This is a genomic window from Agrococcus sp. DT81.2 (assembly GCF_049844935.1).
Taxonomy (GTDB): Bacteria; Actinomycetota; Actinomycetes; order Actinomycetales; family Microbacteriaceae; genus Agrococcus.
Genome location: NZ_JBNCLZ010000004.1, coordinates 295,947 through 351,042, shown reverse-complemented (window position 1 = coordinate 351,042; position 55,096 = coordinate 295,947). Strand labels below are relative to the sequence as shown.

Annotated in this window: 54 protein-coding genes and 1 tRNA gene (1 of these 55 running past the window's edge); 36 read left to right on the top strand and 19 right to left on the bottom strand. The window is 71.9% G+C overall.

Annotated elements, in window-relative coordinates; genetic code table 11:
• From ACLQ21_RS10330 to ACLQ21_RS10310, 5 genes are all read right to left on the bottom strand, one after another.
• Positions 1–361, bottom strand: the 5' portion of a protein-coding gene (locus ACLQ21_RS10330; RefSeq protein WP_425663393.1) for a MarR family winged helix-turn-helix transcriptional regulator. The gene continues 59 nt to the left of window position 1, outside the view; 361 of the gene's 420 nt are visible here — the first part of the coding sequence; its start codon is at positions 359–361; the stop codon falls past the left edge of the window.
• Between the two features lie 72 nt (positions 362–433).
• Entirely contained in the window at positions 434–1,552 is a 1,119-nt protein-coding gene (locus ACLQ21_RS10325; protein WP_425663391.1) for a phosphotransferase family protein, read from the bottom strand.
• A gap of 108 nt (positions 1,553–1,660) precedes the next feature.
• Positions 1,661–2,146, bottom strand: coding sequence for a MarR family winged helix-turn-helix transcriptional regulator (locus tag ACLQ21_RS10320; RefSeq protein WP_425663389.1), 486 nt, complete (start codon positions 2,144–2,146; stop codon positions 1,661–1,663).
• Positions 2,143–2,760 carry a CE1759 family FMN reductase gene (locus tag ACLQ21_RS10315; RefSeq protein WP_425663387.1) on the bottom strand — a complete coding sequence of 206 codons (618 nt, stop codon included), beginning with the start codon at positions 2,758–2,760 and terminating at the stop codon, positions 2,143–2,145. Before ACLQ21_RS10315 ends, ACLQ21_RS10320 begins: the two co-directional genes overlap by 4 nt.
• A complete protein-coding gene (locus ACLQ21_RS10310; protein ID WP_425663434.1) occupies positions 2,757–3,935 on the bottom strand; it encodes an LLM class flavin-dependent oxidoreductase in 1,179 nt (392 codons plus the stop codon). Before ACLQ21_RS10310 ends, ACLQ21_RS10315 begins: the two co-directional genes overlap by 4 nt.
• A 169-nt stretch (positions 3,936–4,104) precedes the next feature.
• Here ACLQ21_RS10310 and solA point away from each other — a divergent pair, with 169 nt between their 5' ends.
• A complete protein-coding gene (gene solA, locus ACLQ21_RS10305) occupies positions 4,105–5,289 on the top strand; it encodes an N-methyl-L-tryptophan oxidase (RefSeq protein WP_425663385.1) in 1,185 nt (394 codons plus the stop codon).
• 54 nt (positions 5,290–5,343) lie between these two features.
• On the opposite strand, the gene ACLQ21_RS10300 is transcribed toward solA, so the two are convergent.
• The 3 genes from ACLQ21_RS10300 to ACLQ21_RS10290 all read right to left on the bottom strand — a co-directional run bounded on the left by ACLQ21_RS10300 (position 5,344) and on the right by ACLQ21_RS10290 (position 9,979).
• Complete coding sequence (locus ACLQ21_RS10300) at positions 5,344–6,618, bottom strand: MFS transporter (protein WP_425663383.1); 1,275 nt, start codon at positions 6,616–6,618, stop codon at positions 5,344–5,346.
• Positions 6,619–6,759: 141 nt separating this feature from the next.
• On the bottom strand, positions 6,760–8,106 hold the full coding sequence (locus ACLQ21_RS10295; protein WP_425663382.1) for a uracil-xanthine permease family protein: 1,347 nt from the start codon (positions 8,104–8,106) through the stop codon (positions 6,760–6,762).
• A gap of 172 nt (positions 8,107–8,278) precedes the next feature.
• Positions 8,279–9,979: a thiamine pyrophosphate-dependent enzyme gene (locus ACLQ21_RS10290; RefSeq protein WP_425663380.1), complete on the bottom strand. Its 1,701-nt coding sequence runs from the start codon at positions 9,977–9,979 to the stop codon at positions 8,279–8,281.
• Positions 9,980–10,285: 306 nt separating this feature from the next.
• On the opposite strand from ACLQ21_RS10290, the gene ACLQ21_RS10285 reads away from it, so the two are divergent.
• Positions 10,286–12,544, top strand: a complete 2,259-nt coding sequence (locus ACLQ21_RS10285) for an ATP-binding cassette domain-containing protein (protein WP_425663378.1) — start codon at positions 10,286–10,288, stop codon at positions 12,542–12,544.
• A 73-nt stretch (positions 12,545–12,617) separates the two neighbouring features.
• Here the strand turns inward: ACLQ21_RS10285 and ACLQ21_RS10280 are convergent, their stop codons facing one another.
• Positions 12,618–13,505: an alpha/beta fold hydrolase gene (locus ACLQ21_RS10280; protein WP_425663377.1), complete on the bottom strand. Its 888-nt coding sequence runs from the start codon at positions 13,503–13,505 to the stop codon at positions 12,618–12,620.
• A 72-nt stretch (positions 13,506–13,577) separates the two neighbouring features.
• On the opposite strand from ACLQ21_RS10280, the gene ACLQ21_RS10275 reads away from it, so the two are divergent.
• Entirely contained in the window at positions 13,578–14,120 is a 543-nt protein-coding gene (locus ACLQ21_RS10275) for a TetR/AcrR family transcriptional regulator (RefSeq protein ID WP_425663375.1), read from the top strand.
• A 71-nt stretch (positions 14,121–14,191) separates the two neighbouring features.
• Positions 14,192–15,073 (top strand): alpha/beta fold hydrolase, encoded by an 882-nt coding sequence (locus ACLQ21_RS10270; RefSeq protein ID WP_425663374.1) that lies wholly within the window; start codon positions 14,192–14,194, stop codon positions 15,071–15,073.
• A 7-nt stretch (positions 15,074–15,080) separates the two neighbouring features.
• Here ACLQ21_RS10270 and ACLQ21_RS10265 read toward each other — a convergent pair whose 3' ends face one another.
• A complete protein-coding gene (locus ACLQ21_RS10265) occupies positions 15,081–15,788 on the bottom strand; it encodes a helix-turn-helix transcriptional regulator (RefSeq protein ID WP_425663372.1) in 708 nt (235 codons plus the stop codon).
• A gap of 144 nt (positions 15,789–15,932) precedes the next feature.
• Between ACLQ21_RS10265 and ACLQ21_RS10260 the strand changes: the two genes are divergently transcribed.
• The 8 genes from ACLQ21_RS10260 (at position 15,933) to ACLQ21_RS10225 (ending at position 21,482) form a co-directional block, all read left to right on the top strand.
• Positions 15,933–16,355 carry a hypothetical protein gene (locus tag ACLQ21_RS10260; protein ID WP_425663370.1) on the top strand — a complete coding sequence of 141 codons (423 nt, stop codon included), beginning with the start codon at positions 15,933–15,935 and terminating at the stop codon, positions 16,353–16,355.
• Between the two features lie 119 nt (positions 16,356–16,474).
• Entirely contained in the window at positions 16,475–17,524 is a 1,050-nt protein-coding gene (locus ACLQ21_RS10255; RefSeq protein ID WP_425663368.1) for a lipoate--protein ligase family protein, read from the top strand.
• Between the two features lie 52 nt (positions 17,525–17,576).
• Positions 17,577–18,443, top strand: coding sequence for a TerC family protein (locus ACLQ21_RS10250; protein ID WP_425663367.1), 867 nt, complete (start codon positions 17,577–17,579; stop codon positions 18,441–18,443).
• A 38-nt stretch (positions 18,444–18,481) separates the two neighbouring features.
• A complete protein-coding gene (locus ACLQ21_RS10245; RefSeq protein WP_425663365.1) occupies positions 18,482–18,796 on the top strand; it encodes a GNAT family N-acetyltransferase in 315 nt (104 codons plus the stop codon).
• A 263-nt stretch (positions 18,797–19,059) separates the two neighbouring features.
• A tRNA-Gly gene (locus tag ACLQ21_RS10240) sits at positions 19,060–19,133 on the top strand.
• A 145-nt stretch (positions 19,134–19,278) separates the two neighbouring features.
• Positions 19,279–19,953 carry a DUF4386 domain-containing protein gene (locus ACLQ21_RS10235; protein WP_425663364.1) on the top strand — a complete coding sequence of 225 codons (675 nt, stop codon included), beginning with the start codon at positions 19,279–19,281 and terminating at the stop codon, positions 19,951–19,953.
• A 370-nt stretch (positions 19,954–20,323) separates the two neighbouring features.
• Positions 20,324–20,602: a hypothetical protein gene (locus tag ACLQ21_RS10230; protein WP_425663362.1), complete on the top strand. Its 279-nt coding sequence runs from the start codon at positions 20,324–20,326 to the stop codon at positions 20,600–20,602.
• A gap of 109 nt (positions 20,603–20,711) precedes the next feature.
• Positions 20,712–21,482 carry an LmeA family phospholipid-binding protein gene (locus ACLQ21_RS10225; RefSeq protein ID WP_425663360.1) on the top strand — a complete coding sequence of 257 codons (771 nt, stop codon included), beginning with the start codon at positions 20,712–20,714 and terminating at the stop codon, positions 21,480–21,482.
• A gap of 15 nt (positions 21,483–21,497) precedes the next feature.
• Here the strand turns inward: ACLQ21_RS10225 and ACLQ21_RS10220 are convergent, their stop codons facing one another.
• The gene (locus ACLQ21_RS10220) at positions 21,498–21,860 is read right to left on the bottom strand and encodes a VOC family protein (RefSeq protein WP_425663359.1); all 363 of its coding nucleotides are present in this window, start codon (positions 21,858–21,860) and stop codon (positions 21,498–21,500) included.
• Between the two features lie 26 nt (positions 21,861–21,886).
• Positions 21,887–22,228 carry a YciI family protein gene (locus ACLQ21_RS10215; RefSeq protein ID WP_425663357.1) on the bottom strand — a complete coding sequence of 114 codons (342 nt, stop codon included), beginning with the start codon at positions 22,226–22,228 and terminating at the stop codon, positions 21,887–21,889.
• Between the two features lie 60 nt (positions 22,229–22,288).
• Here ACLQ21_RS10215 and ACLQ21_RS10210 point away from each other — a divergent pair, with 60 nt between their 5' ends.
• Positions 22,289–22,879 carry an antibiotic biosynthesis monooxygenase gene (locus ACLQ21_RS10210; RefSeq protein WP_425663355.1) on the top strand — a complete coding sequence of 197 codons (591 nt, stop codon included), beginning with the start codon at positions 22,289–22,291 and terminating at the stop codon, positions 22,877–22,879.
• Between the two features lie 23 nt (positions 22,880–22,902).
• Here ACLQ21_RS10210 and ACLQ21_RS10205 read toward each other — a convergent pair whose 3' ends face one another.
• Both ACLQ21_RS10205 and ACLQ21_RS10200 read right to left on the bottom strand, forming a co-directional pair.
• Positions 22,903–23,484, bottom strand: coding sequence for a dihydrofolate reductase family protein (locus ACLQ21_RS10205; protein WP_425663353.1), 582 nt, complete (start codon positions 23,482–23,484; stop codon positions 22,903–22,905).
• 59 nt (positions 23,485–23,543) lie between these two features.
• Positions 23,544–24,035 carry a hypothetical protein gene (locus ACLQ21_RS10200; RefSeq protein WP_425663352.1) on the bottom strand — a complete coding sequence of 164 codons (492 nt, stop codon included), beginning with the start codon at positions 24,033–24,035 and terminating at the stop codon, positions 23,544–23,546.
• A gap of 74 nt (positions 24,036–24,109) precedes the next feature.
• Here ACLQ21_RS10200 and ACLQ21_RS10195 point away from each other — a divergent pair, with 74 nt between their 5' ends.
• Positions 24,110–24,802: a GntR family transcriptional regulator gene (locus tag ACLQ21_RS10195; protein WP_425663350.1), complete on the top strand. Its 693-nt coding sequence runs from the start codon at positions 24,110–24,112 to the stop codon at positions 24,800–24,802.
• 47 nt (positions 24,803–24,849) lie between these two features.
• Here ACLQ21_RS10195 and ACLQ21_RS10190 read toward each other — a convergent pair whose 3' ends face one another.
• Positions 24,850–25,755 carry an EamA family transporter gene (locus tag ACLQ21_RS10190; protein ID WP_425663348.1) on the bottom strand — a complete coding sequence of 302 codons (906 nt, stop codon included), beginning with the start codon at positions 25,753–25,755 and terminating at the stop codon, positions 24,850–24,852.
• 171 nt (positions 25,756–25,926) lie between these two features.
• On the opposite strand from ACLQ21_RS10190, the gene ACLQ21_RS10185 reads away from it, so the two are divergent.
• The 11 genes from ACLQ21_RS10185 (at position 25,927) to ACLQ21_RS10135 (ending at position 37,121) form a co-directional block, all read left to right on the top strand.
• On the top strand, positions 25,927–27,114 hold the full coding sequence (locus tag ACLQ21_RS10185) for a branched-chain amino acid ABC transporter substrate-binding protein (protein ID WP_425663347.1): 1,188 nt from the start codon (positions 25,927–25,929) through the stop codon (positions 27,112–27,114).
• 73 nt (positions 27,115–27,187) lie between these two features.
• Complete coding sequence (locus ACLQ21_RS10180; RefSeq protein WP_211333893.1) at positions 27,188–28,078, top strand: branched-chain amino acid ABC transporter permease; 891 nt, start codon at positions 27,188–27,190, stop codon at positions 28,076–28,078.
• A gap of 1 nt (position 28,079) precedes the next feature.
• Positions 28,080–29,282: a branched-chain amino acid ABC transporter permease gene (locus ACLQ21_RS10175; RefSeq protein ID WP_425663345.1), complete on the top strand. Its 1,203-nt coding sequence runs from the start codon at positions 28,080–28,082 to the stop codon at positions 29,280–29,282.
• Positions 29,279–30,124: an ABC transporter ATP-binding protein gene (locus tag ACLQ21_RS10170; RefSeq protein WP_425663343.1), complete on the top strand. Its 846-nt coding sequence runs from the start codon at positions 29,279–29,281 to the stop codon at positions 30,122–30,124. Before ACLQ21_RS10175 ends, ACLQ21_RS10170 begins: the two co-directional genes overlap by 4 nt.
• Positions 30,121–30,831 (top strand): ABC transporter ATP-binding protein, encoded by a 711-nt coding sequence (locus tag ACLQ21_RS10165; RefSeq protein WP_425663341.1) that lies wholly within the window; start codon positions 30,121–30,123, stop codon positions 30,829–30,831. Before ACLQ21_RS10170 ends, ACLQ21_RS10165 begins: the two co-directional genes overlap by 4 nt.
• Positions 30,828–32,000, top strand: a complete 1,173-nt coding sequence (locus tag ACLQ21_RS10160; RefSeq protein WP_425663340.1) for an NAD(P)/FAD-dependent oxidoreductase — start codon at positions 30,828–30,830, stop codon at positions 31,998–32,000. Before ACLQ21_RS10165 ends, ACLQ21_RS10160 begins: the two co-directional genes overlap by 4 nt.
• Positions 31,997–32,239: a (2Fe-2S)-binding protein gene (locus tag ACLQ21_RS10155; RefSeq protein WP_425663338.1), complete on the top strand. Its 243-nt coding sequence runs from the start codon at positions 31,997–31,999 to the stop codon at positions 32,237–32,239. Before ACLQ21_RS10160 ends, ACLQ21_RS10155 begins: the two co-directional genes overlap by 4 nt.
• Positions 32,236–33,636, top strand: a complete 1,401-nt coding sequence (locus ACLQ21_RS10150; RefSeq protein ID WP_425663336.1) for an FAD-dependent oxidoreductase — start codon at positions 32,236–32,238, stop codon at positions 33,634–33,636. Before ACLQ21_RS10155 ends, ACLQ21_RS10150 begins: the two co-directional genes overlap by 4 nt.
• Positions 33,637–33,701: 65 nt before the next feature.
• Complete coding sequence (locus ACLQ21_RS10145; protein ID WP_425663334.1) at positions 33,702–34,616, top strand: dihydrodipicolinate synthase family protein; 915 nt, start codon at positions 33,702–33,704, stop codon at positions 34,614–34,616.
• The gene (locus tag ACLQ21_RS10140) at positions 34,616–35,617 is read left to right on the top strand and encodes a proline racemase family protein (RefSeq protein ID WP_425663332.1); all 1,002 of its coding nucleotides are present in this window, start codon (positions 34,616–34,618) and stop codon (positions 35,615–35,617) included. Before ACLQ21_RS10145 ends, ACLQ21_RS10140 begins: the two co-directional genes overlap by 1 nt.
• A gap of 19 nt (positions 35,618–35,636) precedes the next feature.
• The gene (locus ACLQ21_RS10135; RefSeq protein WP_425663330.1) at positions 35,637–37,121 is read left to right on the top strand and encodes an aldehyde dehydrogenase family protein; all 1,485 of its coding nucleotides are present in this window, start codon (positions 35,637–35,639) and stop codon (positions 37,119–37,121) included.
• A gap of 21 nt (positions 37,122–37,142) precedes the next feature.
• On the opposite strand, the gene ACLQ21_RS10130 is transcribed toward ACLQ21_RS10135, so the two are convergent.
• Together ACLQ21_RS10130 and ACLQ21_RS10125 are read right to left on the bottom strand one after the other, a co-directional pair.
• On the bottom strand, positions 37,143–38,126 hold the full coding sequence (locus ACLQ21_RS10130; RefSeq protein WP_425663328.1) for a proline racemase family protein: 984 nt from the start codon (positions 38,124–38,126) through the stop codon (positions 37,143–37,145).
• On the bottom strand, positions 38,123–39,052 hold the full coding sequence (locus tag ACLQ21_RS10125) for an ornithine cyclodeaminase family protein (RefSeq protein WP_425663326.1): 930 nt from the start codon (positions 39,050–39,052) through the stop codon (positions 38,123–38,125). Before ACLQ21_RS10125 ends, ACLQ21_RS10130 begins: the two co-directional genes overlap by 4 nt.
• Before the next feature lie 135 nt (positions 39,053–39,187).
• Here ACLQ21_RS10125 and ACLQ21_RS10120 point away from each other — a divergent pair, with 135 nt between their 5' ends.
• The 10 genes from ACLQ21_RS10120 to ACLQ21_RS10075 all read left to right on the top strand — a co-directional run bounded on the left by ACLQ21_RS10120 (position 39,188) and on the right by ACLQ21_RS10075 (position 52,410).
• Positions 39,188–40,207: an ABC transporter ATP-binding protein gene (locus ACLQ21_RS10120; RefSeq protein WP_425663324.1), complete on the top strand. Its 1,020-nt coding sequence runs from the start codon at positions 39,188–39,190 to the stop codon at positions 40,205–40,207.
• Positions 40,204–41,244, top strand: coding sequence for an ABC transporter permease (locus tag ACLQ21_RS10115; protein ID WP_425663322.1), 1,041 nt, complete (start codon positions 40,204–40,206; stop codon positions 41,242–41,244). The genes ACLQ21_RS10120 and ACLQ21_RS10115 overlap by 4 nt, the downstream gene beginning before the upstream one ends.
• Positions 41,245–41,319: 75 nt before the next feature.
• A complete protein-coding gene (locus ACLQ21_RS10110) occupies positions 41,320–41,793 on the top strand; it encodes a YbaK/EbsC family protein (RefSeq protein WP_425663321.1) in 474 nt (157 codons plus the stop codon).
• A 94-nt stretch (positions 41,794–41,887) separates the two neighbouring features.
• Complete coding sequence (locus ACLQ21_RS10105; protein WP_425663319.1) at positions 41,888–42,772, top strand: DUF4352 domain-containing protein; 885 nt, start codon at positions 41,888–41,890, stop codon at positions 42,770–42,772.
• Positions 42,773–43,070: 298 nt separating this feature from the next.
• Positions 43,071–44,324: a cell wall-binding repeat-containing protein gene (locus tag ACLQ21_RS10100; protein ID WP_425663317.1), complete on the top strand. Its 1,254-nt coding sequence runs from the start codon at positions 43,071–43,073 to the stop codon at positions 44,322–44,324.
• Between the two features lie 99 nt (positions 44,325–44,423).
• Entirely contained in the window at positions 44,424–46,697 is a 2,274-nt protein-coding gene (glgX, locus tag ACLQ21_RS10095; RefSeq protein ID WP_425663315.1) for a glycogen debranching protein GlgX, read from the top strand.
• Between the two features lie 13 nt (positions 46,698–46,710).
• Entirely contained in the window at positions 46,711–49,056 is a 2,346-nt protein-coding gene (treY, locus tag ACLQ21_RS10090; RefSeq protein ID WP_425663313.1) for a malto-oligosyltrehalose synthase, read from the top strand.
• 38 nt (positions 49,057–49,094) lie between these two features.
• Positions 49,095–49,526, top strand: coding sequence for a hypothetical protein (locus tag ACLQ21_RS10085; protein WP_425663311.1), 432 nt, complete (start codon positions 49,095–49,097; stop codon positions 49,524–49,526).
• A 44-nt stretch (positions 49,527–49,570) separates the two neighbouring features.
• A complete protein-coding gene (gene treZ, locus ACLQ21_RS10080) occupies positions 49,571–51,301 on the top strand; it encodes a malto-oligosyltrehalose trehalohydrolase (protein ID WP_425663310.1) in 1,731 nt (576 codons plus the stop codon).
• Positions 51,302–51,387: 86 nt separating this feature from the next.
• Positions 51,388–52,410 (top strand): hypothetical protein, encoded by a 1,023-nt coding sequence (locus ACLQ21_RS10075; RefSeq protein ID WP_425663309.1) that lies wholly within the window; start codon positions 51,388–51,390, stop codon positions 52,408–52,410.
• A gap of 25 nt (positions 52,411–52,435) precedes the next feature.
• Here the strand turns inward: ACLQ21_RS10075 and ACLQ21_RS10070 are convergent, their stop codons facing one another.
• Together ACLQ21_RS10070 and ACLQ21_RS10065 are read right to left on the bottom strand one after the other, a co-directional pair.
• A complete protein-coding gene (locus tag ACLQ21_RS10070) occupies positions 52,436–53,485 on the bottom strand; it encodes an NAD-dependent epimerase/dehydratase family protein (protein WP_425663307.1) in 1,050 nt (349 codons plus the stop codon).
• 105 nt (positions 53,486–53,590) lie between these two features.
• Positions 53,591–54,580: a GlxA family transcriptional regulator gene (locus ACLQ21_RS10065; protein WP_425663305.1), complete on the bottom strand. Its 990-nt coding sequence runs from the start codon at positions 54,578–54,580 to the stop codon at positions 53,591–53,593.
• Positions 54,581–54,717: 137 nt separating this feature from the next.
• On the opposite strand from ACLQ21_RS10065, the gene ACLQ21_RS10060 reads away from it, so the two are divergent.
• Complete coding sequence (locus ACLQ21_RS10060; protein ID WP_425663303.1) at positions 54,718–54,996, top strand: hypothetical protein; 279 nt, start codon at positions 54,718–54,720, stop codon at positions 54,994–54,996.
• The last annotated feature ends 100 nt before the right edge of the window (positions 54,997–55,096 follow it).

The window sequence follows — 55,096 nt, the reverse complement described above, 5'->3', positions numbered from 1 at the left end:
CGGCGTCGAGCTGCTCGATCGCGTCGGCGAGCGCGCGGTTGCGGCGCTCGCGCGTCTCGTTGATCATCTCCTCGCCCTTCGCGCTGATGCGGAAGATCACCATCCGCCCGTCGCTCGGGTGGGCGCTGCGCTCGACGTAGCCGAACGACTCGAGGTGCTGCAGCGTCTTCACCATGCTGGGCGGCTTGACGCACTCGGCGGCGGCGATGCGGGCGAGCGTCGGCTCCTCGAGCTGCTGCATCGCACCGAGCGCGGAGAGGTGGTGAAGGGAGAGGTTCTCGTCGGCGCGCTCGCGGCGCATGCGGCGTCCCATGCGCACGAGCGCCACTCGGAGGGAGTCGGCGAGGGCGATGGCAGGCATGTCGTTAGTCTACCTCACGATCTGACGCGGGGCCAGGTCGTGAGCTGCTGCTGAGCCGGCGGGGGCACCCGGTCAGCCGGCGACGCGCACGCCCGCGAGGGTGCGGGCACGGTCGAGCAGCAGGTGCGCCGCGGCGGGGCTGCGGTCGACCGCACGGATGCCGTGGCCGAGCAGGTGCAGCGCGGTCAGCGCCGCGGCGTGCGGGTCGTGCAGCCAGCGGTCGGCGGCCGCATCGGCGATGCCCTGCAGCAGCGCGGCGTCGGCGTCGCGGCCCGCCACCTCGTTGCGCACGGCGCTCGCGGTCGCATGGCCGACGAACGCGGCCGTGTCGTCCGCGGGGTCGCCGAGACCGGCCGTGTCGACGTCGATGACGCTCGAGACGCGACCGCCGTCGAAGAAGAGCTGGCCGATGTGCAGGTCGCCGTGCACCACGCGCGGCGGCCCGACGCGCCGCAGCTGCGGCACGAGCGCCGGCAGCAGGGCGCGCACGTCGGCGGCGCGGTCGGGCAGATCAGCCGCGAACCGGCGGAGGTGCCAGTCGACGCGCGAGCCGACGGATGCGCGCGCGATGCGCCGGGTGCGCACGCTCAGCAGGTGCTCGCGCAGGTCGTCGACCGCGTCGAGCAGCTCGTCCGCCGAGAGGCGGCTCGCCGCGACGGGTCCCGGCGTGCCGGTGGCGTCGCGCACCACGACCACCCCGGCGGGCGTCCAGTGCACGACCTCCGGCGCGGGCACGCCCGCCTCGCGGCACGCGCGGTGGATCCCGGCGAGGTCCTCGGCCTCGCCGGGGCGCACGACCTTCACGAACAGGTGCACGCCGTGCTGCGTGAGCCGCACGACGGCGCGACGGCCGGGCCGGTAGGCGAGCACGCGGGCGTTGATGTCGCCCTCGCTGCCCGCGGCGCGCGAGATGCGCGCGAGGCGATCGGGATCGAGCGCGGTGCGGAGCGCCGGCAGCCGGGGGTCGAGCGGATGCTTCCAGATGCGCGCGACCGGAGCGCCGTCGCGCGAGCGGATGACGAAGCCCGTCTCGACCGCGACGGGCTGACGGGAGCTGTCGACGAACCAGTCGCCGGCGTGCTCGCCGGCGTCGACGGTGAAGCGGGCGATGCTGCCCTCGCCGAAGGGCTCGACGGCGATCAGGCGACCGGCGACGCCGATCGCCTTCTCCAGCAGCCGCTGCTCCAGCATCCGTCCATCGTCCCAGCACCGGCTGGGGGACACGCCAGGGCGGAATGCCGCCGGTGCAAAAGTGCGCCGGCGGAGCCGAGCGCGGAGGCCGTGGTGGAGCGGCCGGTGCTAGGCGACGGGCGGCGCCTCAGCGGGCGGCTCCGCGGCGCAGCGGTCGAGCAGCCGCGACCGCAGCGGCGTGAAGACGCGGTCGAGCACCTCGAGCGCCTCGGTGTCGAGCCCGCCGAGGAACAGCTCCTCGACGTGCCGGGCGTGCTGCGGACGTGCCTTGCGCAAGCGCCGGCGTCCGGCATCCGTCAGCACCGCATCCGTGCCGCGACGGTCGACGGCGCTGGGCTCGCGCACGACGAGCCCCTCCTTCTCGAGCGCGGCGATGCGGTAGGTGAGCCGGCCGGGCGCGAACGCGAGCATGCGCGCGAGGTCGCCCATGCGCATCCGTGTGCCTTCGGCCTCCGAGAGCACGAGCAGCACGTTGAAGTCGCCGAGGTCGATGCCGCTCGACGCCTTGAGGCGCCGCTCGAGGTCGTTCTCGAGCAGCCGCGAGCCCTCGAAGTAGGCGCGCCACGCGCGCGGTGCGAGCCGGTCGGGGGTCATGCGTGCCCCAGCATCTGCTCGAACGACAGGAAGGCGTCGCTCGACTCGTCGAAGGGATCGGCCTCGCGGCGTCGGGGCAGCGCGACCATGAGGTCGGCGAGCTCCTTGCCCGCGCGCTGGATGCGGCGGTCGAGACCCGCGCCCGTGCCCCAGTCCTCGCTCGCGGCGAAGACGCCCGTCGGCACCACTTGCGCCTTGAGGTACGTGAACATCGGACGCATCGCGGTGTCCATCACCATCGAGTGCCGCGCGGAGCCGCCGGTCGCGCCGAGTGCCGTCGGGATCGAGGCGAGCTGGCCCTCCTCGATGACGTCGAAGAACGACTTGAACAGCCCCGAGTACGACATGTTGAACGTCGGCGTGACGGCGATGATCGCCTCGGCGTCGACGACCTCGCGGATGGCCGCGGCGAGCGCGTCGGACGGGTTGTGCGTGAGCATGTGCGACGCGATGTCCTGCGCGAGCGGGCGGAGCACGACGTCGACCGCCTCGGTGTGCTGGCCGTGGCCGGCGAGCGCCGCGAGCGTCGCGTCGCGCAGCCGGTCGGCCAGCAGCTTCGTGCTCGACGGCTCGCCGAGGCCGGCCGAGACGACGGCGATGCGGGGGGCGGTCATCGCTCGCCCGCCTGACGCGCGATCGCGGCACCGGTGTCGAGGTCGTCGCGCGACCCCTGCTCCTGCCAGGCGTTTCCCTGCTCGCCCAGCTGCGTGCCCGCCTCGCGAGCCGCGGCGACGCGCGCGGCGTGCGTGGGCGCATCCGGCACGCCGGCCTGGCGCACCGAGTCGAACTCCCGGCGCAGTACCGGCACGACTTCGGTGCCGAGGATCTCGATCTGCTCGAGCACCTCCTCGAGCGGCAGGCCCGCGTGGTCGACGAGGAACATCTGACGCTGGTAGTCGCCGGCGTAGTCGCGGAACGAGAGCGTGCGCTCGATCACCTGCTCGGGCGTGCCGACGGTGAGCGGCGTCGCCTCGGTGAACTCCTCGAGGCTCGGGCCGTGGCCATAGACGGGGGCGACGTCGAAGAAGGGGCGGAAGCGCTCCTTCGCCTCGCGCTCGGTCGACTTCATGAACACCTGGCCGCCGAGGCCCACGATCGCCTGCTCGGGCTCGCCGTGGCCGTAGTGCGCGAAGCGCGAGCGGTACAGCCGGATCATGCGCTCGGTGTGCTCCTTGTTCCAGAAGATGTTGTTGTGGAAGAAGCCGTCGCCGTAGTACGCGGCCTGCTCGGCGATCTGCGGCGAGCGGATCGAGCCGTGCCAGACGAACGGCGCGACGCCGTCGAGCGGCGCGGGCGTCGACGTGTAGCCGGTGAGCGGCGTGCGGTGCTTGCCCTGCCAGTTCACGACCGGCTCGGTCCACAGCTTGCGCAGCAGCGCGTAGTTCTCGATCGCGAGCTCGATGCCGTCGCGGATGTCCTTGCCGAACCAGGGGTAGACCGGGCCGGTGTTGCCGCGCCCGAGCGTGAGGTCGACGCGGCCGTCGGCGAGGTGCTGCAGCATCGCGAAGTCCTCGGCGATCTTCACCGGGTCGTTCGTGGTGATGAGGGTCGTCGCGGTCGAGAGGATGAGCCGCTCGGTCTTCGCGGCGATGTGGCCGAGGATCGTCGTGGGGGAGGAGGAGAAGAACGGCGGGTTGTGGTGCTCGCCGGCGGCGAAGACGTCGAGGCCGACCTCCTCGGCCTTCTGCGCCATCGCGATCCAGCCCTTGATCCGCTCGTGCTCGGTGGGCGTGCGGCCGGTCGTGGGGTCCTGGGTGATGTCGCTCACCGAGAAGATGCCGAACTGCATGCTGCTCATGGTGTTCCTTCCGTCTCCGGCTATTCTTTCAAACTTGAACGACATGTGCAACCGTGTGTGTCGACACCCTATTCCCGGATTCTCAACGTCGCGGGTGGTAGTTCGGGCGTCATTTCCGGGCTGAGCGACCACCGGCGACGTTGAGAAATAGGGTCGGGGGATGCAAGGGGATGCGGTGGGCGAGCGGGTCGCGGATGTCGTCGTGGTCGGGCTCGGCGCGATCGGCTCGAGCGCCGCATGGCGGCTCGCCGCGCGCGGCCTCGACGTGGTCGGCATCGACCAGCACGAGCCGGGGCATCCGTGGGGCGGCTCGCACGGCCGCTCGCGGCTGTTCCGCGTCGCGTGCCTCGAGCATCCGGGGCTGACGCCGATCGCCCGCCGCGCCCGTGACCTGTGGCGGGAGCTCGAGTCGCTGAGCGGGGAGCAGCTGCTGCTCGAGACGGGCGGCATCATGATCGGCCAGCCGGGCTCGCGCATCATCGAGGGCACGCTCGCCGCCGCGCACGAGCACGACCTGCCGGTCGAGCGGCTCGACGCCGCGGCGATCGCCGAGCGGCTGCCCGCCCTTGCTCGGCTCGACCCGGGCGACGTGGGGCTGTGGGATCCCGAGGCCGGGGTGCTGCGCCCCGAGGCGGCGATCGTCGCGGCCGTCGACGCGGCGCGGGCCGCGGGGGCGCGCATCCGCACCGGGGAGCGGGTGCTCGGGATCGAGGTCGACGACGTGGGCGACATCGGCCACGCCGCGGTGACCGTGCGGCTCGAGCGCGGTGACGTGCGCGCCCGGCGCGTGGTGATCGCCGCCGGGCCATGGCTCTCGCAGCTCACCGGCCTGCCGGTGCGGCCGCATCGCGTGGTGATGAGCTGGTTCGGTGCGCGCGAGGGCGCGGACGCGTCGATCGAGCGCATCCCGGTGTTCATCCGCAGCGTGCCCGGCACGGCGGAGTGGATCTGGGGGCACGGCGCACTGCCCGGCGACCTGGCGAAGGTCGGCCCCGAGTTCGACGGGCCCTTCGACGACGACGATCCGGATGCGATCGATCGCGAGATCCATGCGGGCGAGACCGACCACATCCGCGACCTCGTGGCCGCAGCCTTCCCGGACCTCGAGCCGGAGCCCGCCGACCTGACGACCTGCATCATGGCCCACACGCCCGACGGCCAGTTCGTGGTCGGCCCGACGGATGCATCGGGTCGCGTCGTCGTCGCCGGCGGCTGCTCGGGCCACTCGTTCAAGCACGCCTCGGCGCTCGGCGAGCTCGCCGCCCAGTTCGCGACCGACGAGGCCCCCTTCACCGACGCCGCCTTCCTCGACCCCCGCCGCTTCCCGAAGGTCTCAACCGGCTAGCTGGTACCGCGAGGGCACTATCCCCTCGCGGTACCAGCTATCCGGTTGAGACCATCAAGGCTGCTCGGCGGTGACGGTTGCGTCGGCGTCGCCCTGCGCGTCGGCGGGCGCGCGTTGCGCCCGGCTGAGCAGCACGAACGGCACCGCGACCGCCGAGATCGCGCCGCTCAGCAGCAGCGAGAAGCCGTAGCCGCCGAGGTCGGCGCTGCGGCCGAGCACCGGCTGGAACGCGGTGCTGCCCGCCGAGCCCAGCAGCGAGTCGAACGAGAGCACCGTCGCCCGCTGCTTCGAGGGGATGAGGTCGTTGAGGTAGGCGCGATGCACCGGGTCGTCGATGGCCGACGTGACGCCCCACAGCGCCACGAGCGCGACGGCGACCCAGAACTCCTGCACGATCCCGAGCCCCAGCAGCACGACGACGCTCGTGAGCGTGGCGAGCAGGATCGTCGACGTGCGGCGCCGGAACAGCTTGCGCACGAGCGGCGCGATCGCCCCGCCCAGCATCGACGCGCCCGAGAGCAGCGCTGCCGCGAGGCCCGCGATCGAGTACGCCTCCGGGTCGCCCCACAGCAGCAGCAGGTGCGGCTGCAGCGCGTAGAAGACGTAGAACCCGACGCCCGCCGTGAACGGGCTGGCGAGCAGCAGCCAGCGCACCGGCGCGTTGCCGAGCCCGTGCCGCCAGGACGCGCGCAGCACCGTGCGCGTCGCGCGGATGGGGCCCTCGGAGCGGTCGGGCGTGAAGCCGACGTCGCGCATGAGCAGGCCCGCGACGATGATCATCGCGAGCAGCACGCCGGCGCGGATCAGGAACGGCACACCGAGATCGGTCACCTGGGCGACCACGCCGCCGAGCACGGACCCGGAGAGCATCGCCGCGCCGCTCACGATGAGGGAGCGGCCGAACACGGTCTCGAGGGTGCCCTGGTAGCCCGTCGCCTGCAGCGCGTCGACGAGCCACGCGTCGACCGCGCCGGTGAAGAAGGTGAAGCCGAGCCCGAGCAGCACCGACACGAGCGCCCACGCCCAGAACGGCGACTCCCACACCCAGAGCAGCCAGTAGAGCACCGTCGTGACGGCGAGCGTGAGCGTGCCGAGCAGGTACGAGGCGCGGCGCCCGAGCGTGTCGGCGACGACGCCGGTGGGGATCTCGAACACCAGCACGCCCACCGTGTAGAACGCGTTGGCGGCGAAGGCCTCGAGGTTCGACAGCCCGGCGTCGAGCAGGAAGAGCGTGTTGATGCCCCAGATGAACGACGCCGCGAGCGTGTTCCCGAGGGTCAGCACGTAGTAGGTGCCCTGCACGCGGCGCGGCGTGGGCAGGGGGCTCATGGCGCTCAGGATGGCAGAGCGGAGGGGCGCTGGCGAGTGGCCATCGTCATCACCCTTCGGCGCTCACGGGACCCCTTCCACCAATGGGGACCCGGTGCACCGGGTCCCCGTTGGTGGAGCGGGTCCCGGGCGCGCTGTTCGCTAGTCGCGGGGCCGCTCGACCGGTGCCGCGGGCGCTGCGGGCGCTGCGGGCGCGACGGCGGGCGGCGCATGGTCGTCACGCGCATCCGCACGGGGACCGCGGAGCCGCTCGAGCGCATCCATCAGGTGGTAGATCACGAGCGTGGCGACCGTGCCGAGCACGATGCCCTCGAACACGAGCTCGCCCGCGGTGATCGTGTAGTTGGCGATCGCGACGATGAGGCCGACGCCGGCGGCGAACTGGTTGCGCGGCACCGAGAAGTCGACGCGGTTCTCGATCCAGATGCGCACGCCGATGATGCCGATGAGGCCGTAGAGCGCGGTGGTGACGCCGCCGAGCACGCCGGCGGGCACCGCGAAGATGATCTCGCCGACCTTGGGGGAGAGTCCGAGCAGGATCGCGGTGATCGCCGCGACCCAGTAGGCGGCGGTCGAGAACACGCGCGTGGCGCTCATCACGCCGATGTTCTCGCCGTAGGTGGTCGTCGCCGAGCCGCCGAACAGGCCGGCGAGCACGGTCGCGCCGCCGTCGGCCATGAGCGCGCGCCCGGCGAGCGGGTCGAGGTCGCGGTCGAGCAGCTGGCCGACGCCCTTCACGTGGCCGAGGTTCTCGGCGATGAGCGGCAGCACCACGGGCACGAACAGCAGCAGCGCGGGGACCATGGCGGGATCGAGGCTCGGCATCTGGAACTGCGGCAGCCCCACCCACGCGGCCGCCTCGACCTTCGACCAGTCGACCCCTCCGGTCGCCGCGGCGACGGCGTAGCCGACCACGACCCCGACCAGGATGGCCAGCCGCCCGATGAGGCCGCGGAAGAGGACCGCGGTGAGGATGATCGCGCCGAGCGTGATGACGGACAGCAGCGGATCCTTGGCGAAGTTGTCTCGGGCCGCGGGCGCGAGGTTGAAGCCGATCAGCGCGACGATCGTGCCGGAGACGACCGGCGGCATGACGGCGCCGATCCAGCGGGTGCCTGCGAAGTGGACGACGAGCCCGACGAGCGCGAGCAGCGCCCCGACGAGCACGATGCCGGCGAGCGCGAAGCCCTGGCCGCCGATCGCGGTCGCGGCGCCGATCGGCGCGAGGAACGCGAACGACGAGCCGAGATAGCTGGGCAGCCGGTTCTGCGTGATGATCAGGAACAGGATCGTGCCGACGCCCGAGAACAGCAGCGTCGTCGACGGCGGGAAGCCCGTGATGATCGGCACGAGGAAGGTCGCGCCGAACATGGCCACGACGTGCTGCATGCCGAGCCCGATCGTGCGGCCCCACGAGAGTCGCTCCTCGGGGAGCACGAGCTCGGATGCGTGCAGGCGGCTGTCGTCGCGGCGGCTCCAGGTGAACATGCGGCTCCTCGGTCTGCTGGGCCGAGCGCTCGACTGCTGCGAGGGCTCGGATGGCAGCGGGCCGGCCGCCTTCGGGATGCTACTCGTCGCCCTGCCCGCGCCACGCATCCGGTGTCGCGGATGCGTGACGCGACGCCACGGCCCGCGGCTCCACTGCTCAGTACGCCACTGCTCAGTACGCCTGCGCGCGCTGCTCGGTGATGACGTGCAGCAGCACGAAGCGGTCGCCCTCGCGCCACAGCTCGAGCGCGGCGGCGACGGCCTCCGGCACCTCGCGGTCGGTCTCCACCCGGATGCCGTGACCGCCGTAGGCGCGCGCGAGCATCGCGAAGTCGGGGTTCTCGAGCTGCGTGCCCGAGATGCGGCCGGGGTGGCGGCGCTCCTGGTGCGTGCGGATCGTGCCGTACTCCTGGTTGTCCACCAGGATCACGAGCGGCGTCGCGCCGACCTGCGCAGCGGTCGCGAGCTCCTGGCCGTTCATGAGGAACTCGCCGTCGCCCGCGATCGAGACGACCTCGCGGTCGGGGAAGTGGAGCGAGGCGGCCACCGCCGACGGGATCGAGTAGCCCATCGACCCGTTGCCGCAGCTCACCATCGAGGGGTAGCTGCGGGTGGGGAAGTAGCGGTGCGCCCAGTTCGTGTGCTCACCGGCGCCGAACGTGACGAGCGCGTGCTCGTCGAGCTGCGGCACGAGGTGCGCCATGACCGTGGCCATCGACGCCCGGCCGTCACCCGGCGTGCGATCGGGCAGCGCGCTGAACGCCGTCTGCTGCTCGCGGAGCCTCGCGGTCCACTGCGAGCGGCGCTCATCCGCCGCGAGCTCGATCTGCTCGAGGTCGCGCACGAAGGCGCTCGGGCGGGCGAGGATGTGGTGGCTGACGGCGCCCGAGCGGCCGCGCAATGTCGGGTCGATCGAGACCAGGAAGTTGCGGCGCTGCCAGCCCTGGCGCACGAGGAAGCCGTTGGTGATGACGTCGCCGGGCAGGGTGCCGACGAAGACCAGCAGATCGCACTCCTCGAGCACGTCGAGGGTGGGCTTGGGCCGCCCGTAGCCGATCGGCCCGGCGTAGGAGGGCGAGTCGAAGGGCACGATGCCCTCGGTGCGCCACTCGGCGACGGCCGGCAGCTGGTGCCGCTCGAGCCAGCGCGTGAGGCGCTGCGACGCATCCGCGTCCCAGTCGCTGCCGCCCGTGACGAACAGCGGCTTCTCGGCGTCGTCCAGCGCATCGCGCAGCGCATCGAGGTCGTTCGTCGTCATGCCGCCGTCGGCGACGGGCAGCTGGGGCTGCGGGTGGCGCTCGACGGTCTCGCGGATGACGTCCTCCGGTAGGCCGATGACCACCGGTCCCGGGCGTCCGGCGCGGGCCAAGAACATCGCGTCGGCGACCACCTCCTGCGCGCGCTCGGCGACGTCGAGGATCACCACGCTCTTCGCGCCGGCGCCGAACCAGCCGTCGACGTCGAACTCCTGGAAGGCCTCCTTGTGGCGGTGCGCCAGCGGGATGAGCCCGATGAACAGCACCATCGGCGTCGAGTCCTGCCAGGCCGTGTGCACACCGACGAGCGCGTTCGCGGCCCCTGGCCCGCGCGTCACCATCGCGACGCCCGGGAGCGGCCCGATCTTCCCCTCGGCCTCGGCCATGTAGGCGGCGCCGCCCTCGTGCCGGCACACGACCGTCTCGATCGACGAGTCGTGCAGGCCGTCGAGCACCTCGAGGTAGCTCTCGCCCGGCACGACGAAGGCGCGCTGGATGCCGTGCTCCTCGAGCACTCGGACGATGGCGTGGCCCGCGGTCTCGGTCGTCGGTGCGGCCGCGGTGGCGTCATGGGTGGGCTGGGGCGCGAGCGTGGGGGCGATGTCGAGCTGCGTCAAGACGAGTCCTTGTTTCGGCAATGCAAAGGGGGAGGAGCGAGGGCTGCGCGACCAGGTGCGGTCGCTCGAGCGGGATTCGCGAGCCGAGCGTCCAGGGATGGCGGACGACGTTGTGCAGATCGGGGTGCCGAACTGCTCCGAGCGTATGGATGGCGCCACCGGGTGCTCCGCGCCTCTCGAGCGAAAGTTCGCCCCGTCTTCGCTCAGTGTCAAGAGTTCGGGCATCCTGCGGCCAGCGGCATGCGCCCCGAACGGCGTCGCGATCTCGGTGGTCTGCGCGTGGGCGGCGGCCGCTAGCGTGATCCCGTGACCGAGCACATCAGCGTCCGGGGCGCTCGCGAGAACAACCTGCGCGACGTCGACGTCGACATCCCCAAGCGGCAGCTGAGCGTCTTCACCGGCGTCTCGGGCTCCGGCAAGTCGAGCCTCGTGTTCGGCACCATCGCCGCCGAGTCGCGGCGGCTCATCGACGAGACGTACGAGGCGTTCGTGCAGGGCTTCATGCCGCCGTCGCCGCAGCCCGACGCCGACAGCCTCGAGGGGCTCACGGCGGCGATCCTCGTCGGGCAGGACCAGATGGGCGCGAACTCGCGCTCCACGGTCGGCACGGCGACGGATGCGTACACGATGCTCCGCATCCTGTGGTCGCGGGTCGGCGAGCCCAGACTCGATTCGTCGGTGATGTTCTCGTTCAACGACCCGCGCGGCATGTGCATGGCGTGCGAGGGGCTGGGCCGGGTCTCGACCATCGACGTCGACGTGATCGTCGACCGCTCGAAGAGCCTCAACGAGGGCGCGATCGACTTCCCGAACTACACGGTCGGCACCTGGTACTGGAAGATCTACGCCGAGTCGGGGCTGCTCGACCCCGACAAGCGCGTCGCCGACTACACCGCCGACGAGCTGCACACCTTCCTCCACGGCGAGGAGCGGAAGGTCAACTTCGCCGGCTTCAACATGTCCTACGAGGGGCTCATCCCGAAGCTGCGGAAGTCGGTGTTCGTCAAGGACGTCGACTCCATGAAGCCGACGCTGCGCGCTGTCGTCGAGCGGGCGGCGACCTTCGAGGCGTGCCCCGAGTGCGGGGGCTCCCGCCTGAACGCCGCGGCGCGCGAGGTGCGGGTGCAGGGCAAGACGATCGGCGAGGCGACGGCGATGCAGCTGACCGACCTCGCGCCGTTCGTGGCGTCGATTCCGCCGAACGCCGGCGGGGCGGCGACCGCGCCGCTGCGGGCGAAGCTCGTCGACCTGCTCGAGACGTTCGACGCGATCGGCCTCGGCTACCTGTCGCTCGACCGGCCGGCTGGCTCGCTCTCGGGCGGTGAGGCGCAGCGCACGAAGATGGTGCGGCACATGGGCTCGGCGCTCACCGACGTCACGTACGTCTTCGACGAGCCGACCGCGGGCCTCCACCCGCACGACGTCGAGCGCATGAACGGACTGCTCAGCCGCCTGCGCGACAAGGGCAACACCGTGCTCGTCGTCGAGCACAAGCCCGAGGTGATGGCGATCGCCGACCGCATCGTCGACATGGGCCCCGGCGCCGGCGTGCACGGCGGCACCGTCGTGTTCGAGGGCACCTTCGACGAGCTGCGCGCCTCCGGCACCCGCACCGGCGAGCACCTCGAGCACCGCCAGCAGCTGAAGGAGTCGGTGCGCACGCCCTCCGGACGCATCGAGATCCGGGATGCGCGCGAGCACAACCTGCGGGGCGTCGACGTGGATGTGCCCACGGGCGTCCTCGTCGCCGTCACGGGGGTGGCGGGCTCGGGGAAGTCGTCGCTCATCCACGGCTCGCTGCCCCGGGACGGCGCGACGTTCGTCGACCAGACCGAGATCCGCGGCTCGCGGCGGTCGAACCCGGCCACCTACACGGGCATCCTCGAACCCATCCGCAAGGCGTTCGCATCCGCCAACGGGGTGAAGCCCGCGCTGTTCAGCGCGAACTCCGAGGGTGCCTGCCCCGAGTGCAAGGGGCTCGGCGTCATCTACTCCGACCTCGCGTTCATGGCCGGCGTGACGACCCCGTGCGAGCTGTGCGGCGGGCGCCGCTTCACCGCGGAGGTGCTCGAGTACGACCTGCGCGGCAAGTCGATCGGCGACGTGCTCGACATGTCGGTCGAGGAGGCGCAGCAGTTCTTCACCGAGAAGCAGGTGCAGCCGATGCTCGGCCGGCTCGTCGACGTGGGCCTCGGCTACATCCGGCTCGGCCAGACGCTCACGACTCTCTCGGGCGGTGAGCGGCAGCGGCTCAAGCTCGCGATCGAGATGGGCACGACCGCGGCCGTGATCGTGCTCGACGAGCCGACCACCGGCCTGCACATGGCCGATGTCGACAACCTCGTCGGGCTGCTCGACCGCATCGTCGACGCCGGCCGCACGGTGATCGTCATCGAGCACAACCTCGACGTCGTCTCGCGGGCCGACTGGCTCATCGACCTCGGCCCCGGCGCCGGCGCGCAGGGCGGCACGGTCGTCTTCGAGGGCACGCCCGCGGCGCTCGCGGCCGACCCCGGCGACTCGCTCACGGGCCGCCACCTCGCGAAGCGCCTGGCCCCCGCGTGATCCTCAACGTCGCCAGTGGTCGCTCGGCCGCCATGCGCGGTCGTGCGACCACTGGCGACGTTGAGATTCGGGATCAGGGCCGCTGGGAGGCGAGCTCGCGGACGGCGGCGGCGACCGCGTCGGGCCGGTCGCTCGCGATGTAGTGGCCCGCGCCGGCAGCTGTGGAGACCCGCAGATCGTCGGCGGTGCCCCGCCAGGGGCCGAGCCTCGCCTCCGTCATCACCGGATCCTTGCCGGCGAGCACGATGCGCGTCGGCACCGAGAGGTGCCGGCCGTCGTAGTCGCCGCGCGACAGCCGCGCCATGCCCGGCAGGATGAGCCGCCGGTAGATCGCCGACAGCCCACGCGCGTGCTCGGGCTTCCGCCAGACGGCGAGGAACGCCTCCCGCTCGGCCTCGTCGAACGTCGCATCCGGCCAGTCGAGCATGTACCGCACCGTGCCCTGCCGACCCGACCTGGCTGCGAGCGGCCCGAGGCCCGGTGCCGCGAGCACGGGCTGGAACCACAGCCGCCACAGCTGCGGCACCATCGCGAGCGACGGCCGGGTCCACGGATGCGGCGAGCCGAGCGCCACGAGGCCCGCGATCCGATCCGGGTGGTCGAAGGCGATCCGCCAGCCCATGAAGCCGCTGTAGTCGTGCGTGACGAGGATGGGCCGATCCAGCTCGAGCGCGTCGAGCAGTCCCAGCACGTCGCGTAGCTGCGTCTCGACGTCGAAGCCGGTGCCGGGGCCCGTCGTCCAGCCGCTGCCGCGGAGGTCCGGCATCACGAGCCCGTGCTCAGCGGACAGCTCGGGGATCACGCGCCGCCATTCGAACCAGTGCTGCGGGGAGCCGTGCAGCAGCACGACGGGGTTGCCGTGGCCGGCCTCCGCGACGTGCATGTCGAGGCCGCCCAGCCGGATCCAGCGGTGCGTCACGCCCGCCACCTCAGGCATGGGCACGGTGGTCGGGGGCTTCATGGCGGCACGCTACTACGATCGTAGTACGGTGTCGAGGGACGGATCTGGGAGGTGCGTCGTAGGGTGACGGCGATGAGGGGCACGCGGGAGCGCATCGTCGACGCAGCGATCGAGCTGCTCGGCACCGAGGGTCTGCGGTCGCTCACGCACCGGCGGGTCGACGATCGCGCGGCACTGCCGGCGGGATCGACGTCCAACCACTTCCGCACCCGCGCCGCCCTGCTGGAGGGGGCGATCGACGGCATCGTGGCGGGTGAGATGGCCGAGCTGCGGGATGCGCTCAGCCCCGACGATCCCGAGGGCCTCGTCGAGGCGGTCGCCGGCCTGGTCGAGCTCGTCACCGGGCCGCAGCGCGTGGCCACGACCGCCCGCCATGTGCTCTTCCTCGAGGCGGCCCACGACGCGGCGCTGCGCTCGCGGCTCGCGGCGGATCGAGGCGGCTACGTGGCGGCGGTGCGCGGGGCGCTCGAGCACCTCGGCGCACCCGAGCCCTCCGCTGCGGCGGAGGCGCTCATGGCGCTCAGCGAGGGGCTGATCCTGCACCGCATCGCGCGCCACGACGCAACCGACCCCCGCCCGGCCATCGCCGTCGCGGTGCGCGGCGCACTGGCCTGACCGGCCTGCCCGAGCCGATGCGGATGCGGGCGGATGCGAGCCCGCAGCGGCCCCGGTCGTAGAATCCGCACGTGCCCCAGTTCACTGCCCTGCGCGAGGAGTCCACCTTCGTCGACCTCCAGGGCGTGACGATCCACACGTACCGCTGGAAGCCCGGCAAGCCCACCGGCGTCGTGCTGATCGTGCACGGGCTCGGCGAGCACGCGCTGCGCTACGAGCACGTCGCGCAGCGGCTCGTGCAGGCCGGCTACGCCGTCTGGGCGCTCGACCAGCGCGGGCATGGCGCCACGGGCATCGAGCAGCACGGCGGCGACATCACGAAGCTCGGCAGGCTGGGCCCGGGCGGCATGCGCGCGGTCGTCGGCGACCTCGTGAACGTGCTGCGGCGCATCCGCGGCGAGCACCCGGGGCTGCCCGTCGCGATCCTCGGCCACTCGTGGGGCTCGCTCGTGACGCAGATGCTGCTGAGCACCCGCGCGGAGCTCGTCGACGCGGCGGTGCTCAGCGGCACCGCGTACTCGATGCCCGGCTGGGTGAAGGCCGGCGATCTCAACGCCCGCCACATGCACCTGGGCGAGACCGGCTTCGAGTGGCTCTCGCGCGACCAGGCGGTGATCGACGCCTTCGTCACCGATCCGCTGACCTTCCCCGCGAAGGCGGCCCAGGCCTTCGGCATCATCGAGGGCCTGCGCCTCTACCAGGTGCCGAGCAAGCGCATCCCGCCCGGTCTGCCGCTGCTCATCGCGGGCGGCTCCGACGACTCGATGGCCGGCCCGAGGTCGCTGCGCCGGCTCGGCGAGGCCTATCGCCGTCGCGGCCTCACCGACGTGACCGTCACGATCTACCCCGGCGCGCGCCACGAAATCCTCAACGAGATCAACAAGTCGAAGGTGCTCGACGACCTCGTCGCGTGGCTCGACCTCAAGCTCGTGCCGAGCGCGCGACCCGAGTAGCACCGACTCAGTCGGCGGATGCGTCGGGCTCGACCACGACGCAGCACCGGCCGGGCGCGGGGTCGAGCCGCGCCCGCAGCCGACCGGGCGCCACGGCAGCGGCGACCCCGCCGAGCAGCGCCTCGTTCATGCCGCACACCAGGCCGGTGTGCGCGCGCGACAGCTCGTGGAACGGGCAATTCGCGAGCTCGATGCCGTGCTCGGTGCGGTGCGGCTCGTAGCCGTGCGCTGCGAGCACGGCGGCCGCCGCGGCGAGCGGGTCGTCGTCGGCACCCGGGCCGTGCTCGGTGCCGGCGGAAGCCGCCGCGCCCAGCTCGCGGCCGCGGTCGGCGGCGACGCGCGCGACGGCATCCGTCACCGGCTCGCCCGTCTCGGACGCCGCGTCGATCGCGGTGGCGAGCAGCGATCCCGCCAGGTCGTACTCCCGCGGCGGCAGCGATACCGCGACGTCGCGGGATGCCCGGCGATAGCGCTTCGCGGGCCGGCCCGCTCCGGGGCCGGTGCGACCATCGGGCCGGGCGTAGTCGGTCTCGAGCAGGCCGGCCTGCTCGAGCCGCTCGAGGTGGAAGCGGGCTCGGTGCACGGGCATCCCGAGGGCGGCAGCCGCCTCCTCGCGCCCGACTGGCTGGCGCTGCGCGATCACGTACCAGTACAGCGCGCGGCGGGCGTCGTCGGCGATGGCGCCGATCGCACTCGCGTCGTCTTCGAATGGCATCAGGGCCTTCCGCGTCTCTATCTGAGGAGCATCTTGACGGTAGAGTACTCGCGGTCTATCGTGCAGACAAGTATTCGATAGAGCGATCCGCAGCGACGCCGATCGGGTCGCCGCTCGCAGATCCCGAGAGAGAGGAGCGGTGCCATGGTCACGACGAAGTCTCCAGCCACCGCGCGCAGCACGCGCAGCGCAACGGACTGGGCGTTCATGCTGCTCAGGTCGGCGTTCACGGTCGCCCCGATCGTGTTCGGCATCGACAAGTTCACCAACCTGCTCACCGACTGGACGCAGTACCTCGCGCCCTGGATCGATGGCATCGTGCCCGGCGACGCGCAGTTCGCCATGTGGGGCGTCGGCATCGTCGAGATCGCCGCCGGTCTGCTCGTCGCGATCCGCCCGAGGTGGGGCGGATGGGTCGTGGCGGCCTGGCTCGCGGGCATCATCGTCAACCTGCTGACGCTGCCGGGCTACTTCGACGTGGCGCTGCGCGATGTCGGCCTGCTCGCGGGCGCCGTGGCGCTCGCGCTGCTGGCCGGTGATCGAGAGCGGCTCGCCAGGCGACCCTGAGCGCCCGCGCTCACGGACCCGAGTTCGGCACGCGGACCCCCGATCGCGGGTCCGGGCGCCGATCTCGGGTCCGCTTCGCGCGTGGGCGGCTGGTGCGGGCGCCCGCTTAGGGTGGAGGCATGCACGGCGAGTACAAGGTCCCCGGCGGCAAGCTCGTGGTCGTCGATCTCGAGGAGCAGGACGGCCGCATCGCCGGCTTCCGGCTCGCGGGCGACTTCTTCCTCGAGCCCGACGAGGCGCTCGGCGCGATCGACGCGGCCGTGAACGGCCTGCCGATCACCGCATCCGCCACCGAGATCGGCGAGGCGATCAGGGCCGGCCTCCCCGAGGGCGCGGTGCTGCTCGGCTTCACCCCTGAGGCGGTGGGCGTCGCCATCCGCCGTGCGCTGCAGCACGCGAGCTCGTTCAGCGACTACTCGTGGACGATCATCGACGACCAGCCGCGCCTGCCGATCGTGCACGTCGCGCTCGACGAGGTGCTCACCGAGGAGGTCGCGAAGGGCCATCGCGGCCCGACGCTGCGCTTCTGGAACCTCTCGGGTCCGGCCGTCTACCTCGGCTCGTTCCAGTCGTTCAAGAACGAGGTCGAGCCGGAGGCGGCCGAGCGCCACGGCATCCCCGTGCTGCGCCGGATCACCGGCGGCGGCGCCATGTTCTCCGAGCCCGACAACGCCATCACCTACTCCCTCTACGTGCCCGGCGACCTCGTGCAGGGCATGAGCTTCCAGGACTCGTACGCGTTCCTGGATGCGTGGGTCATCGAGGCGCTGAAGGGGCTCGGCATCGACGCGTTCTACGCGCCGCTCAACGACATCACGTCGGCCAAGGGCAAGATCGGCGGCGCCGCGCAGAAGCGGCTGGCCGGCGGCGCCGTGCTGCATCACGCGACCATGTCGTACGACATCGACGCCGACAAGATGACCGAGGTGCTGCGGATCGGCAAGGAGAAGCTCTCGGACAAGGGCACCACGAGCGCCAAGAAGCGGGTCGACCCGCTGCGGTCGCAGACGGGCATGGAGAAGGCGGCCGTGCAGGATGCGCTGAAAGCCACCTTCCGTCGGCTCTACGGCGGCACCGACGGCGCGCTCACCGACGTCGAGCTCGCCGAGGCCGACGAGCGCATCCGCTCGAAGTTCGGCACGAAGGAGTGGCTCCACCGCGTGCCGTGAGCGCCGGATTCCGAGCAACTGGACACCTTCGGTCCCTATCGTTGGCGGTCTCATGGACTTCTCGCTCGAATTCACGCCCGACCTCCTCGCCATCTTCCTCACGCTCTTCGTGCTGGAGATCGTGCTCGGCGTCGACAACGTCATCTTCATCTCGATCCTCGCCGCGAAGCTCCCCGAGAGCCAGCGCGCGAAGGCACGCAACCTCGGCCTCACCCTCGCGATGGTCATGCGCATCGGCCTCGTGCTGCTCGCCGGCTGGATCATCACGCTCAACAACGACCTCTTCACGCTGTTCGGCATGGGGTTCTCAGGCCGCGACCTCATCCTCATCGGCGGCGGCGGCTTCCTGATCTACAAGGCCGTCCACGAGATCCACCTGAAGCTCGAGGGCGAGGAGGAGCACGCGGCGTCCGCCGTCAAGGCGACGTTCGCCGCGGTGCTCACGCAGATCCTGCTGATGGACCTCGTGTTCTCGCTCGACTCGGTCATCACCGCCGTGGGCATGACGAGCAACATGGTCGTCATCATCACCGCCGTCGTGGTCTCGTTCGGCTTGCTGCTGTTCTCGGCGAAGTACATCTCCGAGTTCGTGAACCGCCACCCGACGGTGAAGATGCTCGCGCTGTCGTTCCTGCTGCTGATCGGCGCCTTCCTCATCGCGGAGGGCTTCGGCTTCCACATCGACAAGGCGTTCATCTACGGCCCGATGGTGTTCGCGGTGCTGGTCGAGGCGCTCAACCTGTGGGCGTCGCGCAACCGCGCCAAGAAGCGCGGCAAGGCGGCGGAGCCGGTGAAGCTGCACGACACGCTGAGCCCCGAGACGGTGATCGCCGGCGCGGCGACCGGCCAGGGTGGTGCTGCGATCGACCAGGGCGGCGCGACGGTCGAGGGCGCTCCGCGGGACGGCGAGCGCCGCTGAGCCTTGTCCCATCCGGGTCGACCGGCTTGGATGGGGCCATGACGGAGCAGCACTCGCACGTGGTCGTCGGTGACGACTCCGACCGCTCGCGCTACGAGGCGCACATCGGCGATCACCTCGCCGGTGTGCTCGCGTACTACGACGACGAGGAGACGGGGGAGCGCACGCTCCGCCACACCGTCGTCGGCGAGGAGTTCGGCGGCCACGGGGTGGGGAGCGCGCTCGCGAGCTTCGCGATGCAGGATGCGCGGGATGCCGGACGCAAGATCGTGCCGCAGTGCACGTTCGTGCAGAGCTGGCTCGTGAAGCACCCGCAGCACGCCGAGCTGGTCGCGCACGAGTACCGCCCCTGACCCCGCTCCCGCTGGTCGAGCAGCACGGCGGCGCGGCCGCCGCCTGCCTCCCGTTGGTCGAGTGGCACGGCGACGCAGCGGCCTCGCCCCTGCTCCCGTTGGTCGAGTAGCACGGTGGCGAAGCCGCCGCGCCCCTCCTCCCGTTGGTCGAGTAGCACGGTGGCGAAGCCGCCGCGCGTATCGAGACCGAAGAGCTCTGTCCCTTCGATAGGGACCCGACGGGCGACGTGCCGTACGATGGTCCCGGCCGGTCACCCGGCCACGCGGATGTAGTTCAATGGCAGAACTTCAGCTTCCCAAGCTGATAGCGCGGGTTCGATTCCCGTCATCCGCTCCACTGCTTCCCCAGGTCAGACGAGTGTCAGGCCCGCGGCACCCGACCCGGCGGCGACCTGCGCGCGCTGCGGACCTTCCGTTACCGTTGCGTGCAAGCGAACGTGTCCCTATGCTGTGCGCCGACAGGGACGGCAGGTGACGGCGGGATGGCTGACGACCAGAGGACCGGGCGGGTCTTCGGGGCGCTGTTCATCATCACCTTCCTCACCTCGATCCCTGCGGCGCTGCTGTTCGCACCCGTTCTGCAAGACCCTGCTGGCTACCTCGCGGGTGGGGGGAGCGACACGCAGATCCACGTGGCCGCATTCCTGGAGTTCTTGCTGATCATCTCGAACGTCGGAACAGCCGTCGTCCTCTACCCGATCGCGATGCGCCGCTACCCGACGCTCGCGATAGCCTTCGTCGCCGCTCGGATCATGGAGAGTGTCTTCATCGCATCCGGGGTCATGTTCGTGCTCGCGATCGTCGCCCTGCGCCACGAGGCTCCCCAGGCCGTCGACGTCGGTGTCTCACTCGCAGCGCTGAAGGACTTGTCCTTCCTCTTCGGCCCAGGTCTTGTCGTCCCGATCGGGAACGGCCTCATCCTCGGCTACCTGATGTACCGCTCTGGCCTCGTCCCGCGACGCATGGCCTGGTTCGGTCTCATCGGAGGGCCACTCCTCCTGATCGGGCAGCTCGGCGTGCTCTTCGACGTGTGGGACGCAGGAAGCGCGGCGCGCCTCCTTGTTGTCCCGGAGGCCATCTGGGAGCTGTTCGTCGGCTTCTACTGCGCCCTGCGGGGGTTCAGGCGGGATAGTCCCATCCTCACCGGTGAGCCATGACTCTCGAGCCTGAGCCGGGTCCACGCAGCCCGTCGACCCGGTCGACCGATGCCCTGCCCAAGCGGTGGCAACAGCTGCTCGCTCTGTCCGGCTTCGCGTTCGCAGTGCTCCTGGTCCTCGGCTGGTTCCTGAGTGGTGGCAACACGCCGGATTACACGGCGAGCGACGCGGACTGGGCGGCCTGGGCGGCCGAGGTCGGGCCGAGGAGCGGCATCGGCGCGTCCCTCATCCTTCTTGGGGGCGTCGCGTTCCTGTACTTCGCCGCAGCCGTCAGAACGACACTGGGGAGCACGGAGCCGACAGGTCGCGGGTCAACGTCGCATCCGCGACCAGCGGGGGTGCCGATGCGGACCCGGTCGCCATCAGAGCGGTGGCATCCGCGTCCGCCGGTCCGTACCTGGTTGCCGCGATGGGCTTCGCCGCTTTCCTCAGCGCCGTCGGCCTGTCGACGCTGAGGAGCCGTTCCTTCCCCCGTTGGACCGGAGTCGTGGCATTCGTCGGAGCGGTTGCCTTCCTCATCACGTCCTTGACGGCCGTCGTAGGCCTCGGTGAGGACAGCGTGTTCGGGTACGGCTTCCTCCCCGGCATCCTGGCACTGGTGATCTGGTCGATGGCAGCGAGTATCGCCGAGTTCCGCAGAGCGGCCTGATCCTCCGGATCGGGCCCTTCGTCGTCCTCCGCCCACAGGACCCCCGGCGCCCTCACGCCTACGCTCGTCCTATGCATTCCACGACCCGCCTCGACGACAGCGGGCGCCCGTGAGCGCCGAAGCGAAGCCCAGACGCCGCCGCGGCGGCCGCGCGCTCATCGTGCTGGCCATCATCCTCGTGGTCCTGGCGGCGCTCGCGGTGGTCGCTGAGCTGGTCGCCCGCCAGATGGTGCCGAGCACCATCCGCTCCACCGTCGTCCAGCGGCTCGAGCTGCCGGCCGATCACCCCGTCGACGTGGACGTCGACGGCATCCTCATCCCGCAGCTGATCGTGGGCACGCTCGACGACGTGCGCATCGCCTCCCAGGACGTGACGGTCGGCGCCTTCAGCGGCGATGTCACCGCGCACGGCCAGGGCGTCCCGATCCGCGCCGACGGACCGGCCGCCGGCGGTACCGCCGAGGTGCGCATGAGCACCGAGCAGCTGCGCTCCCTACTCGCCACCATCGACGGCTTCCCGGCCGAGACGATCGAGCTCGAGGCGCCGAACGTCACCGCGTCGACCGAGGTGGAGCTGCTCGGCGCGCGCATCCCGCTCGGCCTGGTGCTCGAGCCCCGGGCCGCCGACGGCGACCTCGTCCTCACCCCTGTCGAGGGCACCGTCGCGCAGGCGACCGTCACCGCAGACCAGCTGCGGCAGCAGTTCGGCAGCCTGCTCGACCCGGTCCTGCAGGACCGCAGCGTCTGCATCGCGTCCTCGGTGCCCGCCGCGCTCACCCTGGAGTCGATCGAGGTGGTCGACGACGAGCTCGTCGCCGGCTTCAGCGTCGACGGTGGCATCATCGACGATCCGGCGCTGCAGGCGAACGGCACCTGCTGACGTCGGGGCAGCCGCTCAGGCCGACGAGCCGGGCGGCAACTCGGCGAGCGACAGGCTGTTCCCGTCCGGATCGATGAACGTCACGTGGTGCACGCCGTTGCCGTAGCGCTCGGCGTGCTCCGGTCGGAGCCCGGCCCCGGCCATCCGCTCGAGCATCGCGTCCAGCCCGCGCACTGCGAAGGTGATCGTGCACGCGCCCGCCCGCGCGGGACGCTCGTCGACCACCAGGTAGGCGTCCGAGCCGACGCGCCAGAGCGCCTCCTCGCCGATCATCTCGTCGGCGGCACGGCCGAAGAACGCCTCGTACCAGCGCATCCCCGCGGCTCGGTCGCGCACGCACGCGACCGAGAGCAGCTCCTCGAACAGCTCGCCGTGCATCTCGCCCCGCCTCCGCCCGTGCCCGTTCAGCTCATCGGGTCGTAGCCGAACTGCCGCAGCTCCTGCGGGCAGCGGCAGGCGGCCGCGATCTTGGCGGCCCACCGCTCCGCCTCCTCGCGCGACGGCAGCTCGAGCACCGTGTAGCCGCCCTCGATCTGCCGCGTCTGCGGGTAGGTGCCCTCGGTGACGGTGCCGTCGGCGGCCACCCGCACGGGCGGCACCGATTCGTCGATGCCGCCGCCGAAGACGTACACGCCGGCGTCCTTCGCCTCCTGGATCACCGCATGCGACTCGTCGACCACGGTCTGGAACTCCTCGGGACGGAACTGCATCTCGCCGCTCGGGAAGGAGATCAGGTACTTCGTCATGCCGCCACGGTAGGCCAGCGCGACACGCGCGCGAAACACCCGATCTGCCAGCGTGGAGGCATGCACGAGCCCCGTCCCATCACTGTGGCCATCGAACGCACCGTCGACTCCGAGCTCGATCGCTACGCGCAGGCCTGGGTGCGGCACGGCGTCGACCTCGCGACGCACTTCCCGGGCTTCCTCGGTGCCGGGTGGGTGCGCGAGTCGCGCGGCAGCAAGCGCTGGCACATGCTCTACCGGTTCGAGGACGCCGCGACCCTCGAGGCGTGGGAGCGCAGCCCCGAGCGGCAGCAGTGGATCGCGTCAGGATCCGGCTTCGCGAGCGAGTCGCGCGTCGAGCGCCGCACCGGCATCGAGGGATGGTTCGACGCGCCCCAGGGGGTCGTGGTCGATGGCGACCGGGTCGAGATCCGGCCCTCCGCATCCGCTCCGCCGGTGTGGAAGCAGATGATCATCGTCTGGCTCGCGTTCTTCCCGATGAACGTGCTCGTCACGTTCCTGCTCTCGCTCATCCCGGGCTTCAACGAGCTGCTGCTGCCGCTGCGGCTGCTGATCTCGACGGTCATCCTCACGCCGATCATGGTCGGGCTGATCCTGCCGTTCATCACCCGGCTCGCTGCCGGGTGGCTGCATCGCGGCGACCCGCGCTGAGCGGCACCGCGGCGCGAGGCTGATCAGCGCCGCAGCGAGAGCTGCAGGATCGTGACGCCGGTGCTGGTGGTGTCGGCGCGCTCGAGCTCGAGGTCGCGGCGCTGCCCCTCCCCGAACAGCCGGATGCCGCTGCCGAGCACGATCGGGTGCACGAGCAGCACGTACCCGTCGATGAGGCCCGCCTCGTGCAGCGATCGCACGAGCTCGCCGCTGCCGAGGATCGTGATCGCGCCATCGACCTCGTCGCGCAGCCGCGCGACCGTCTCCACCGCCTCGCCGTGCAGCAGCGTCGACGCCGGATGCTCGAGCGGTGCATCGGAGCGCGACGCGACCCACTTCGGCGTCTGCCGGATGAAACCGCCGAACGGGTTCGGCTCGGGCGCCGAGAGCCAGTGCCCGACCAGCTGCTCGTAGGTGCGGCGGCCGAAGAGCATCCCGGCCGTCTCGCCCATGCCTTCGCCCATGATCGCCATCTGCTCCTCGGAGGCGAAGGGCAGCGCCCACCCGCCGTGCGCAAAGCCCCCGCGCGGATCCTCCTCGGCGCCCGCCGGCGCCTGCATGACGCCGTCGAGCGTGATGCTCTCGGTCGCGGTGATGCTGGCCATGGGTCTCCGTTCCTTGGGAGCGAGCCTCGCGGGCACGGGACCGGGCGTCAATGCTCGACTCAGGTCGGCACGGTGAGTGGCTGCAGCACCCCGAGCTGCAGCCAGATCGCGGGCGCGACGATCGACAGCGTCGCGGTCAGCAGCAGCGTCAGCACCACGACGATGTACTGCACCCGTCGACGGCCGTGCGAGATGCGGCGGAACCCCCACGCGATGGGGATGCCGACGAGGGACACCATGATCGCGATCGTCGGCGCGACCCAGTGCGGGACGCACGCGAGCACCGCGAGCCCGGCGATGCCCGCGGCGACCGGCCACATGCGCGGCTCGCGCGCAGTCTCGTCGCCGGTATCCCGCGCGTCGTCGAAGGGCGGTGCGGGCACGGGCACGCCGGATGCGTCGTCGGGCCGCGCGGTCGGCCGCAGCCCGCGGGTCCACGACGACGCTGGGGAGGGGAGCGCTCGCTCCGGCGCACCGTGCTCCCCGTCGTCGCCGCGCGCGCCAGGGGCGCCGGGCCGCGCCCAGCGCCGTGCGTCGTCGTCCTGCGCCATGCGCCAATGCTGGCAGGTGGTGCTGCGCCAGGGGCCCCGACGGCCTCGCCGGAGGCGCCGATACGATGTACTGCATGACACATCAGTGGGCCGAGGAGGCGCCGCGGCCGACGCTCCAAGCAGCGGCGAGCCTCCGAGAACAGGTGGAGGAAGCGCTCTCCTCTCAGGTCATCACGGGCCTCCTGGCGCCCGGGACCGTGCTCACAGCCCCGACGCTGGCGGCGCAGTTCGGGGTGAGTGCGACGCCCGTTCGCGAGGCGCTGCTGACCCTGCAGCGCCGCGGGTTCCTCGAGCCGCTCCGGAACAAGGGATTCCGGGTCACCGCCATCTCGCTCGACGAGCTGCAGCAGCTCGCGCGCGTGCGGCAGCTGCTCGAATGTCCGCCGATGCGGGAGATCGCGGGCAGGGTGCCGGCGGCGCTCCTGGACGAGCTGCGGGCGCTCGCGGACGAGATCGTCGCATCCGGCCAGGAGGGCCGGATGCAGGACTACCTCGCGGCGGACACGCGCTTCCACCTGGCCCTGATCGAGCTGGTCGGCAACGACCACCTCACACGCATCGTTCGCGAGTTGCGTCAGCAGACGAGGCTCGGTGGGCTCGCCGCGCTCGTCGAGTCCGGCGGCATGGCCGCGTCGGCGGCCGAGCACGCGCAGCTGCTGGACCTGCTCGTCTCGGGCGACGGCGAGGGCGCGGAGGCGCTCATGCACCGGCACATCGGGCACGTGCCCGGGATCTGGAGCGGCAACGCGGAGGACGACGAGGGCTAGTCCTGCCGTTCCGCAGCGGGGGTTGGATGCCCGCGCGAGCGGCGAGCTCAGGGCAGCGGCGGCAGGTCAGGAGGTGCGGCCCGTGGGGCTGCGCGCGCGGCGGTGATGGCCACGCCAGCGGAGGCCACGATCACGAGCGCGATGGCGACGGCGTCGAGCCCGTCGACCAGCTCCGCGAGCAGCAGGAAACCGAAGAGTGCGGCGGCTGCAGGCTCCAGCGCCATGAAGACGCCGAACGAGTGCGCCGTGATGCGGCGCAGCGCCAGCAGCTCGAGGCCGTAGGCGAGCACGCTCGACAGCAGCGCGACGAGCGCTGCCGGGCCCAGCACGGCGGGAGCATCGATGACGGCGCTCACGGCCGGCACGGCTCCGAAGGGGAGGGCCACGAGCGCGCCGACCACCATCGCGGCCGAGAGGCCGCTCAGCCCGGGGACCGCAGCGCCGACGCGCTGGGACAGCAGGATGTAGCCGCCCCAGCACGCGCCCGCGGCCAGTGCGAGCACGCAGCCCAGCAGATCGATGCTGCCCTCGAAGCCCTGGACGGCGATGATCCCCACCCCCGCAGCAGCGCACAGCACCCACGCGACGTCCGACGCCCGGCGGGAGTGGACGAGCGCGACCGTGAGTGGGCCGACGAGCTCGAGTGTCACGGCCACCGACAGCGGGATGCGTTCGAGTGAGGCGTAGTAGAGCAGGTTCATCGCTCCGAGCACGGCACCGAACGCGAGCACGTTCAGCAGCGTCGACCGCGACCACGACGCGGGTCTCGGGCGAGCGATGGCCACCATGATGACCGCGGCGAGCAGCAGTCGTACGAAGGTGAGGCCGGCGGGCGAGATCTGGTCGAAGATCGACTTGCCGATCGCGGCGCCCAGCTGGACCGAGCTGATGGAGGCCACCACGAGGACGACGCCGACGAGCGGCGCGAACCAGAGGGTGGGGGAGCGGCTCATCGCACTCGACCGTACTGGCCTGGGCCAGGCTCGGGCGGCCGCGCGCCCTCGTGTCCGCGCGCGGTCGACTTGATTACGGTTTGGTTGCAACAGCGTTCCCGCGGCTCCATCTCGTGTGTAATGTGTCACACACCGCCGCAGCGCGGTGCAACGATGCACCTGAGGAGTCCCATGTCCGCACCCTCCGCGCGCCCCGCGCGCTTCATCACGGCCCTGCTCGCAGCAGGCACGATCGCGGTCACCGCGGGCTGCTCCGGCGGCCTCGCAGGCGGCGGCCCTGATGCCTCCGGCTCTGCCGAAGGTCCCATCGCGCTCGGCATGCTCGCGCCCTTCTCGGGCAGCGAGTCGGCCTTCGGCGCCTACATGGAGAACGGCGCGAAGCTCGCCATCCAGGAGATCAACGCCGACGGAGGCGTGCTCGGTCAGCAGCTCGAGCTCGTCGTCGAGGACGACGCGTGCGACGCCACCGCGTCGGTCGCGGCCGCCAACAAGCTCGTCACCGAAGGCATCGTCGCCTCGGTCGGCGGCTACTGCTCCGGCGCGACGCTGCCGACGCTCCCGATCTTCGACCAGGCCGGCATTCCGATGGTCATCCCGGCCGCCAACTCGAACGACCTGCCCGACGCCGGTCTGCCCGGCGTGTTCCTCATCAACGGCACCGGCACGCAGCAGGCGCAGTCCGCGCTGCAGTACGCGCAGCAGGAGGGCGCGGCAACCGTCGCCGTGATCGACGACGCGACCAGCTACTCCGCCGACCTCGCCGGCGCATTCGTCGAGCAGGCCACAGAGGCCGGCGTCGAGGTGGCGTTCGAGGCCACCGTGACCCCGGGCGAGAACGACTACGCGTCGGTCGCGACGCAGCTCGCGCAGGCAGCCCCGGACGTCGTCTACTGGACGGGCTACTACCAGGAGGGCGCGCTCATCAACCGGCAGTCGGTCGACGCGGGCTTCGACGGCGTCTTCATGGTGGCCGACGGCTCCGTCGACGGCAGCTTCGCCGAGATCACCGGCGAGGGCTACACGGAGAACGTCGTCGGCACCTTCACGCAGACGCCCGACATGCTGACGGGCGCCGAGACCTGGATCGCCGACTACGAGGAGCTCGCCGGCGAGGCGCCGGGGCCGTACTCGACCCAGGCGTACGACGCGGTGCGCATCGTCGCGCAGGCCATCGAGGACGCCGGCAGCACGGAGTTCGACGCCGTGGTCGCTGCGCTCGAGGGCCTCGACGGCTTCGAGACGTTCGCCGGCCCGCTGACGTTCACCGAGACGCACACCCGGGAGAGCGGCGGCTTCGTGATCGTCTCCATCGACCCCGAGTCCGGCGAGTTCGTGCTCAAGGACGACCTGCAGAGCTGACCTCGAGGGAGGGCGCGGCTCGATCCCGCCCTCCCTCCTCCTCGTCGAACCCGGAAGGAGCGGCACCCCTGTGATGCAGCTCATCTGGAACGGCCTCATCGTGGGTTCGTTCTACTCGCTCGTTGCGCTCGGCTACTCGATGGTCTACGGGATCATCAAGCTGCTGAACTTCGCGCACGGCGACATCTACATGCTCGGCTCGTTCGTCGGCTTCGTCGTGCTGAGCTCGTTCGGCGGCATCCCGGCGTCAGCCTCGATCCCGGCCCTGCTGGCGATCCTGCTGCTCGCCATGGTCGTCACGGGCCTCATCGGCGTCGGCATCGAGCGCGTGGCCTACCGGCCGCTGCGCCGCAGCCCGCGGCTCGCGGTGCTCATCACCGCGATCGGTGTCTCCTTCACGCTCGAGTACGGCATCCGCCAGATCTTCGGGCCGAATCCGCGGGCCTTCCCCGTCCGGCTGAGCTCGGAGTCCTTCGACGCGCTGGGCGTGCGCGTGTCCGTGTCGCAGCTCGTGCTGGTCATCGTCGCCGCAGTGCTGATGTTCGTGCTCGCGCACATCGTCGAGCGCACCCGCGAGGGCAGGGCGATGCGCGCGATCGCGCTCGACCCTCAGGCGGCGCACCTCATGGGCGTCAACGTCAACCGCGTCATCGCCACCGTCTTCTTCATCGGCTCCGCCCTCGCCGGCGCGGCCGGCGTCATGGCGGGCGCCTACTACGGCTCGATCGACTTCCTCATGGGGTTCGTGATCGGGCTCAAGGCCTTCACGGCCGCGGTGATCGGCGGCATCGGCAATCTCTACGGCGCGATGCTCGGGGGCCTGCTGCTCGGACTGCTCGAGTCGTTCGGCTCCGCCTGGCTCGGCGGCGAGTGGCGAGACGTCTTCTCGTTCCTCGTCCTCATCCTGATCCTGACCTTCAAGCCGACCGGCCTGCTGGGCAACCGCGTCGTCGAGAGGATGTGACATGGCCGGCCAGCTCGACCTCGCACTGAAGCACGCGCCGCTGCGCGCGCCCGCGCCGCTGTTCGATCGAGGCAAGCCCGACTCGGGCCCGCGGTCGCAGCGGGGGTTCATGCGCATCCTCGGCATCCTGGCCGTGGTGGTGCTCGCGGCACTGCCGTTCATCGACGCGAGCGCGTACACGATCTCGATCGCCACGAGCGCGCTCATCTACATCATGCTCTGCATGGGTCTCAACGTCGTCGTGGGCTACGCGGGACTCCTCGACCTCGGGTACATCGCGTTCTTCGCGGTCGGCGCGTACATCTCGGGAATCCTCACGACCGTGCTGGGCTGGCCCATGTGGGCGGCGGTGCCGGCGACCATCCTCGCCTGCATCCTCGCGGGCATCATCATCGGCGGTCCGACGCTCCGGCTGCGCTCCGACTACCTCGCGATCGTCACGCTGGGCTTCGGCGAGATCATCCGCATCACCGCGAACAACCTCGACGTGACCGGTGGCCCCTCCGGCATCCACGGCATCCCCACCTGGTCGTTCGGCGACTGGAGCTTCCGCGACGGGCTCGAGCTGTTCGGCATCAGGTTCTCCGGGACGATCCTCTTCTACTACTTCGTCGCATTCATCGTCGTGACGATCGGCATCATCGGCCTCGGGCGCCTCGCCCGCGGGCGCATGGGGCGGGCGTGGAAGGCCGTGCGCGACGACGAGGACGCGGCCGAGGCGATGGGCATCAACACCTACGTCACGAAGATCTCGGCCTACATCATCGGTGCCGTCTGGGCCGGCCTCGCCGGACAGCTGATGGCGACGCACCTGACGGCGATCAGCCCCAACTCCTTCCAATTCCTCTACTCCGCGCTCATCCTCATGGCCGTCGTGCTCGGTGGCATGGGCTCGACGCCCGGCGTCATCATCGGGGCGCTGTTCGTCTCGCTCGCCCCCGAGCTGCTGCGCGAGTTCTCCGAGTGGCGGTTCCTGATCTTCGGCGTGCTGCTCGTCGTCGTCATGATCTTCCGGCCGTCCGGCCTGTGGCCGGCGACGGCGGTGCTGCCCTGGCTTCGCTCGCGCAAGCCGCGAGCCTGGCCGGCGACCGCCCCCATCGAGTCGCTGGGCGATGACGGGCTCAATGATCCGGGGCCGACCGATGCCGGCCCGGCGCGCGCGTCGGCCGGGGATCCCGCCGAGGACGAGGAGGTCCGCCGATGACCGCGCTGCTCGAGGTGCGCGACCTGCACCTGCGGTTCGGGGGCGTCAAGGCCGTCGACGGCCTGTCGTTCGACGTCCGCGAGGGCGAGATCCTCGCCGTCATCGGCCCGAACGGCGCCGGCAAGACGAGTGCCTTCAACTGCATCTCAGGCTTCTACCGCCCGACCAGCGGCTCGATCGCGTTCGAGGGCCGGTCGATCATGCGGGTGCTCCCGTCGACCATCACGCGCCGCGGCATGGCGCGCACGTTCCAGAACCTCCGTCTCTTCAAGGAGATGACCGTGCTGGACAACGTGAAGACAGCGATGCACGCCAACCTGCGCGAGGGCCTCTTCGACAACCTGCTGCACACGCCGCGCTACCTGCGGGCAGAGGAGGCGTGCGCGCGCGAGGCGCGCGGATGGCTCGACTTCGTCGGCTTCGAGGGCGACGAGCAGCTGTTCGTCACGCAGCTGCCGTACGGCGAGCAGCGCCGCGTCGAGATCGCGAGGGCGCTCGCGACCAGCCCGAAGCTGCTGCTGCTGGACGAGCCCGCCGCCGGCCTCAACTACGGCGAGAAGCAGGGACTCATGCGGCTCATCCGCAAGATCCGCGACCTCGGCGTCGGCATCGTGCTCATCGAGCACGACATGGGCCTCGTCATGCAGCTCGCGGAGCGCATCGTCGTGCTGAACTACGGCAAGGAGATCGCCGACGGCACTCCCGCGGAGATCAAGGCGAACCCGATCGTGATCGAGGCCTATCTGGGCGCCGAGGACGAGGAGGCCGCCATCGACGACACGACGCTCACGCAATCGGTGCCGATCGCGGCGGACGACGAGCGCAGGGGAGAGCAGGCATGAGCTGGCTCGAGGTCGAGGACGCCGACGTCTACTACGGACGGGTGCACGCGCTGCGGCAGCTGTCGTTCGTCGTGGAGGAGGGCGAGATCGTCTGCCTGCTGGGCAACAACGGCGCAGGCAAGTCGACGACCATGAACCTGCTCTCCGGACTCGTCCGCCCCAAGAGCGGGGCCGTCCGCTGGGACGGCGTCGACCTGACGGTTGCGAAGCCGTGGGACATCGTCTCGAAGGGACTCGTGCACGTGCCCGAGGGCCGACGGATCTTCTCGACCATGACCGTCCACGACAACCTGCTGCTGGGCGGCTACACGGTGCGGGACACCAAGGCCATCGCCGAGCGCGTCGATCTCGCCTACTCCCTGATGCCCAGGCTCGCCGAGCGGCGCAAGCAGCAGGGCGGCACGCTGTCGGGCGGCGAGCAGCAGATGCTCGCCATCGGCCGCGCCCTGGTCGGTGGACCGCGCCTGCTGCTGCTCGACGAGCCCTCGATGGGGCTCGCGCCGCTCGTCGTGAAGCAGGTGATGGAGATCATCGCCGAGGTCAACCGCCAGGGCACCACGGTGCTGCTCGTGGAGCAGAACGCGCGTGCGGCGCTCCGCATCGCACACCGCGCCTACGTCGTCGAGACCGGCCGCGTCACGCTGCAGGGCGAGGCCGCCGAGCTCGCGAAGGACGCACGCGTCGTCGACGCGTACCTGGGCGCGTGAGCGTGCGCGTCGTCGTGGTCGGCGCGGGCGTCATCGGCGCCGCGTGCGCGTTGCGGCTCGCGCAGGCGGGCGCCGAGGTCGTGGTCGTCGACCGCTCGGGCGTCGCAGCAGAGACCTCGAGCCGGTGCGAGGGCAACCTCCTCGTCAGCGACAAGAGCGCGGCCCCGTCGGTGCGGGCCGAGGCCGAGCTGGCCATCGTGGCGAACGCGATGTGGCGCGAGCTCGCGGCGGAGCTCGACGCGGAGCGCGGCGACGGTCCGGCCACGGAGTTCGAGGCGAAGGGCGGCATCGTCGTCGCGTTCGCGGGCGGCGAGGACGCCCTGCTGCGCTTCGCCGAGGGGCAGCGTGGGATCGGCATCCGGGCCGAGCCTGTGGACCGGGCGGCGCTCGCCGCCCTTGAGCCGGACCTCGCGCCGGCCGTCGAGCTGGGCGTGCACTACCCGGACGACGCCCAGGTGCAGCCGTCGCTCGCCACGCAATCGCTCGCCGCGGCCGCCGTGCGGCGCGGCGCAAGGGTCGTCCGGGCCGAGGTCACTGGCGCGCGGATGCGCGGCGACCGGATCGTGGGCGTCGACACCACCGCCGGGCCGATCGAGGCCGATGCCGTCGTCGTCTGTGCGGGGCCGTGGTCGGGCGAGGTGGCTGCGCGGCTCGGCACGCGCGTCGACATCCGGCCGCGTCGCGGCACGATCCTCGTGACCACGCCGATGCGACAGCGCATCCATCACAAGGTCTACGACGCCGACTACGTGGGAGCCGTGGGCTCGGGCGACGCGGCCCTGCAGACCTCCACCGTCGTCGAGTCGACCCCGGCCGGGACCGTGCTGATCGGCTCGAGCCGGGAGCGCGTCGGGTTCGACGAGACCGGCACGCTGCCGGCGCTCGCGGAGATCGCCGCCAAGGCGACACGGCTCTTCCCCTTCCTCGCGGACGTGCAGCTGCTGCGCACCTACGCGGGATTCCGGCCCTTCGCGCCCGACCACCTGCCGGTGATCGGTCCCGATGCGCGCGTCGAGGGCCTCTTCCACGCTTCCGGCCATGAGGGCGCGGGCATCGGGCTCGCGCCGGCGACGGCCGCGCTCATCGTCCATCACGTGCTCGGCGTCGCGGCGCCATTCGACCCCGAGCCCTTCCTCCACACCCGGCCGAGCCTCCAGGTCGCCGCATGACCCCCGCGTTCGAGTTCGACGGCCAGCGGGTCGAGGCGCGCGAGGGCCAGACGATCGCCGGCGCGCTCATCGCGAGCGGACGAGCCGCTTGGCGCACGGCCGCCGGAGCGGAGCGCGGCGTCTTCTGCGGCATCGGTGTCTGCCAGGACTGCGTCGTGACCGTCAACGGCGCGGCGGGCGTGCGGGCGTGCTTGCGCTCGGCGTGCGACGGCGACGTCGTGACCCCGGAGGAGCGATGAGCGAGCGCCACGTGATCGTCCTCGGCGGGGGACCGGCAGGCCTCGCAGCGGCGAGCGGCGCGCTCGCCGAGGGCGCGCGGGTCACGCTGCTCGACGAGGGAGAGCGCCTCGGCGGCCAGTACTGGCGCCATCACGAGCAGCTGACGGACGCTCGTCTGCAGCACGGCTGGTCGGCCTTCGTGGCGCTCCGCGAAGTCATCGCGGCCGCGTGCGAGTCGGGCAGGGCGACGGTCCTGCAGCGCGCGGCGGTCTGGCGCATCGACGGCGCGGCGCGCCGCGTGCACGCGCTGCTCGGCGTCGCCGACGCTCCCGGCCGCCGGCGCGTCGAGCTCACCGGCGACGCGATCGTGCTCGCGACCGGCGCGCACGACCGAGCGCTGCCGTTGCCGGGGTGGACGCTCCCAGGCGTCACGACCGCCGGCGCCGCCCAGGCGCTCGCGAAGCGCGACGGCGTTGCCGTCGGGCGGCGCACGCTCGTCGCGGGTGCCGGTCCCTTCCTCCTCCCGGTGGCACAGTCCATCGCGCTCGTCGGCGGCGAGGTCGTCGGCGTGCTGGAGGCGTCGCGCGTCTCCAGCCTTGCGGCCGGGTGGCTGGCGCGACCGTGGGAGCTGCTCGGCGCCGGTCGCAAGGCGGGAGAGCTCGCTGAGTACGCCGCATCCCTCGCCCGGCACCGCACCCCCTACCGAACGGGTCACGGTGTCGTGCGCATCCTCGGCGAGCGCCGCGTCGAGGCCGCCGTCATGGCGCGCCTCGACGCCGACTGGCGACCGCTGCCGGGGACCGAGCGCGAGGTCGCGTGCGACGCGGTCGCGCTCGGTCACGGTTTCATGCCTCGCATCGACGCGGCACTGCAGGCCGGCTGCGTCGTCAGCGCCTCGGCGCCCGGCGAGCCTCGCTTCGTGCAGGTCGACGAGCTGCAGCGCACGAGCGTGGAGGGCGTCCTGGCGGCAGGGGAGATCACCGGCATCGGCGGCGCCGACGCCGCGCTCGCCGAGGGGGAGATCGCCGGGCGCACGGCCGCCGGAGCCGCTCGCGGTGCGCTCGGGGCGATGGTGCGCCGCCGCACCGCCACCGATGCGTTCGCCCGCCGCCTCGCGGACGCCCACGGCATCCGCGACGGCTGGCGCAGCTGGGTCGAGGACGACACCGTGGTGTGCCGCTGTGAGTCGGTCGACGCCGGGACCATCGCCCGCGCGGCGGGCAGCGCCTCCCGCGCGATGCGCTTGGCGACGCGCGCCGGACTCGGCGCCTGCCAGGGCCGCACCTGCGGCGCGGCGGTCGAGGCGCTGTGCGGAGAGCGGCTCGAGCTCGACCGTCGGCCGCTGCTCGCGCCACTGCGGCTCAGCGAGCTGGCGGCCGAGGCGGCAGAGGGTCGCGAAGCGCGCGGTGCTGTGTAATATATGACATATTACGGGTCGCGCGAGGCGCGTGGCCGTCGGACCGGCAGTCGCAAGGAGCAGCAATGAGCAAGACCATGGATCTGGGCGGCGTCGTCGTCGCGACCACCCTCGCCTTCAAGGAGGACGCCGCGGCCCTCGCCGGCCTGGCGGTCGACTACGACAAGTTCGGCGAGCACGTCGACTTCCTGATGGCGAACGGCTGTCGCGGCGTGGGCCCCAACGGCTCGCTCGGCGAGTACTCGTCGCTCACCGACGACGAGCGCCGCAAGGTCATCCAGGTGGCGAAGGAAGCCGTCGCCGGCCGCGGCATCGTGATCGCGGGCGTGCACGGGGTCGGCAGCCACCAGGCGCGCCACTGGGCGGAGATCGCGGCCGAGGACGGCGCTGACGGCGTCCTGCTGCTGCCGCCGACCGTCTACCGCGCCAACGAGGGCGAGGTCATCGCGCACTTCGAGGAGGTCGCGAAGGTCGGGCTGCCGATCATGGCCTACAACAACCCCTTCGACACGAAGGTCGACCTCACCCCGCGACTCGTCGCGCGGCTCGCCGAGATACCGGAGGTCGTGGCGATCAAGGAGTTCTCCGGCGACGTCCGGCGGGTGTACGAGATCCGTGAGCTGTGCGACATCGACGTGATCGCCGGCGCCGACGACGTGCTGCTCGAGATGATGATCAACGGTGCCGTCGGCTGGTTCGCCGGCTACCCGAACGCCTTCCCGAAGGAGGCCGTCGAGCTCTACGATCTGCTGGTGGCCGGCAAGTGGCAGGAGGCGAAGACGCTCTACGAGCACCTCGTCCCCGTGTTCCGCTGGGACTCGAAGACCGAGTTCGTGCAGGCGATCAAGCTCTCGATGGACATCTGTGGCAACTCCTACGGCGGCCCCACGCGCCCGCCGCGCGGGCCGCTCTCCGAGGAGCAGCGCGCGCAGGTGACGGCCGACACCGAGCGGGCCCTCGCGGCCATCCGCGGACGCTGATGCGCGCCAGCCGTGCCTTCCAGGCCGTCGACTCCCACACCGAGGGGATGCCGACGCGCGTCGTGACGGGCGGAGTCGGAGTCATCCCCGGCGCCACCGCGAACGAGCGGCGGCTGCACGCGATCGAGCACCTCGACGGGCTGCGCGGCCTGCTGATGCATGAGCCGCGCGGCCACGCCGCGATGTCGGGAGCCATCCTCCAGCCGTCGACGCGCGCCGATTGCGACTGGGGCGTCGTCTACATCGAGGCCTCCGGCTTCCTCCCGATGTGCGGGCACGGCACCATCGGCGTCGCGACGGTGCTCGTCGAGACGGGCATGGTCGAGGTGACCGAGCCGATCACCGAGATCCGGCTCGACGTGCCCGCAGGCGTGGTCGTCGCGCGCGTCGAGGTCGAGGACGGCGCGGCGAAGCGCGTGACCATCGAGAACGTCCCGTCGTTCGTCGAGCGGCTCGACGCAGAGATCGACGTGCCGGGGATCGGCACCGTGCCGTACTCGGTCGCTTGGGGCGGCAACTTCTACGCGCTCGTCGATCTGGATGCTGTCGGCCTGCCCTTCGACCGGGCGCGGCAGGACGACATCCTCGCGTGCGGCCTTGCGATCATGGAGGCGATCAACGAGCAGGCCCCGCCGACGCATCCGACGCTCGCCGGATCGAACCACGTGCACCACGTCGAGTTCATCGCGCCGGGGTCGGATGCGGTGCGGTCACGGCACGCGATGGCGATCCACCCTGGCTGGTTCGACCGCTCGCCGTGCGGCACCGGCACGAGCGCGCGCATGGCGGAGCTGCACGCGCGCGGCGAGCTCGCGCTCGAGACCGACTTCGTCAACGAGTCGTTCATCGGCACCGAGTTCACCGGTCGGCTGCTGCGCACCACCACGGTCGGGGATCGCGAAGCGGTCGTGCCGACCATCGCCGGCCGGGCGTGGGTGACGGGGATGGGCACGTATCTGCTCGATCCGTCGGACCCGTTCCCGCACGGCTTCGAGTTCTGAACCGACCCAAGGGATTCGCATGACCGAGATCGATATCGACGCCATCGCCGAGCGTGCGGAGCGCGCCGCTAGGCCGTTCGCCGCGACGGCGCCCAGCAAGCGCGCTGCGGCTCTGGTCGCCGTCGCCGACGCGCTCGACGCCGCCGCTCCCTCGCTCATCGCGATCGCGATGCGCGAGACCGGGCTCGCCGAGGCTCGACTGACCGGTGAGGTTCGCCGCACCTCCAACCAGCTGCGCCTGTTCGCCGAGGCGATCGTCGACGGCGCGTACCTCGACGCGCGCATCGATGCCCCCGACCCCGCGTACGTCATCGGGCCGCGCCCGGACGTGCGGAGGGTGCTGGAGCCCGTCGGACCCGTGCTGAACTTCGCCGCATCGAACTTCCCGTTCGCGTTCTCCGTCGCCGGCGGCGACTCCGCGGCCGCGCTCGCCGCGGGCTGCCCGGTGATCGTGAAGGCCCACTCCGGCCACCCCGGGCTCTCCCGAGCGACCGCCGAGGTGGTCGCGGGCGCGCTGGCCGCTGCCGGGATGCCCGATGGCGTCTTCCAGCTCATCGAGGGGCAGGCCAACGGCACCGCGATGCTCGAGCATGCGAGCATCCGCGCCGCGGCGTTCACCGGCTCTGGACGGGTCGGCCGCATGCTCGCCGACATCGCCGCGGCCCGGCCGCGACCCATCCCGTTCTACGGCGAGCTCGGATCCGTGAACCCCGCCTACGCCACGGCGGGCGCCATCGAGGCCGAGCCCGACCTGGTGCGCGGCTTCGTCGCGTCGGTCGCGGGCTCGGCGGGCCAGCTGTGCACGAAGCCCGGCTTCCTGTTCGTCCCCGCACACGCTGACCTCGGCGAGGTCGAGGCCGCGGCGGACGGCGTCTCGGAGCACCGGTTGCTCAACCCCGGCATCGGCCGGGCCTTCGAAGGCCGCAGGGCCGAGGTGCTCTCCGCGCAGGGGGTGCGCGTGCTCGCCGAGGGTCGGGTGCGCGTGGACGACGACGAGCAGCGGTGGGCGACGCCCACGATCGTCGAGGTGTCGAGCGACGATCTCGATGCCGCCGGCGACGCGCTGCTCGAGGAGTCGTTCGGGCCGCTCTCGGTCATCGTCCGCTACGAGTCGCTCGACGCGCTGCCGGCGCTGCACGAGCGGCTCTTCCCCGGCAACCTCACGTCGACGCTGCACGCGACGGAGGGTGAGGCGGAGGCGGTGCGCCCGCTCGTCGACGCGCTCTCCGAGACCAGCGGACGCGTGCTCTTCGGCGGCTGGCCGACCGGCGTCTCGGTCACGAGCGCCATGCAGCACGGCGGGCCGTACCCGGCCACGACGACGGACGCGACGAGCGTCGGCACCGCCGCGATCACGCGCTTCCTGCGCGGCGTCGCCTATCAGGATGCCCCGCAGGCGCTCCTGCCGGCGCCGCTGCGGGACGACAACCCGTGGGGCGTGCCGCAGCGGCGCAGCGAGGCGGGGCTGTCGTCCCGCTGGGGCAGCCTCAGCGGGGCCTTCTGACGTAGGCCGAGCCGGCCCTGCTCATCGCAGGCTGAAACCCGCCGCGAGCGGATCGCGCGGGTCGAGCTCGAACACGCTCGACCCGACGCGATACGCCATGCCGGTGACCTCCGGGATCACGCCCTCGTCCGCGATCTCTGCGACCCGACCGTGGAAGCGAGAGCCGATGATCGAGTCGTGCGTGAGCACCTCGCCCTCGCCGAGCTCGCCACGGGCGTGCAGCAGCGCGACTCGAGCGGCCGTGCCGGAGCCGCACGGGCTGCGATCGACCTCGCCGTCGGCGAAGACCGTCACGTTCCGCTGATGCGGCCCCGTCGCAGTCCGGCCGAGGTCATCGACGAGGATCGTGCCGTACACGCCCGACAGCCGCTCGTCGTCGAGTTGCGCCGCCGGGTGCCGGTCCATCGCCCACTTGATCTCACGACCGATGGCGATGAGGTCCGCGGTGTGCCCCGGCTCCACCGCCAGCCCGACCGCGGAGGCGGGGAGCGTCGCGTAGATGGCGCCGCCGAAGACGAGGTCGACGACGACGTCGCCGCGGCTCGTCGTGAGCGGCACGTCCCGCGCGACCACCCGCGACTCGACGTTGCGGAACACGACCTCCACGGTGCGTCCGGCCTCGCGATGGACGATCGCCTGCACGCGCCCGCTCGGCACGTCGATCGTGACGACCGCCTCCCCGTCGGCGGGAGCCGGCACGCGTCCCGACTCGACCGCCCACGCGCCGAGCGCGATCGTGCCGTGCCCGCACGCGGTCGAGAAGCCGTCCTTGTGCCAGAACAGCACGCCGAAGTCGGCGCCCCCATCGTCCGGGGGAGTGATGAATCCGCCGTACATGTCGTCGTGGCCGCGGGGCTCCAGGCAGAGGAACCGCCGCGCCACGTCCGGCGCGCCCGTCATCGCGTGCACCCGGCGCTCCGCGACCGTCGCGCCAGTCGTCTCGACGGTCGTCACGATGCGGAACGGCTCGCCGGCCGTGTGCCAGTCCTCGGTCTCGAACCTCATCGGGCGCCTCCCAGCAGCGATGCGACGGCCAGGTCCTGCCAGCCCATGCCGCACGTCTTGACGATGCGTGGGCGATCGCGCGCGGGCGGGACCTCGCCCGTGATCACCTGTCGCATCGTGACGAGGTCGGCTTCCGTGATGTGGCCCTCCGCGACCGCTTGGATGACGTCGCCAGCCTCCGCCATGCCGACGCGCCGCGTCTCCACGACCACCTGCGAGCGGCCGAGGAGCGTGCCGGGCAGCTCGCGGACGTCCGCCTCGTGCGATCCGACGGCGACGATGGTCGCGTGCTCCGAGACCAGCCGGTCGTCCAGCAGGGGTTCGCGGGCGGTCGTGGCGCACACGATCAGGTCGGCGCCCTCGACGTCGGCCGCGGTGCCGACTCGAGCCTCGACGCCGAACCGGGCAGCCGCCTCCGCCGCGCGCTCCGCGCGCACGCGGTCGCGCCCTACGATGACCGCCTCGCGGATCGGCCGGATCGCCCGCATCGCCTCGACGTGCCGGACGGCCTGCGGGCCGGAGCCGAACACCACGAGCCGTTCGGCGACGGGGTCGGCGAGCACGTCGACGGCCGCCGCCGAGACGGCGGGCGTGCGGATGCTGGTCAGCTCGGTGCCGTCCATCAGCGCGACGGGGGAGAGCGTCTCGGCGTCGAGCAGCACGTAGACCGCCTGGATGCGCTCGAGCCCGCGCGCGGGGTTGCCGGGGGCGACCATGCCGAGCTTCTGCCCGGCGAAGCGTCCGAGGTCGGCGGGCATGAGCAGCAGCTGCCCGCCCCGCACGTCGACGATCGCTCGCGCGGGGTCGTCGTCGGGGTCGAATCCTCCGCGGATGGACGACTGCACCTCCTCGATCGCGGCGCGCATCGAGACACCCGCGCGCACCTGCTCGGCGTCGAGCAGCACCAGGTCGTCGAAGATGCCCATGGGTAATATGTTACATAGCGCTCGATGGGCGCGAGGATCTGAGCCGGGCTCATCCGCGAGGATGATCCTGCCGAGGCTGCTCGCGCGAGCGCGCCACGCACGACAGGATCAAGCCATGCAGCAGCGCAGGCGTCGATGACCCGGCACGAGGACGGCGCGCCCGAGCCGATCCCGGCATCCGCCCCGCCAGTCTTCGTCGATCCGGTCGGCGCCGCCGAGCCGACGCCCGAGCTCGACGCGAAGGGCATCGTCGTCGAGCACGTGCACCGCAGCTTCGGCGCCGTGCACGCGGTGCGCGAGATGACGTTCCACGCGAAGCCCGGCAGGGTGACCGCCCTCATCGGCCCGAACGGCGCCGGCAAGACGACGCTGCTGCTCATGCTCGCCTCGCTGCTCGCCCCCGACGCGGGCAGCATCCGGATCGACGGCGCCGACCCCGTGCGCGACCCGCGCGCGGTACGGCGGGCGATGGGGTGGATGCCGGATGTGCTCGGCACGTGGCGCACGCTGACGCCGCTGCAGATCCTCACGACGGTGGGCCGACTGCACGGCCTCTCGCGCCAGGCGGCCCGCGAGCGCGCGGCCGAGCTCATCGTCGACGCGCGCCTCGAGGAGCTCGCGAAGCGACCCAGCCGCGTGCTCTCGCGCGGCCAGCAGCAGCGGCTCGGTCTCGTGCGGGCGCTCGTGCACCGGCCGAGCGTGCTGCTGCTCGACGAGCCCGCCGCCGGCCTCGACCCCACGTCGCGGCTCGAGCTGCGCGGCCTGCTGCGCGGCTTCGCCGCGGGTGGCGGCACGGTGCTCATCTCGAGCCACGACCTCAGCGAGCTCGACGAGATGGCGGACGACGCCGTCTTCGTCGACCGGGGCGAGGTCGTCGGCGGCGAGCGGCTCGTGCTCGCCCGGCAGGCGACGCGGGAGTGGCGCATCCGCGCCCTCGACCCGCGCGCGCTCAGCTACCAGCTCGCGAACATCGGCGTCCCGTTCGACCGGGTGCGCATCGAGGGCGACATCGCCTTCGTCGCGCTCGACCGCGACGAGCACGCCGCCGACGTGCTCGCGCGGCTCGTCGGCGCCGGCGTCCCCATCACGCACTTCGCGCCCGCCGTCGGCGAGATCGAGCGCACCTACCTCGGGCTCGCGGGAGACGCACGATGAGCGGCTGGCTGCGGATGCTCCGCGTCGTCGTCGGGCTCGAGCTCGCGCAGCGCGTGCGGAGCGTCGCCTGGTACGTGCTGCTCATCGTCGTCGCCGCGATCGTCGGCGGCGTGATCACGGTGCTCTTCCTGTCGCTGCAGGGCTTCCAGCGCGACCTCGGCGGCGCGATCTTCGCACTGACGATCTTCCTCGTCATGCTCGTCACCTCGCTCGTGACGCCGGCGCTCAGCGGCAGCGCCATCAACGGCGACCGCGACGCCGGCACGCTGGCGTCGATGCAGGTGACGCAGGTCACCGCGACGCAGCTCGTGCTCGGCAAGGTGATCGGCTCGTGGATCGCGTCGCTCGGCTTCCTCGCCGTCTGCACGCCGTTCATGCTCGGGTCGGCGATGCTCGGCGGGCTGCGCCTCGAGGCGGTGCTCATCGCCATCCCGGTGCTCGTGATCGAGATCGGGGTCGTCTCGGCGATCGGGGTCGGGCTCTCCGGCCTGATCCGCAAGCCCGTGCTCTCGACCGTCGTCACCTACCTGGTCGTCGCGTTCTTCAGCGTCGGCACCCTCATCGGCTTCGGCGTCGGCACGGTGGCCTTCCAGCAGGAGGAGACGCGCGCCGAGATCACCTGGGACTACGACGACCAGACCGGCAGCTCGACGTGCGTCGAGACCGGCCGCACCTACGAGACGACCATCCCGCGGCCCGACCGGGTCTGGCTGATGCTGGCCGCGAACCCCTACGTGATCGTGTCCGACGCGATCCCGCCGCACTTCGACGCGAGCGGCTATCCGGATGACCTGTTCGGCCAGATCGGCGTGGGCGTGCGCATGGCCCAGGAGCCGCCGCGGGCCGAGTCGTGCGCCGACTACGACGACCAGGGGCAGTGGCGGGACCCGGTCCGCGACGTGCACGAGCGCACGCTGCCCAGCTGGTTCGTCGGTCTCGGCCTGCACCTGCTCATCTCGGGCGCCACCGTCTGGGGAGCGATCGCCGCCGTGCGCGCCCCCGCCCGCGCGCTCGCGGCGGGCAGCCGCATCGCCTGACCGCCGGGCGGCATCCGCCCCTCCGAGCCGCACCCTGCGTGCGGATCGGCGGCCTGCGACGGCAGGATGGATCGCATGACGCTACCGACGAGGGCCGCGACCATTCAGCAACGGCTGCGCGAGCTGGGCATCGACCGCGAGGTGATCCAGTTCGACGAGGGCACCCACACCGCGAAGGCGGCCGCCGCCGCGCTCGGCATCGAGGTCGGCGCGATCGCGAACTCCCTCGTCTTCTGGATGGCGGATGCGCCGCTGCTGGTGATGACGTCGGGTCGCCACCGCGTCGACACGGCGGCGCTCGCGGCGCAGCTCGGCGAGGGACCGATCGAGCGCGCGACGCCCGAGCAGGTGCGGGCCGCGACCGGCCAGGTGATCGGCGGCGTCGCGCCGCTCGGGCACCCGGCGCCGATCCGCACGATCGTCGACGTGGCGCTCGCCGACTACCCGGAGCTCTCCGCCGCGGCCGGCACCGTCGACACCGTCTTCATGCTCAGCTACGACGAGCTGCTGCGCATCACGGGCGGCGAGCCGCGCGTCGTGGGGGACTGACAGCGTAGAAGCGGCAAGTTTGCTCTCGTAGCACGGTCATGCTCCATACTCGCTTTGAGCGGCCTCAAGTCCGCGCCGAGATCAGGAGCTCGCCATGACCACGCCTCCACCCGCCTACTACGCGGCGCCGCCGCCCGCGCCGAACCCGACGTGGACGCCCCCGGCTCCGCCGCGCACCGCGGTGCTGCCGTGGCTCGGGTTCGGGTCGGCGGCCCTCGCGCTCCTACTCGCCGTCATCCCGTTCAGCGCCGGTATCGCGTGGCTTCCTGCCCTCGCGGCTATTGTGCTGGGCATCATCTCGCTGGTCCGCAAGTCGCGTCCGACCTGGCCTTCGATCGTGGCTGTCACGCTGGGACCGATCGCGTGGGTGCTGGCGATCATCGTCACCGTCGTCGTGTGGGCCATCGCGTCCGCGGACCAGATGGGTCCCGCCGCCGCTCCGCAGCAGCCGGTCGTCGTGGCCACGGGTGAACCGATCGAGGCGGAGGAGCCGGTGGCCGCGCCGAGCTCAGAGCCGGTGGAGAGCGAGACCGAGACTCCGGTGGAGTCGCCCGTGCCGGTCGCCGAGCCTCCGGCGCTACCGGGGATCGGTGAGACGGTGATGGTCGACGACTGGGCATTCACCGTCATCTCGGTCGGAGCCCGCGCCGCCACCGCCGGCGAGAGCCGGTGGAGCGACGGCGCGCAGGCGCAAGGCGAGTTCGTGCCGATCATCGTCCGGGTCGAGAACCACGGCGCTGCCGCGGAGTCGTTCACGCCCAACGACGTCGTCGCGATCGATCCCGAGGGTCGTCAGTTCTCGTACTCCAGCGACGCGTCGATCTATGCAGACGACTCGCTTGACTGGTACGACGAGATCAACCCTGGCAACGCGGTCGAGGGCGCAATCTACTTCGACGTCCCGCCGGGGACCCCGCTCGACCGCGTGCTGCTCGATGGGGGCTGGTTCGACGACCCGGCGGAGATCGCTCTGCAGTAGATGGCCTCCGGCGCCACCAGCGCTCTAATGCGCCATGTGCCGAGGTGCAGGTCGAAACGGACCCGCTGACGAGATTCCGACGCTGGGCGGCATGGTGCAGGAGGCAGTCTGTCGTCACGGCGTTGGGTAAAACTTGGGCGTGTCGCAAGTATTCGCTAACGGAGAATTGCGGATACGGATAGACTGCAGTCCGACCGCCCGCCACCGCAGAGTGCGCGGGCAGTCCGCTGTCTACGGTTGCCCCGGTCTCGGACCGGGGCATGTTTCGCGCCCGAACGCCGGGCCGGAGGGGTCTTCCATGCACAAGCTCGCATCTCGGTTCGTCGCGGTCCTCGTCGCGATGGTCCTCGCGCTCGGATTGGGCGTCGCGTCGGCGGCGGCGACGTCGACCGGGGGGTCCGGTGGTGCGCTCAGCAACCGTCTCAGCCAGTCGTTCACGGCGAACGGCATCACCTCGAGCTACCACATCTTCGCCGCCGGGCTCGACTGGTCGCGTCCCGTCGGCCTGCTGCTGTACACGGACGGCTCCGGCGGCTACGGCCTCGACAACCCGAACGCGACGTACCTGCTCGACGCCGACGGCTCGGCGGGGCTGGTAGCGGTCGCGAAGAAGCACAACATGCTGCTGCTGACGCCGATCGCGCCGTCACCGGACTGCGACGGCACTGACAACTGCTGGTACAACACGACCGGCACTCCCGCGGCTCCCGCGAAGGCCGACTGGGCCAGGGCGCTCGTCGATCACGTCTACGGGCAGTACCAGATCGACAAGACGCGCGTCGCGATCGGCGGCTACAGCTCGGGCGCGCAGTTCACGTCGCGGTGGTTCGCGCCTCGTCACGGCGCTGCGGTGCAGGAGGACGGCGTGCTCGTCCCGATCGCCTACGGCGGCGCCCCTGCGGTCTCCAACACGTTCACGCCCGCGTACAAGGCCAACGTCGTCGGCCACTGGAACACGGGCACCGCGGACGCGGCGTACTCGACTGCCTCGCACGGGGCGATGGGCGGGCACGAGTGGTACCGCTCGAACGGCTTCACCACGACGTCGGAGTGGCCGGCGGGCGTCGGCCACGGCCGTTCTGGGGAGTTCGCCGGCATCATGGACCGGCAGATCGCCGCGCACGTCGCGCCCGCAACTGCCAAGGCAACGTCCACGCCGGCTCCGGCGCCCGGTTGCGAGACGGTCTACTCGGGTGGCGGATGGATCGGCTACTGCACCGACGCGGATCCGGTCACGCCGGTCGAGACGGTGCAGCGCATCGCCGGCGCCGACCGCTACCAGACGTCGGCGATGCTGTCGCAGGTGTCGTTCGAGCCGGGAGTGCCGGTCGTGTACATCGCGAACGGTGTGACGATGGTGGATGCCCTCGGAGCCGGTGCCGCCGCGCAGGGTGCTGGGCCGGTGCTGCCCGTTCCTGCCACGGGTACGCTTCCCGCCTCCATCGCGGCCGAGCTGGCTCGCCTCGACCCCGCGTCGATCGTGATCGTCGGCGCTCCCGCCTCGGTGTCGGAGTCGATGGCCGCGCAGGTCAGGGACGCCGCAGCCCGCTAGCGGGTTGCCGCGCGCCTTGCCAGCCCGGCGCTTGGGCGTGCGCCTGCGCCGGGCGGCGCACTCAGGACTCTTCGGTATGTGCCCCATACACTCGGCAGAGTGACTGATACCGCTCCCGCACTCCAGGTCTGGCCCGGCGAGGCCTACCCGCTCGGCGCCACGTTCGATGGCACCGGCACGAACTTCGCCCTCTTCACCGAGTCCGCCGAGCGCGTCGAGCTCTGCCTCTTCGACGATGACGACGTCGAGACGAGGGTCGAGCTCACCGAGGTCGACGGCTACGTCTGGCACGCCTACCTGCCCAACGTGCAGCCGGGCCAGCGCTACGGCTACCGCGTGCACGGACCGTACGAGCCCGAGCAGGGCCTGCGGCACAACCCGAACAAGCTGCTGCTCGACCCCTACGCGAAGGCGACGAGCGGTGACATCGCTTGGGGCCAGCCGCTCCACAGCTACAACTTCGGCGACCCGCTCAGCCGCAACGACGACGACTCCGCGCCGCACATGGTCAAGGGCGTCGTCATCAACCCGTTCTTCGACTGGACCGGCGACCGCTACCCGCGCACGCCCTACAACGAGTCGATCATCTACGAGGCGCACGTCAAGGGGCTGACGCAGACCCACCCCGACGTGCCCGAGGAGATGCGCGGCACGTACGCGGGTCTCGCGCATCCGTCGATCATCGCCCACCTGCAGAAGATCGGCATCACGGCGATCGAGCTGATGCCGGTGCACCAGTTCGTGCACGACGCGCCGCTGCAGGAGAAGGGCCTCCGCAACTACTGGGGCTACAACACCCTCAGCTTCTTCGCCCCGCACGCCGAGTACGCCGCGTCGGGCGAGGGCGGCCAGCAGGTGCAGGAGTTCAAGGCGATGGTGAAGGCCATGCACGCCGCCGGCATCGAGGTGATCCTCGACGTGGTCTACAACCACACCGCAGAGGGCAACCACATGGGCCCGACGCTCAGCTGGCGCGGCATCGACAACCAGGCCTACTACCGCCTCGTCGAGGACGACCAGCAGTTCTACATGGACTACACGGGCACGGGCAACAGCCTCAACGTCGCCCACCCGCATTCGCTGCAGATGATCATGGACAGCCTCCGCTACTGGGTGACGGAGATGCACGTCGACGGCTTCCGCTTCGACCTCGCCTCGACGCTCGCCCGCGAGTTCTACGACGTCGACCGACTGTCGACCTTCTTCGAGCTCGTGCAGCAGGACCCGGTGATCAGCCAGGTGAAGCTCATCGCCGAGCCGTGGGACATCGGCCCGGGCGGCTACCAGGTGGGCAACTTCCCGCCCCAGTGGACCGAGTGGAACGGCAAGTACCGCGACGAGGTGCGCGACTTCTGGCGCGGCGAGCCGACCGCGCTCGGCGAGTTCGCCAGCCGCCTGGCCGGCTCCGCCGACCTGTACGAGCACTCCGGGCGCCGACCCGTCGCATCCATCAACTTCGTCACCGCCCACGACGGGTTCACGCTCCGCGACCTCGTCAGCTACAACGAGAAGCACAACGAGGCCAACGGTGAGGACGGCAACGACGGCGAGAGCCACAACCGCTCCTACAACTACGGCGTCGAGGGCCCGACCGACGACCCGGAGATCCTGAACACTCGCGCGCGGCAGCAGCGCAACTTCCTCGCGACGCTGCTGCTGAGCCAGGGCGTGCCGATGATCCTGCACGGCGACGAGCTCGGCCGCACGCAGCACGGCAACAACAACACGTACGCCCAGGACTCCGAGATCAGCTGGATCGACTGGTCGAGCATCGACCAGCCGCTCATCGAGTTCACCGCCGCGGTGACGAGGCTCCGGCACGACCACCCGACCTTCCGGCGCAAGCGCTTCTTCACCGGCAAGACTGTGCGCACCGGCAACGGCGAGCGGCTGAACGACATCGTCTGGCTCGGCAGCGACGGCTCGCCCATGGAGGACGGCGACTGGGATGCGGCCGCCGGCGAGAAGTCGCTCGGCATGTACCTCAACGGCCACGGCATCGCCGGCCGTGGCGCGCGGGGCGAGCAGATCATCGACAACCACTTCCTCATCTACTGCAACGCCTCCGAGGAGGAGCGCGAGCTGACCCTGCCGCCCGCCGAGTACGCGGAGGCGTGGGACGTGCTGATCGACACCGGCGCGCACGAGCTGCACGAGGGCCGCATCGAGGCGGGCGAGGTCGCGCGCATCGCGCCGCGCGCGCTCGTCGTGCTGCGCGAGCACATCGCTCCGGTCGACCAGGACTTCTCGGTCGCCGCATCGATCGCCGCCACCACGGGCGCGCACACGGGCCCGGTGTCGACGATCGAGACGCGGCCCGCGAAGGGACGACCGCTCAACGCCACCGGCCCCGCCGCCGACCAGCAGGACTGACCGAAGGAGCCCCGTGCACGCGCCCCAGAGCACCTACCGACTCCAGATCAGCGAGGCCTTCACGCTGTTCGACGCCGCCGCGAGGCTCGAGGCGCTCGCCGACCTCGGCGTCGACTGGGTCTACCTCTCGCCCATCCTCGAGGCCGAGCACGGCTCGAACCACGGCTACGACGTCGTCTCGCACGAGCGCATCGACCCGACGCGCGGCGGCGAGGCGGGGCTGGATGCGCTCGCGGCCGAGGCGCGCAGGCTCGGCATGGGCGTGCTCGTCGACATCGTGCCGAACCACATGGGCGTCGCGGTGCCCGAGCACAACGGCTGGTGGTGGCAGCTGCTGCGCGAGGGGCGCGAGAGCCCGATCGCGGATGCGTTCGACATCGACTGGGAGGCGGGCGGCGGCAAGCTGCTGCTGCCGATCGTCGGCGACGACGACTGGTCGGAGGACGGCACCGTCGGGCACCTCGAGCTCGAGCCCGCTGCTGACGACTCCGGTGCCGACGGCGCTGCGGCGCTGCGCTACTGGGACACGCGGCTGCCCGTCGCCCCCGGCACCGGCGAGGGCACCGCGCAGGAGGTGCTCGAGCGCCAGCACTACCGGCTCGGCCACTGGAAGCAGGGCAACGACCAGCTGAACTACCGGCGCTTCTTCGCCGTGACGACGCTCGCCGCCGTCCGCGTCGAGCTGCCCGAGGTCTTCGAGTCGACCCACGCGGAGATCGCTCGCTGGTTCGACGAGCGCCTCGTGCAGGGCCTGCGCGTCGACCACCCGGACGGACTGCGCGACCCCGCCGGCTACCTCGACGACCTCGATCGGCTCACGGGCGGCGCCTTCGTGCTCGTCGAGAAGATCCTCGAGCCCGGCGAGGAGCTGCCGCGCTGGGCGACCGCCGGCACGACCGGCTACGACACCCTCGGCGCCATCGACCGGGTGCTGACCGACGCATCCGCCGCCGATGCGCTCGACGCGCTCGACGCGCGCCTGCGCGGCGGCGAGCGGGTCGACTGGGCCGAGCTCACGCACGGCACCAAGCGCGGCATCGCCGACGGCATCCTGCGCGCCGAGGTGCTGCGGCTCGAGCGCGAGGTTCGGGCGTCGGATGCCTGGGGCGCGCAGGGCGCGCCGGTGGACGCGGTCGACGCGATCGCCGAGCTGCTCGCGTGCTTCCCCGTCTACCGCTCCTACCTGCCCGACGGGCTCGAGCACCTCGGCACCGCCGCGGAGCGGGCGAAGGCGCACCGCCCCGACCTGACCGAGACGATCGACGCGCTGCTGCCCGTGCTCGGCAACGCGCGCCAGGACGCGGCGCTCCGCTTCCAGCAGACGAGCGGCATGGTGATGGCGAAGGGCGTCGAGGACACCGCGTTCTACCGCTACTCGCGGCTCACGAGCCTCAACGAGGTGGGCGGCGACCCCGAGCACTTCTCGCTCGCGGTGCCCGACTTCCACCAGTGGATGGCGCACCGGCACGCCGAGTGGCCGCACGCGATGAACGCGCTCTCGACGCACGACACGAAGCGCGGCGAGGACGTGCGCGCTCGCATCACCACGATCGCCGAGGTGCCGGAGCGCTGGGAGGCGCTGCTCGACAAGCTGCTCGTCTTCGCGCCCACGCGCGGTCGCGAGTTCGTGAACCTGCTGCTGCAGGCGGTCGTCGGCGCCTGGCCGGCGAGCGAGGAGCGGCTGCTCGCCTACATGGAGAAGGCGGCGCGCGAGGCCGACGCCATCACGCACTGGACCGCCCCGGACACGCGCTTCGAGGGTCACCTCGCCGAGCTCGTGCGGCAGGTCGTGGCCGACCCTGCCCGCCATGACGTCGAGGCGTTCCTGGCCGAGACCGAGGAGGGCTTCCGCTCCAACGTGCTGGCCGCGAAGCTGCTCAACCTCACCATCCCCGGCTTCCCCGACGTCTACCAGGGCTCCGAGGCGCTCGAGCAGTCGCTCGTCGACCCCGACAACCGCCGGCCGGTCGACTGGGCGCGGATGGATGCGCTGCGATCGGCCGCCGTCGCGCCGCTGGCGGGCGGCTGGGACCTCGAGGTCGCGAAGACCAGGCTCGTGCGCGAGGCGCTGCGCCTCCGCCGCGCCCACCCGGAGCGCTTCGAGGGCTACACGCCGCTGCTCGCGAGCGGATCGGCGGCCGAGCACGTCGTCGCGTTCGACCGCGGGGGAGCGGTCGCGGTCGCGACCCGGCTGCCGATCGGGCTCGCCGCACGCGGCGCCTGGGGCGACACCAGCATCCAGTTGCCCGAGGGTCACTGGCGCGACCTGCTGACCTCGAAGGAGCTGCGCGGCGGCACGACCTCGCTCGCCAACCTCCTCAGCACGGCGCCGGTCGCGCTGCTGACGCGCGCGGACTGACGTCGCATGCTCGCAGGGACAGCGGCTACGGTGCGGTCGTGACCACGACCAGCCGGAGCACCCACCGCGCGTCTGCGCCATGGACGGCGATCGTCGGCCTGGCCCTGCTCTGGGCAGCGCTGCTGGGCGTCGGCTACTTCGCCGCGCTCCTGACGCTGTGGGAGCTCGCCACCCTCGACGGGTCGGGCGCCGCCGGACCGACGCTCGCCACGGGCTTCGTCTCGCTCCTCCCGCTCGTCCTCATGCTGGTCGTGCTCGTGTTCGCGAGCCTCCGGCGCGGCTGGGCGCGGTGGGGCGCTGTCGCCTTCGGCCTCGCCGCGGGCGCGCTCGGCCTGGTCGTGCTGTTCGCCACCGGATCGCCGGCGCTTGAGACGCTCGCGCTCGCCGGAGCGGCGGTCGCCGGCGCGGTGCTGCTCGCACTGCCGACGTCGGGCCGCTGGTACGTCGGTCGTCCTCCGCGGCCCGAGTGACGCGCACACCTGGCGCGCAGGCGCCGGATGCCACGATGGGGGACATGAGCGAGCTGCACGAGTACCGGGTGTGGGCACCGAACGCGACACGGATGCGCGTGGTCGCGGGCGACGAGACCGTCGAGATGTCGCAGGGCGAGGGCGGCTGGTGGCACGCGCTCGCCGGCGCCGGCGACTACGGCTTCCAGATCGGCGACGACGACGCCATCCGGCCCGATCCGCGCAGCCTGCAGCAGCCGGAGGGCGTGCACGAGCGCTCCCGCACGTGGGACGCATCCGCCCACGACTGGCAGGACGGCGACTGGACCGGCCGCCCCTTCGCCGGCGGCGTCATCTACGAGCTGCACCTCGGCACGTTCACGCCCGAGGGCACGCTCGACGCCGCGGCCGCGCGGCTCGACCACCTGCGCGAGATCGGCGTCACGCACGTCGAGCTGCTGCCGGTGAACGGCTTCAACGGCACGCACAACTGGGGCTACGACGGCGTCGCCTGGTTCGCGGTGCACGAGGGCTACGGCGGCCCGGCCGCCTACCAGCGCTTCGTCGACGCCGCCCACGCGGCGGGCCTCGCTGTCGTGCAGGACGTCGTCTACAACCACCTCGGCCCCTCCGGCAACTACCTGCCGCTGTACGGCCCCTACCTCTCGAGCGAGGGGCGCTCCACCTGGGGCGAGCACGTCAACCTCGCCGAGCGCGAGGTGCGTCGCTACATCCTCGACAACGTGCGCTACTGGTTCGAGACGATGCACGTCGACGCGCTTCGGCTCGACGCGGTGCACGCGCTCGTCGACGAGAGCGACCTCCACATCCTCGAGGAGATGGCGATCGAGACGGCGGCGCTCCGCGCGCACCTCGGGCGGCCGCTCGAGCTGATCGCCGAGAGCGACCTCAACGACCCCAAGCTCATCACGCCCCGCGAGGGCGGCGGCTACGGGCTCGACGGGCAGTGGTCTGACGACTTCCACCACGGCGTGCACGTCGCGCTCACGCGCGAGACCGACGGCTACTACGCCGACTTCGAGCCCATCTCGGCGCTCGCGAAGGCGATCGAGCGCGGCTTCTTCCACGACGGCACGTACTCCTCGTTCCGGGGCCGCGACCACGGGCATCCGATCGACACGGAGCGCTCGTTGTCGTGGCGGCTCGTCGTGAGCGCGCAGAACCACGACCAGATCGGCAACCGCGCGACCGGCGACCGCATCACCGACGTGCTCGACGAGTCGCAGCTGCTGTGCGCGGCGCTGCTGCTCTACGGCGGCCCGTTCACCCCCATGCTCTTCCAGGGCGAGGAGTGGGCGGCGTCGACGCCCTTCCAGTTCTTCACCTCGCACCCCGAGCCGGAGCTCGGCAAGGCGACCGCCGAGGGGCGGCTCGCCGAGTTCGAGGCGATGGGCTGGGACGAGTCGGTCGTGCCCGACCCGCAGGACCCCGCGACGTTCGAGCGCTCGAAGCTCGACTGGAGCGAGCTCGACGGCGAGCGGCACGCGCGCGTGCTCGACGGCTACCGGCAGCTCGCGGTGCTGCGCACCGAGCTCGAGGCGCTCACCGACCCGCACTACGCGCGCAACGCGGTGGAGGCCGACGAGCAGACGCGCGTCCTGCGGCTCACCCGTCGCGCCGGCATGCCCGATGCGGTCGAGATCGTGCTGAACCTCGGCACCGAGCCGCAGACCGTGCCGGTGACGCGCACGGACCTGCGCTTCGCGACGCATCCCGACGTCGCGCACGCCGACCACCTCACCCTCCCGCCCGGCAGCGGCGCCCTCCTCGTTTGATCCTCGACGTCGCCGGTGGTAGCTGGACGCGCTATGGGCGCTGAGCTGCCACTGGCGACGTTGAGAAGGTGAGTAGCGTTGGGGGCGTGACGCAGACCGTCGGCGAGCTCGACTTCCCCCTTCACGGCTTCCTCGAGACCCGGCGCGGGCCGATCGTCGAGGTCGCGCTCTCGAACTCGCCGGCCGGGCTCGCGCGCACCTACGTGCTCGTGCCCGAGGGTGCGGGCGAACTGCCGCCCGGCATCTACTCGACGCTCGTCAAGCAGGTCCTCGACCTCGACGAGACCGGTGGCTGGATGGTCGAGATCGACCTCGAGCCGGAGTCGAGGGGCGCCGAGGCGCGCGGTGACACGACGCTCGACGACGAGTGGGCGTCCGACGAGCGCGACCTGGTCATCGCCTCGCACGCGGACTTCTTCCTGCCGCAGGAGGCCCCTGCCGAGCGCGAGGGCGGCCAGCCCGTGAACCCCTACGGGCTGTGGGCGCTCGATGCGCAGGGCAGCGCGTTCCGCGTCGAGGTCGAGCGCGACGAGGAGTCGGGCGGCCTCATCATCGAGGCCGCGACTCGCTTCGGCAAAGCGCTCCATCCGTGGGTCTACGGCGCCGTGCGTGCCGACACCCTCGAGATCGAGGCCGATGCACTCGAGGGCGACGACGCGCTGCTCGACCTGCAGCTGTACGTCACCGACGGCGATGACGACCGCGAGTACGAGCGATGGCTCGTCGGCACGCGCCGTGCGCTCGAGGCGCGCGCGGCGCGACCGCTGCCCGAGTTCGATCCTGGGCAGTGGATGCGCTGGCTCATCCCGGTGGAGGGCGGCGACCCGGTGGCGTTCGGAGGCTTCCTGTTCCCGGAGAAGCGCGAGATCGAGCTGCAGCCGGTGATGCCGCACGAGCCCGAGTGGGCGGCGGGACGCGTGCTGACCATCCCGCGCGAGCGCCCGGACCAGGAGTTCGAGGGCAGCCGCGAGGTGACGGTCTACGCCAAGCCGTTCAAGGAGCTGCGGTCCTCGGTGGCGAAGGTGCGGAAGCGGCCGGCGACGCCGATCGGCCGGTTCGTGCTGCAGCCCGAGGGCTACATGCCGGAAGGCTGGAGCTCGCTGGGCTGAACCGCGCGCGCTTCAGCCCATCGGCTCACTCGAGGGGGCTGCGCGAGCGGTGCAGCGCATTGCCGAGCCCGCCGCGGGCGCCGAGCCGCTCGACGAGCTCGCGCACGGTGTCGACGGAGGAGTGGCGAGGCTCCCAGCCGAGGCCGCGGATGCGGTCGGTCGCCATCACGGGCGTCAGCACGGCCATGTCGACCCACCCCGCGTCGGTCGGCTGGAGCCGCAGCCGGTAGCTGACGGCGACGAGCGCGCGCACGAGCGGCACCGGGATCGGCAGGTACCGGCGCGCGCCGAAGAGCGGTCCTATCGACTGCGGGCTGAGCGGCGGCTCGGCCGCGACGTTGAACGGTCCGCCCGCGCGGTCGCGCACGACGCGCCAGTACGCATCCGCTACGTCGTCGGCGTGCACGCACTGCGCCACCACGCCGGCGGGCCACGGCAGCACCGGCAGGCGCAGCGCCGGCAGCGCCCGAAGCAGCAGCCGCGGCGAGAGCGCGCCGAGGAAGTAGTCACGGATCTCGGGGCCGGCCTCCGACTGGAAGATGAGCCCGGGGCGCAGCCGCGACACGAGCATCTCGGGATGCCGCTCCTCGAGACGATCGAGGATCAGCTCGACGGCGCTCTTCTGCCGCCCGTAGTGCGACAGCGGCGCCCCGTGGCGCGGGAACGACTCGTCGGTGCGCTCGTGCCCGGGCGGCCGCTCGTCCTCGCGGCCGTACGCGCCGATGCTCGACGCATGCACGAGGTGCGGCACGCCCGCCGCGGCCGCGGCCTCGAACACGCGTCGCGAGCCCTCGACGTTCGTGCGCGCCAGCAGCAGGAGGTCGCGGTTGGGGCGGATGATCCAGGCGAGGTGCACCACCGCATCGGCGCCGCGCATCGCCTCCACGAGCGCGGGGCTCGAGTCGGAGGACGACACGTCGATGCGGTGCCACTCGACGCCCTCGTACGGCTCGCCATCCCGCTCGGGACCGCGGCGGGAGACCCCGACGATCGAGTCGACCTCCGGCGCGGCGTGCAGACGCCGCAGCAGGGCGGTGCCGACGTTGCCGGTCGCGCCGATCACGACGATGCGCATGCGGTCCTCCTCGATCGCCGCCGCCATCGGGCGGATGCGCGCCACCGTACCCCGATTGCCTGGTCGGCACCCGCCCGCCCGCCCGCGGGCCGGCGGGCGCGCGGTTCAGGCGGCGGGCGCCGGCTCCGGCTCGGGCTCGACGCACGCGAAGCGGCGGCGGTACGCCGACGGGGCGATGCCGAGCTGGCGCGTGAAGTGGTGCCGCAGCAGCGCGGCCGTGCCGAACCCCGCCTGCTGGGCGACGACATCCAGCCCCAGATCGGTCGCCTCGAGCAGCTGCTGCGCCCGCTGCACCCGCTGCGAGGCGAGCCACGCTGCGGGAGTGGCGCCCAGCTCCTCGCGGAACCGCCGCGCGAAGGTGCGCTCGGACAGCCGCGCGCGGCGGGCGAGCGAGGCGACCGAGTGGTCCTCGTCGATGTGCTCGAGCATCCAGTCGATGAGCGGCGCGAGCGTCTCGGCCCGCTGCTCGGCGACGGGGCCGACGGCGAACTGCGACTGCCCCCCGTCGCGCAGCGGCGGCACCACCATCGAGCGCGCGATGATCCCGGCGACCTGCGCGCCCTGCAGCTCGCGCACGATGTGCAGCGACGCGTCGATCGCGGCCGCCGTGCCGGCGCTCGAGGTGACGGGCCCGTCGTCGACCCAGAGCGCGTCGCGCTCGACGACGAGCTGCGGGAACTGCGCGGCGAGCTGGTCGGCGTGCCGCCAGTGGGTGGCGACCCGTCGCCCGTCAAGCACGCCCGAGCGGGCGGCGATGAACGCCCCCGTGCACATCGTCAGCACGCGCGCGCCGCGCGCGACCGCCCGCTGCAGCACCCGCGCGATGGCGAGCGAGCACTCGCCGTCGATGCTGCACTCGTCGTAGGGCGTCACGATCACCACGTCTGCCTCGTCGGCGAAGCCGAGGCCCTCGTCGACCATCACGGGCAGGCTGAGCCCGCCGGCGAGCCGGATGGGTCCCGGCGTCGGCGTCACGACGCGGAAGTCGTTGCGCGGCACTCCGCGGTCGGTGCGGTCGGTGCCGAACACCTCCGCCGCGACGGCGAGCTCGAACACGCTCACGTCGTCGTCGACGATGCACGCGATCTTCAGCATGGGAGCCTCCAGGTTCCGGATGCCTCGGCCAGGCCCGGGCGGGCCGGCTCCGCCTCCAAGGTGGCTGGCAGGATCTTGCCGAGTGTTGTCCATCCTGCCACTGGTGGCGGGATCTTGGCAAGCGCAGACTTCCTGCCATGAACAGCATCTGGATCCTCGTCATCATCGCCCTCGGGATCGTGGCCGCCGCGAGCACGATCTCGGTCCTGATCGGGCAGCGCGCCCCGCGCGTCGCTCCCGACCCGGAGCGGCTCGCGCTGCTGCGCGACCGCTTCACCGAGCTCCAGGCCCAGCAGCGCATCGAGCACCTCGAGGAGCGGGTCGCGGAGGAGCGCGACGCCCGCTCCGCCGCTCCGCAGCGCCGCTCCGGCCAGGCCCTCGTCAGCACCGAGCGCCTCTGGGCCGGCGGCCTGTGAGCTGCTGCCAGCCGACGCAGTCGCCCGCGCCGACGGCGCGGGCGACCTGTGTGCGGTCGCCGCTCTCCATCCGGATGTCGCGGTGACGGCGGCCCCCCCC

What these genes read in the sequence shown, in the direction of transcription:
- ACLQ21_RS10215 (WP_425663357.1), bottom strand. Translation starts at nt 22,228, where the DNA reads ATGACGAAGTACCTGATCTCCTTCCCGAGCGGCGAGATGCAGTTCCGT.
- ACLQ21_RS10150 (WP_425663336.1), top strand. Translation starts at nt 32,236, where the DNA reads ATGAGCGAGCGCCACGTGATCGTCCTCGGCGGGGGACCGGCAGGCCTC.
- ACLQ21_RS10325 (WP_425663391.1), bottom strand. Translation starts at nt 1,552, where the DNA reads ATGCTGGAGCAGCGGCTGCTGGAGAAGGCGATCGGCGTCGCCGGTCGC.
- ACLQ21_RS10255 (WP_425663368.1), top strand. Translation starts at nt 16,475, where the DNA reads ATGCACGGCGAGTACAAGGTCCCCGGCGGCAAGCTCGTGGTCGTCGAT.
- ACLQ21_RS10170 (WP_425663343.1), top strand. Translation starts at nt 29,279, where the DNA reads ATGACCGCGCTGCTCGAGGTGCGCGACCTGCACCTGCGGTTCGGGGGC.
- ACLQ21_RS10110 (WP_425663321.1), top strand. Translation starts at nt 41,320, where the DNA reads ATGACGCTACCGACGAGGGCCGCGACCATTCAGCAACGGCTGCGCGAG.
- ACLQ21_RS10195 (WP_425663350.1), top strand. Translation starts at nt 24,110, where the DNA reads ATGACACATCAGTGGGCCGAGGAGGCGCCGCGGCCGACGCTCCAAGCA.
- ACLQ21_RS10280 (WP_425663377.1), bottom strand. Translation starts at nt 13,505, where the DNA reads ATGAAGCCCCCGACCACCGTGCCCATGCCTGAGGTGGCGGGCGTGACG.
- ACLQ21_RS10310 (WP_425663434.1), bottom strand. Translation starts at nt 3,935, where the DNA reads ATGCAGTTCGGCATCTTCTCGGTGAGCGACATCACCCAGGACCCCACG.
- ACLQ21_RS10235 (WP_425663364.1), top strand. Translation starts at nt 19,279, where the DNA reads ATGGCTGACGACCAGAGGACCGGGCGGGTCTTCGGGGCGCTGTTCATC.
- ACLQ21_RS10265 (WP_425663372.1), bottom strand. Translation starts at nt 15,788, where the DNA reads ATGCCATTCGAAGACGACGCGAGTGCGATCGGCGCCATCGCCGACGAC.
- ACLQ21_RS10120 (WP_425663324.1), top strand. Translation starts at nt 39,188, where the DNA reads ATGACCCGGCACGAGGACGGCGCGCCCGAGCCGATCCCGGCATCCGCC.
- ACLQ21_RS10220 (WP_425663359.1), bottom strand. Translation starts at nt 21,860, where the DNA reads ATGCACGGCGAGCTGTTCGAGGAGCTGCTCTCGGTCGCGTGCGTGCGC.
- ACLQ21_RS10205 (WP_425663353.1), bottom strand. Translation starts at nt 23,484, where the DNA reads ATGGCCAGCATCACCGCGACCGAGAGCATCACGCTCGACGGCGTCATG.
- ACLQ21_RS10185 (WP_425663347.1), top strand. Translation starts at nt 25,927, where the DNA reads ATGTCCGCACCCTCCGCGCGCCCCGCGCGCTTCATCACGGCCCTGCTC.
- ACLQ21_RS10065 (WP_425663305.1), bottom strand. Translation starts at nt 54,580, where the DNA reads ATGCTGAAGATCGCGTGCATCGTCGACGACGACGTGAGCGTGTTCGAG.
- ACLQ21_RS10275 (WP_425663375.1), top strand. Translation starts at nt 13,578, where the DNA reads ATGAGGGGCACGCGGGAGCGCATCGTCGACGCAGCGATCGAGCTGCTC.
- ACLQ21_RS10155 (WP_425663338.1), top strand. Translation starts at nt 31,997, where the DNA reads ATGACCCCCGCGTTCGAGTTCGACGGCCAGCGGGTCGAGGCGCGCGAG.
- ACLQ21_RS10175 (WP_425663345.1), top strand. Translation starts at nt 28,080, where the DNA reads ATGGCCGGCCAGCTCGACCTCGCACTGAAGCACGCGCCGCTGCGCGCG.
- ACLQ21_RS10210 (WP_425663355.1), top strand. Translation starts at nt 22,289, where the DNA reads ATGCACGAGCCCCGTCCCATCACTGTGGCCATCGAACGCACCGTCGAC.
- ACLQ21_RS10260 (WP_425663370.1), top strand. Translation starts at nt 15,933, where the DNA reads ATGGTCACGACGAAGTCTCCAGCCACCGCGCGCAGCACGCGCAGCGCA.
- treZ (WP_425663310.1), top strand. Translation starts at nt 49,571, where the DNA reads ATGAGCGAGCTGCACGAGTACCGGGTGTGGGCACCGAACGCGACACGG.
- ACLQ21_RS10105 (WP_425663319.1), top strand. Translation starts at nt 41,888, where the DNA reads ATGACCACGCCTCCACCCGCCTACTACGCGGCGCCGCCGCCCGCGCCG.
- ACLQ21_RS10070 (WP_425663307.1), bottom strand. Translation starts at nt 53,485, where the DNA reads ATGCGCATCGTCGTGATCGGCGCGACCGGCAACGTCGGCACCGCCCTG.
- ACLQ21_RS10135 (WP_425663330.1), top strand. Translation starts at nt 35,637, where the DNA reads ATGACCGAGATCGATATCGACGCCATCGCCGAGCGTGCGGAGCGCGCC.
- ACLQ21_RS10315 (WP_425663387.1), bottom strand. Translation starts at nt 2,760, where the DNA reads ATGACCGCCCCCCGCATCGCCGTCGTCTCGGCCGGCCTCGGCGAGCCG.
- ACLQ21_RS10115 (WP_425663322.1), top strand. Translation starts at nt 40,204, where the DNA reads ATGAGCGGCTGGCTGCGGATGCTCCGCGTCGTCGTCGGGCTCGAGCTC.
- ACLQ21_RS10190 (WP_425663348.1), bottom strand. Translation starts at nt 25,755, where the DNA reads ATGAGCCGCTCCCCCACCCTCTGGTTCGCGCCGCTCGTCGGCGTCGTC.
- ACLQ21_RS10300 (WP_425663383.1), bottom strand. Translation starts at nt 6,618, where the DNA reads ATGAGCCCCCTGCCCACGCCGCGCCGCGTGCAGGGCACCTACTACGTG.
- ACLQ21_RS10140 (WP_425663332.1), top strand. Translation starts at nt 34,616, where the DNA reads ATGCGCGCCAGCCGTGCCTTCCAGGCCGTCGACTCCCACACCGAGGGG.
- ACLQ21_RS10145 (WP_425663334.1), top strand. Translation starts at nt 33,702, where the DNA reads ATGAGCAAGACCATGGATCTGGGCGGCGTCGTCGTCGCGACCACCCTC.
- ACLQ21_RS10250 (WP_425663367.1), top strand. Translation starts at nt 17,577, where the DNA reads ATGGACTTCTCGCTCGAATTCACGCCCGACCTCCTCGCCATCTTCCTC.
- solA (WP_425663385.1), top strand. Translation starts at nt 4,105, where the DNA reads ATGCAAGGGGATGCGGTGGGCGAGCGGGTCGCGGATGTCGTCGTGGTC.
- ACLQ21_RS10060 (WP_425663303.1), top strand. Translation starts at nt 54,718, where the DNA reads ATGAACAGCATCTGGATCCTCGTCATCATCGCCCTCGGGATCGTGGCC.
- ACLQ21_RS10320 (WP_425663389.1), bottom strand. Translation starts at nt 2,146, where the DNA reads ATGACCCCCGACCGGCTCGCACCGCGCGCGTGGCGCGCCTACTTCGAG.
- ACLQ21_RS10180 (WP_211333893.1), top strand. Translation starts at nt 27,188, where the DNA reads ATGCAGCTCATCTGGAACGGCCTCATCGTGGGTTCGTTCTACTCGCTC.
- ACLQ21_RS10130 (WP_425663328.1), bottom strand. Translation starts at nt 38,126, where the DNA reads ATGAGGTTCGAGACCGAGGACTGGCACACGGCCGGCGAGCCGTTCCGC.
- ACLQ21_RS10165 (WP_425663341.1), top strand. Translation starts at nt 30,121, where the DNA reads ATGAGCTGGCTCGAGGTCGAGGACGCCGACGTCTACTACGGACGGGTG.
- ACLQ21_RS10125 (WP_425663326.1), bottom strand. Translation starts at nt 39,052, where the DNA reads ATGGGCATCTTCGACGACCTGGTGCTGCTCGACGCCGAGCAGGTGCGC.
- ACLQ21_RS10245 (WP_425663365.1), top strand. Translation starts at nt 18,482, where the DNA reads ATGACGGAGCAGCACTCGCACGTGGTCGTCGGTGACGACTCCGACCGC.
- ACLQ21_RS10295 (WP_425663382.1), bottom strand. Translation starts at nt 8,106, where the DNA reads ATGTTCACCTGGAGCCGCCGCGACGACAGCCGCCTGCACGCATCCGAG.
- ACLQ21_RS10200 (WP_425663352.1), bottom strand. Translation starts at nt 24,035, where the DNA reads ATGGCGCAGGACGACGACGCACGGCGCTGGGCGCGGCCCGGCGCCCCT.
- ACLQ21_RS10100 (WP_425663317.1), top strand. Translation starts at nt 43,071, where the DNA reads ATGCACAAGCTCGCATCTCGGTTCGTCGCGGTCCTCGTCGCGATGGTC.